Raw genomic sequence first — 57275 nt, forward strand, 5'->3', positions numbered from 1 at the left:
GCCAGCCCCGCGTTTCACATTCGGGGATGAAATCGTTTCTGAGGAAAGTGCTCTTGCCAGTGCGCCGAGGCGCGGCCAGGAACAGGCCTGAGCTATAATCGACAAACGACTCACCGGCGACATCTCGTGCCAGAGATTCTGCAAGCGCAGGGCGTTGGAAGATAGGGCGTTTCTGACTGATGCTCATGCTATATCCTCAAATATCCGACACGCTATAATCTATAGTGTAGCGGATATTTCGAGATATTCAGAGTCGGCGTCCAAAATCACCAGGCTACGGGTGAGACTCTGGTCAAGCCTCGGTATGGCGGATAGACCGCGTCGACATAAACAGCCGCGGTCGATCATTGCTTTAGCGCTGCGATCAGTTGAATTGTCGCGGTTGCTTTACGGGAACTGTGGATACACGACATTGCAACAGGTGTCACGGTGGCGACCACGACGGCGCAGCAGGCTGCCCACCCTCCAGCGACGTAAGTGCCAATTGCAGCCAACACCAGCCCTATAACGAAATATGCCTCACGCCTGTTGAAAATGTTGGCAAAACCTTTGTTCTTTCGGGCCATTGCTTCAAGGGTCGCTCTCAATTGCGCCTGCTCTTTAGGCTGCACCTGGTTAACCTTTTTCTTAGCCGCTGAAATGGCTTGATTCTGGTCGACGCGATAAAGCGAGTAAAACTCAGCGTTCATCCATACGATGAAGTCTTGGGAAGGGGTGCGCATTGGTGGGTTTAACTCCGTGGTGCGGGATGTGCCCGTTCTGAACAGTGCACTGCTCGCAAGATGGTCATAGGTGCTTTGCTTATGAAGCCTTAACTATGGCTTTTAACCGTTTCGCAGGGCACGGTCGTGCTCGATCAGTGCAGCAGCTTTCGACTTGAGGTGCCCCTCCGGCCAGGTCTCGCATTTTGACCGCAGCAAGAATCCCAGCCCGCGGAGGGTGGGTTTAGGGGTGTCGATGCCAAGATCCTGACAGACCCTGCAGGCCACGATTCCAGTATCGGGGAAGTATTTGACGATCGATGTCTTGTGGTTGCAGCAGGTGCATTCCATGTCCAATCATTCCTTTCAAGGCGCAAGTGCGGGTTTAGCAGGCTCCATTCACTTCACCATCCCAGGCTAGGTTATGGACGCTCGCCGTACTGCTTGGCGATTTCGGGGATATTGATGCGGGGTCTATTAGGGTCTTCGTTCACAAACAGGCCGTAGATGTGAGCGCTAGTTTTAGGTCCATGTTTCTCAGCGATGTTCTTCAGCATTCGTGAGCCGTGCCAGGGTTGCAGGTACAGGTGCTCAGCCAATGCAATCGCTGCCGTAACAGCCATGTACGTAGTGAATCGCATCATCACCGACATTTGGTCAGTGACAGGCTCTAACGCTACATAGCACACCACAAAGCCCCCAACGTAGGCAGCCCAGCTTGCGGAGGCAAAGCCGATGGTGTTGAAAACCTTCCGCAACGCCTTCCGGCTTTTAGGGGCGGTTACGCTGTCCTGCACACTCATTGGACCATTCCAGGTAGAAAGCAATTCGGTGATGTTGCAGTCGGGCACTACGCCTTGCAACCCAACTGGGGGCTTCCTTTTTCGCACCCAGCTTTCGCTACATTCCATCAAACGCTCTTGATGCTTCAGGCTTTACCTTGGGCAGATAAGGCGCTAAGTGACGGCGGCCGGGGAGCCATTTGGACTTCCGCCCGCACATAAAGTCCGTCTTGCTCGCGCTGCCTCAGTCATCGATTCCTCAGGTGGAATTTCAAGGGTGGGGTTTGCCTTGATGACGCTGGCCCGGGCGTTAAACTGCCGTACTGAGCTACATCCTCTAAAAGCCTATGTTTGAAGGATCACCAATGAAGAAAGCATTTTGGGGAATGGCACTGCTGGTTCTCGCAGCGCCGGCATTTGCGTCTACCAACGAGATCGCGATTCCGGCACTCACCCCTATCCCTTTCATCGTCAGCACTCCCGGAGACCTACTCTTCGGCGTCGTGAAGAACTGGGGTTCCTTGGGCGATGAGAAAGGCCCGATGACTAAGCTTGCAAGCCAAGTCGCGGATCAGCTACAGGAGAGTAAATGTGCGTTTAATATCCGGGTCTCCAGAGGAACAAATGGCCGGTTAAAAGCTCAGGAGGGGGTTGCAAACCTCGCCTGTGCGCAGGCTGACGGTTCCTTGATAGTGACAGAGATGCCAGGCCTCATCTGGGACAAAGATGGGATTCTAGGACTAAAGAAAGGTGAGGTTGGCGAGAAAGGATTCTTCGTTATCACCACAGCTGCCCATATCCGCCAGTAAATAGCTCACACACACTAAAAGTAAATCGGGGACTGAGTGCCTGAGAACAGATTTGAATGGGGGGCAGAGGCAATCGCACTGTTGGGTGGGGTTTCCGATAGCGCACTGGCTGAACAGCTTGGTATTTCGCGTCACGCTGTCAGGTACAAACGAATCGCACTTGGCATTCCTGCTTGGAGGTATAGCGCCGGGGTTTTCTGGACACCGGAGCGAATTGCTCTACTCGGGAAGGAGTCGGATTTAGTTATCGCCTTCCGATTTGGACTTACTAAAAACGCGGTAGCCCGGATGCGTGAAAAGAAGAAAGTGCCGCTGTTGCGACATCAAAAGTTCTTTGACTGGACTGAGGACGCTATAAATCAACTCGGCACTTGCTCCGATCGGCTTCTTGCTGAGCGCCTCGGGTGTAGCGTAAGCACCGTTTATTTGAAGCGGAAACGGTTAGGGGTGCCTCTCCTTTCCGCTTGATTGTGAAGCTGCTGCGCAGGACCACTCAGCACGTCAGCCCTTCGGTGTGCGCAGCTAGGCCGCCCTCCAATCCCCATTGTACAAGTGCCCCGGGAGTGGGCGTGGTAAGCCCGTGCGCCGCGCGGTAGGCCTTGAATGCCTTGAAGCTGACGGGCAAGCGGAACCTCAGTGTCAGACCTGCCCATGGGTTCCGAATCCTACTTAGAGGATCCAGTCGGGTGAGGATGTGGTTCCCCGTGTAGATATCCAATCCTCGGGAATGAAGTTCAGCCGGGATGTCTGCAAGAGAAAGGCCGGTAAGGACCTTGATGTCGTGGATGGTGTCGGTACTCACGGTGATGAACAGATTGGCCTGCACGTGCTCCCCAGGCTGAAGGTAGCAATCCCACTGAAATGCCGCTCTGTTAGTGACACCAATGAAGTGCTCCAGGCGCACCTTGTCGCGGCGGTCGGGGGCGTGCTGCTTGCTGGGTGGCTCGTAGATATACCCAATGTGTCGCATGTTGGTGCCGTTCACGCCCATCATTGGGCGGCCACTCTCCGTACGAGGCAGACGGAATCGTGCATGGTTGGCTAGCAGTAGGTCATCCAGGATCGCGGGCAGATTCTTGGCCACGGCCTTGTAGAACCATTCCTGCACTTGAATCTGCCGGTGAGCGTAGTCTGCAGCTGCAAGGCCCCGGATAATTTCGACCTGGTTGTGACGTGCCGTGTAGTGGGCGTCAGCGATGATGCGCTCCGGGGTGTCCAGGGTGTTCATCGCAATCGACTTCAATTCAGCCACGAACAGCCCCTTGCCCGGCTCGCCGTGGTTCATGGTCAGTTCGCCTTGCCCATCCATGCCAATCTGGAGCTGGCCGGCCTGTATCACTGTCTCAGGGATGTACAGGCATTCCGCGGGCACTGCGGCGGCGAATCGATCTTCCATCCAGAGGTTCGGATTGGCGCACGTTTCCCACTGTGGCTCAGTTTGATAGAACCATGCGGCCGTCAGATCCTTGCTGGCGCGTGTAACCAGATCCAGCTTTCGGCCAGCAAGCGCTGGGAGATGATCACCACTCTCTGCAAGTTTGTGCCCGAGGCTCAACATTGAACCTGTTGCGAGCAATGGCTCGGACTTGCCTTGGTCGAAGTAGCGTGCGCGGCATTGGTCGATAAACAGCTGAAGCCAGAGCAACTCGCGGTCATCCAGCTCGCTGATGTCCGCCAGGACCGGCAGTCCGGCCGCGGCGGGTAGGTTGGTTGCGCGCGGCTCACTCTCCAGGGCTGTCCGGCCCCGGTCCATCCACTGAATCTTGAGCAGGGAATAGGGAAAGTGACTGCCATCGATACGCTGGGCGTTGAACCGATCGTTGCGTGCCTGCATGCGTTCTTCTTGGAGAGGGTGCTCGAACTTGCCTTTGTCGGTCAGCGCCAGGATGCGTGAGCCGGTGCGCACCACCATGACGAAGTAACTACTAGCGATGCTTTTGCCTCGGATGACACACAGGGAGAACCCCGTGGGTATTTGGTGGGCATGAACCAGCAGGTCTTCGATACGTCCGATGTCGTAGATGTTTCGTCCAAGCTTCGCTTCCCCTGCTGGGGCCGGAACACCGTCCTTGATCATTAGGCGTGTCAGCCGGTCGATGCTGTGAAGCGCGTCGAGGCCAACACCTCCGGCCTGTGTAGCGACAAACTCCAGTGTCTCAGCGGAGAGTGCTGATCTGTCCAGATTTCGGTAGAAGGCCAGTGAGCCTTGAGCATAGTCCAGGTACTCATCATGTAGCCTGCCTATGGCTGAATCTGCGAACAGTGAATCCAGTTCGCTCATAGCCTCCAGCATGGTTGATATGCGTTCTGAGCCACTCCGGTACTCACTGAGGGGAAACGTCGCCGCTCTGGCATAGAGGGGCATCTGTGAGCGTATGAGCAGGGTGACGATGGCTTCGTCCCCTGTCTTGATCGCCGCGTTGATTTCTTTGTTGGCGTAGTAGAGGCTAAAGCCATCTAAGTCCGAACCAAAACTGAGGCTCTCAACTGGCTTACCGGTCAGGCGTTCCCACAGCACAAGTGCTGTTTCGCCGGGTCGCTGGGGCAGGGTGTATTGGCTCATGCATGGACTCGCTGGATCGTTGGGTGTGCCCTCGAGGGGCTTCTACAATGAGTCCAGTCTGATGTTATAGCTGGCGTGCCAGAACCTAATGCGTTATCGGCGTTACTCTGCGAGGTGAGATATGTTCTGGACCTCCCTTGGGCGCGTAGCGTTAATGCTTTCTGTGTAAGGTGGGATGCCTGCCTTTTTGCGCCTGAGCCAAACGCAGGCGGTAGTGACCCCAAAGCGCCTGGCCAGATTAGAATCTGTGTCCTTACCCAGCAGATCATTGAGTTCCTCACTGGGGTGACCAAACTCAACGGTTGCGCCGATCCCGAGCCTTCGCCTGTATGCACTGATAGTCGGGGCTGATACACCCACAGCCTTAGCGATCTTTGCGTCAGAGACCTTTCCAAGACGCGTCAGATATTCTGCAGGGAGCTCGAAAGCTTCGGTAGGCACATTGAGGGGCGGGATCGAGCTTCGAGTTCTTCTTGAGGTAACTGTGGATTTGGGGATGCCGAGTTTGTAGGCGAGTGATTGGTCGCACATCTTACCCAGTAAGGCTAAGTGCTCTTCCGTCCACACTTTATTCCCCGACCTCGTCTTGATGCCCCGGGCTTTGCGCGCCTGGAATACTGCCGATTTTGTGATCCGAAGTTGGGCCGCCACTTCCTTGTCGGTTAGTCTGCCAAGCAGGGCTACGGCTGCTGGCGTCCAAATGGAATCCGCGTTCCTTGCGTCATTGTCGTTTGCCATCTTGGATCCAAGTCTAAGTGGATAGGCAAAGTTTAACGCCGATTTTGCAGGGGGCTAGCCAAACCGGGTCTATGAAAATCCCCGGCTTGCCGGAGGAGCTAGTTGAGGCCGATATGCCTAGCCGTTACAGCGGGCCGATTCCAAGGTCAGGGCTGTGATTTTCATAGTGAACGTGAATGGGGGATTTCCCATCTTGCGTCGAAGCCAGACACAGGCCCCATGCCAGAGATGGGGATTCGAGATCCCCACCCTATCGGTTCCCACCGGTGGATAGTCGGCAAGGCTCGTGTTCAGGAACCGTAGCCAGACAGTGTGTAGATGGTCTCCCATTTCTCAGCGCAGTCATCGCACGAAGTCTGTTGACCGATGAAGTCCCCGCCGAATGTGAAGTCGGTACCGGACAAGGTCACGTTAGATGATGCACACCACGGGCAAGCAAACCCAGCCGGATGATTGATGTAGACGTGATCGGTAACAGGCTTTTCTACGCGTTTGAGCGTACCCGCACCCTCGATCACGCCGCAGCCTCTTGTTTGTAGTCATTTCTGATCCGAACCGCCTCAGGGATCAGCACCTCAAACGTATAACCTGGATCTGCACTGAATTTGGTGGTGTCTCCGCGCGCTGTTGCGATTCGGCTTGCATAGTCCTTTGCCTGTTCGAATTGCAGGACTGAGAAATAGGATTGCTCTTTAATGTTGGTGTTCGAGATGTCAGTACACAGCACTGCGGTACCGCCGTGGTTGTTGCTTAGGCCAAAGGTCATCACCACGTAGCGCGGCTCGCCTGCGGGGCGGTAGACCTGACCATCGATGAGGATGAGGGTTTTAGCCCAGCCGTGAAGGTAGTCAGCGATGGCCACCTTCCCCTCACTCACAGAAACGAAGATGCCTAAATCGTGGCGGCTCATGCTGACGCTGTCGGTCACTAGCGAGAGTTCTGTCCCCGGAGCAGCGTAGTCGTAGTCAGTACCGCCCGATGTGCGCGCCTGGCGCGAACAACCGTACACGCTGCAGGAGGTCCAGAGTTGACCGTCAAACCAGCGGTACTCGATTGGCGGCTCGCTGCTATTGCTGGCGCTGATGATTGCAACCGGCGCGGCCTCGCGCGGGATCTCGCGGAGGTTTACAACCTCAAGTCCATCGTCGAACCGAGCGCGGCGGGGATTGCGACAGCGTGGCGGGATGATGTTTTCGACGTAGGTGTATTTGACGGTGAGTTGCATGGGGAGCTCCCTTTGAAGTTGGTACCAGGATGCCTCGAGCTCCTGCGTGCCAGAACCAGCGAGATAGCGAATGGGGCAGGCGGGGTGTACTCAGCCTACAGGCCGTCAATCGGGCTTATGAATCCAGAGATTCGATGTCGATGGGCTTTGTATCTTTGTTGATCAAGTCCAGTAAATCGCGGGCTGACATGCACATGACCTCGGAATCATCGTCCTCACGGTAAATGCCGATCAGGTTTTCCTCCCAGTCCTGTTCATCGGGCACATCTGAGCCACACTCCGACGTAAGAAGCATGTAGAACTCGCCTGCGTTGCGACGCATAGCCAAGCAGCCCCCGCCAGTCTCAACGACCTCAAACCCATCCAGCCCCGTGAATTTGAGAGACCCATCAGCACCAGCAATCGATTTGAAATCGGAGAGGGCGAAACCTGCACCAGTCAGTGCCTGCTGGTTTTCGAGGAGGGTTGGCATGTGTGGCTCCAGTAGAGGGCGAGTTCGTTTTTGATGGGATCCATTGTCGGGGCGGTTTGGGTGTGCCAGAACCTCGACGCCCTTCGAAAATCGGCCGAATCCGCTGATGGGGAGCGATTCATCCCAAGAATGCCAAAGGCCCAGCATAAGCTGGGCCTCAGGTGTTCTGTGTTGTGCTCGTAGGTGCCGATAGCGTGCTTAGGATTTCTCCAAGAACACCCGTCGAATGCCCTTCGTATTTTCCTCTTGGAGCATCAGCCTCATCATCTTCTCTCCCCAGTGAATTCCGGCAGCCTTGTACCGAATGATGGAAATCGTTAGGGAGAGCAGGTAGATCTGCGGAGTGATCACCACTACCCACACGAACACCTGACCGATATTCACGTGAAAGGTCGGAATCAGCGATGAGAACTGCAGTGGCACGAATTGGGATGGATGCAAAGCCATGAGCATCTGGACAACCACCATGCTCGGCACGGCTAGAATTCCCATCCTCAGGAATGAACCAGAAGTCCACCCCCACACCCTCGGTGCGAGCAGGGGCAGGGTGAAACGATTGAAGACCAGCGCTGTGAGCATCCAGCACGTGATAAGCAGGTAGTCGATGCCGTACCTGAACTGGTCAATGAAATATTCCATTGGGCTCATGAATGCCTCCATTACACCTTTGGGGTCAACGAGAATCGCAAAAAGCCCAAGACACCACTCGCCTTTGCTGTGCTCATTGGTTGCATCCAAATGAAGGATGCTCATTAGCGCGTATAAGGCGAAGAGCACCGCGAACATCGAGTTGGCCAAACCAAATACGGCGCTCCAGCGGAACTGCTTGAAGGTAGTCATGATATGGAGCGTGGAGAGGTGGCGGGCCATGGAGAACGTCGTTGCGTCGTTCGGTGTGATGATTCCCTTACGAACTGGCGAACAATCATTGATATCTTTGCCTTTGGCTTGCTCGGTGATTAGCTCGCGAGCGATCTTGCTGCTCGATGCTTGGAATACCGCCTTGAGGTTCTTATGATCCTTCACACCCTCCAATGCTGTCTTGAAACCCCCGCTGAGAATATTGTCCAGGAACACCGGGACCAGCGTCGGGCCAATGAACTGGCAGGTGCCGCTCATGCCTTGGAATCCGACCTTTGCTTGCGCAGCTAGGACGTGGCCGGTACCGACGAACACGTTCGGGTTCTCATTGGCAAGCTCGTAGCGGTCGACACTGAAGATGGTGCTGCACTCGGGTGCGTTCATCATCTCCTTTAAGGCTGGCGCAAGCCAAGGCGCAGTGAGATTTTTCCAGCCGTATGACACCTTAGTCTGGGCATAGACGTTCAGGTTGTATTCGTACGTAAGCTGACATGCGCCCCTGCAACTGCTGCATTGAACCTCGCCCAGGTTGCATTGCCGGCAGTTCTGTCTGCCACCGCCATTGCACCCGTTGCAGGTCATGGTGCCTGTAGCGTGGCAGCGATAGCACGGACTACCTGATTTGCCGGTACCGTAGCACTGGTTGCAGCGGTCGCCCATTCTCGCACCAGAGCCACCGCATCCTGGGCAATAACGACTGTGTGAGGTGTTCCCGGTGCCGCTGCAGTTTGTGCAATGCATCCGGCACTGGCCATTACATTCGCGGCAGGTGTGGTACATCGTGCCGTTACAGGTGGAGCAATCATTCTTGCCTGATCCGCCGCAACCCCGGCAGTCCTCCACGCTGTAGCAATATGAGTCATCACGAAGGATCAAATGCTTCGAGACGGGGCTGCGGTACAGGTTGGGATTGCCCTTTAGTTGCCCCTGCATGAGGTTGCGGGTGTAGGTAGCATCACTGAATATTTGTTTGTGGCGCTGCGCCAGGACCTCACCGATGTACTCACGTTTGTAAGCCGGGCCGGACGCGTACTGAACCTGACGGCTCTCGGGTTCGCTTGTATACGAAGCGGTGACCGTATAAGTGACGTCTGCCCTGTGATTCTCAATTTCCTTGATCGCGAATGGATCTGTAACTGCTAAGCCAAAGGCATGCTCAGCTTTTGACTTGAGCGAATGCGCGATGTCACCTGCTTTGAATCCATTTGGTGCTGCCATTGCCGATCCTAGATCCTAGATCTGAAGTGAATTTCCCAGTTGCGAGCCATTTTGCCATCACTGCACCTGCTCAGGCACCCAATTGGGCACCCTCAAACCGCTGAGTTAGAGGACTGATGAAACAATCACGCGCGTGAATGCCCAGCAGTGCTGGGCGAAAGAGAGTGGATCTGAAAATAGGGGGATTACCCTCCGTTAGGAGTCGAACTGAATACGTTCGCAGAGTGCATCAACACCCTCGGCAGTAAGGCCTTCGTGGGTGCCGTTGTCCGTGAGGATTTCTCCGATGTCGCCATCACATGGGCGAACAAGGCCACCCGTCATGGATGCACCAAGCAGCCGTAGGGCAGCCAGTACGGCATCGAATTCAGCTTTGTTCACCGCCGGCAGCGCGATGCTCCGTTCGCCTTGAGAATACGCAATCACGTCAGCGTATTGCTCGATGAGGTCCGGATAGCTGGCCAGAACCTCGGCCGAGGGTACCGACGGCTTGTTTGGGATCTCTGGTGCGTCCGCCTCGTTAAGGAACAGGGCGTTGTTAACGGCGCCGTGGTGGGCATCGATCAGCGCAGCCTGAGCTGTGTCAGCATCCGAGAAGGAGTTGTAGTTCCCCATGCGCACATCCCACTTGCGCCCATGATTGAGCAGGGGTACTGCCTGGGCGGTGGCGATGAACTGAGCTTGAGTAAGCAGGTGAGGGGCGATGGCCGCTGCTTGGGTATTAGCATGAGTGTTGGTTTCGACGTTCTGCATGGTATGGCCTCCCGGCTCTGTGTTGATAGAGCCAGTGTCATGCCCTGAAGGGTGTGCCAGAAGCGGGTGAGTCATACTTTGCCAGTGACGGTTATCGGCCCTCGGGCAGATTCACCGCCCCAGTCAGGATTTCTGCGAAGGTCACCTTCAGATCCGGGTAGTCGTCCAGTACGTCTTGTGTTGGCATCGACGGTAGATAGCCTCTCTCACTTGTTCCTGCGCTGTTCCAGTTCAGCGAGCTTTCCACTTCACGCCGGTGTATCTGCCTCAGCGCGGCTTCAGCACTGTCTGCCTCTGCCCAGGTCAGAAAACGACCGTGACTGACCTCCCAGCTGCGGGGATTGCCCACAACAGGCAAAGCGTCTCCGTGCTCAAGAAACTGGGCGAGCGTTAGCCGGTGAGGGGCGAGGGTGGAGAGACGTAGGCGCGCATTCAGCGAAGCAACATCAGGGTCGATATCGGGCACGTAGGAAGCCTCAGTTTGGTAACCGTTATGGCACATTATCACTGGGATAGCGCTGACCAACAAAAAGGCCCGGTGTGTGCCGGGCCGGGGGAAGTAGCGGCATTAAACGCCGGCGAGTTTCAGAAGATCGTTGTAGTCATCACCATCAGGGCATTTTTCATCAGCGTCCAGCTTGTCGTTGTGCATGCGGATAGCCTGGGGGAGGGATACCAGTCCTTGAAGGCCAGCACAGGCCGAGCGCACCGTCGACTCGCAGTCACCTACCATCATCTGGTATGCGTCCTCGGGATTGGTGCTGCCATTTACAAATGCCAGGATGCGCCAGTACAGACCCCCGTACTCCCCGCTGCACAAGCTGATCTCGGTGCGGTCTGCTCCATGAGCGATGTCGTAGATCTCAGAGCCCTCCGGGGCGACCACTAGCCCATCCACACCTTCAGCCTCAACGCTCACGAGGGTCAGCCCCATCTCGTGGTCATCAAAGCAGTTGAGCGAGGCCACAGATGCAAGCGCGGACGGCTCCTGCTGCGGGTGGATGGTGCGGTAGACCACATCATTGTCGTAGTTAACCCGAATGCATGGGGCTACGGAAAAGCTGGTGAACTTGATGGCTTGAGCGGAATTGGCTTCGGGCATGTTCGTAACCTAGTTGGCGATCAGTTGATGGGGACCATGTTGGGGGCGATGCTGGTGTGCCAGAACCACCCCTGATTGGAAATTCTCTCCAACCTAGATGGCGGCCTCTGCCTCCTCAAACGCATCCGCAATAGCATCCTCTTTGCCCACGCCGTGGCAGTAGCGCTCGAGGTAATCATGCTTCTTAGCATCGCTTTCCTGGCTGAGGGGCCGAACGATCACTACGATATCCAAGGGGTGATCGGAGTAGGCATCGCTGATGGTAATTGGGCCGGTACAGTCGATAACCACACGACCTGTCTTAGGCCCCGCAGCTGCCAAGGATTCCACGTCTACGGGCAGAAGCAGGCCGGGCGCTGAGATGGCTTTGAATATCGCTACCGCTCGGGCGTTGTACGCCTCGGCGTTCATCTTGTCCGTGCCTTCCTGTGCAGTTGAAATCAGGGCGTGCAGGCTATCAAGCTGAGCCTTCAAGGCTTCGATCTGCCTGTTGAGTTGAGCCTCGCGCAAGTAGATGAGGTTCTCAACCGATTCTGCGAGGTCGCTGGCCTGGCCATTGGTGACGTAGCCGGTTGAGCGGAGGGTGGTGTGGATGGTGTCGTGTAGAGACATCTGAATTGACCTTGAGAGGTTGATGATTTCCATGGTCAACCCTGTATCCCAGTGCCAGAAGCACCTGGTGACTGGAAATTCATCATCCTCAAGAAACCCTAGTGTCTCAGTGTGGATGGGGAGCCTCAAAGGCAGGCTAGACCCGAGCTCAGGATCTGCACCCCGTCCAAACTCAAGGCAAGACACCTACCCAGACTGAGGGAATGAATGCGAGCCTTGACATGATAAAGCCGCTTCTTAGAGCGGCTCGGGTAGTTAGGCAGCAGCTTCGTCAAAGTCGTCTGGTGGCCGACGGGTGGAGCACGCTGTGTCGAGTGGTGGCGTTACCAGGTTTGCCACGCGGGCCTTGGCCCTATCGCATGCAGACAGGTAGCCAGAGAAGGTCGGGGGTTCCACCTCTATCTCGTCCGCCAGCGCTAGGCAGTAATTCACTAATTCAAAGCCGGTCTGAAGGTTTGCGCTTTGCCCGACACAGTAGTTGAGCTTGACCTCTACGACGAGGGCCTCTCTATCCAGATCTGAACGTTGGAGCCGGAATGCGCCATTCGATTCCTTCCTGAGCCTTTTTGTTAGCGTGCCCTGGTGGTAGGTCTTCACACCATCAAGGACAGCTGCGAGACGCCTAACGAGACCAAACACCTCCTTCCAGTGGGCTTGCTGCTCATTGACCCTTCGCATCTCCTCAGCCGCCCAGCACTGCTCGTACTCCGAAGGGTTCATACCACGATACTGAACGTCCTCAAGCAGCTTGCGCTCAAAGCTGTCGATGTACCGATTCCTCGTTGCAGACACGTAGTCGAGCAAGAGATGCATGCAGTCGTGCTCACGAAGCCGTTCGATTTGCTCTGTTAGGGAATAAGCCGACTCCCACATCCAGGCTGGACGGAAGCAATCCATCTGTGCCCTGATGTATTTAGCCACGGACTGGGTATCTAAAAGGATTTGGACCCAGAGCTCGAGTGTGATTTCACCTGCTACATGATCTCGTGGGAGTCTCGAGAGGCGGGTCATCGCCGCTGTGGCGGATGAATGGAAGTTCGGTAATGCCTTGGCACCGAATGCGCGCGCCCGACCATGAGCTCGGTCTGCACGCATTGCCTCGAATGCTGCCGCCTCATCGACTAGCTCACCAAGCCACGGGGCTCTGCTGCTGAGGGCTGTGAGCCTGCTGTGTTGGGCCTTGCTGAAAGTCAGGTCTGGGCCCGCGGGAACCTCAAACCATCCAGCCTGGACGGCAAACATGATCAATCGGACATCCACCAATACCCCTGCTGGGACGCTTCGGGACGCAATGGCGTCGTCTAAGCTTGCACCCTGTCGCATATCGCGGGCGACTTTTCTCGCAAATGGCATAGCGCCACGGTTGGTGAGCGCGGCTATTAATGTCGTGTCCATGGTTACTCCATCTGTCGGTGACCCATCCTCGCTAGTGCCGGACTGTGCCACCACCACCACATTGCGAACCTTCAGGTTTTAGCCTTCCCGACATTCGTCCACGGGCGCAGGTCTGAATGGCTCGCTGCCTCAGGCCGGAAGGCAAATATTTTAGTTGGAACCTGCAAATATGGGGCACTAGATGGCCACTATTACTAGTGGAGGCCTCTGCTTATGAATCACGAAACCATCAACCGGGTCCTGCAGTCAGCTTGGCGCTCACAGGTCTTGCCAAGGCCAAGCGAGTACACCCTTGAAGCCTTCAAAGCCGTAGTTGCCAAGGTTCGATCAAGCACCATCAGTTCCCTATCCGGGGAATTCGCGACGGAGCTCGGTTCGCTTTCATCCCTCATCAGCAGCAACCAATCACTGACAGCAAGATTATTAGAAGGAATTGATCTGCAGATGGACACGCTACAGGCGGCAAGCCGGCGGGAAAGCGACGCACGAGCCAGTGATCAAGGACCATCAGCCATCTACATCCCCGGGTTCGGAAACCGTGGAGCATTCTTTGCCTCAGGCTTAAGCTCTATGGGGCTTAAGATCCTGTCACTCAGTCTGGATTCCAGCTCGGATCTTGTAGCCGACCTGAGGGAACGAATGCCGACCTCAGGTTTGGTGCTCGTGGGTAGCGCTGTTGTGGACCACCCAGAAGCATGTCGTGCGCTCGAAGCTCTGGCTGCTCATCATGACAGTGATTTGCTGGTGGTCATTGCAGAAGATACACCAATGACATTCGAGCAGCGCTTGGTTGCCGCGACCTTTGGTGTAGTGCGGTTACTAGGGGTTGAGGCCGACGTCAAAACGCTTCGATCGCTGATCCGTAGCAGAGCCAGAGACTCGCAGATCAATGGGTACAAGGTTTTGCTGCTCGATGACTCCAAAACGGATGCATACCCGGCAATTAAATTCATGCGTGAGGAAGGGATTGAGGTACTCCATATCCTTTCTCCAGCTGGGGTTTTGAAGGCTATTGAGGACTTCAGGCCTGACGTGGTCGTAACTGACTTCCATATGCCGGGAGCCAATGGCGCCCAAGTTGCCAGTGTTATTCGCCAAGATAGCGATGCAGTGATGCCTATCATTTTTCTGAGCAGTGAGCGGAACACAGAAACCCAGCTGATCGCGCTTTCGAAGGGGGCAGACGCTTTTGTCCAGAAACCATTGAAGCGGGGAGCCTTCATCAAAGCCCTCAAGGCGCTCATATCGAGGTCTAAGGCGTTTGACTCGCGAATGCGGCGCGACCCTCTCACAGGGCTTCTGAACCACGGGCAGTTGATGGCATCAGCATCACGTGTCAGTGCTTCAGGCAGCGTGCCCAACACCATGGTGATGATCGACATTGATCACTTCAAGCAGGTAAACGATACGTTTGGTCATCCTGTAGGTGACAAGGTGCTTGTTGGGCTTGCTGAGGTGCTATCAGACAACCTTCGCTCCACCGATTTCATAGGCAGGATGGGGGGCGAGGAGTTCGCCGTGCTGATGGTTGGCGCACCGATGTCAGATGCCAGGAATGTAATCGACAGAATTCGCGAACTCTTCAGCAATCTTCAGTTTGAAACCGGCCTGCAGGATCAGGGTGAAAGTGGGAAATGGTTTGCCTGCACCTTCAGCGCCGGCGTGGCTCTGCTGGATGGGTCCGCAGCGGTTTCAATGAAGGCTGCAGACCACGCGTTGTACAAGGCAAAGCATGGCGGTCGAAACCGTGTAGAGGCTGCTGACTAACCAGTTCCGATCTGCGGATATAAAAAAGCCCCAGCATCTGGGGCTTTTAATTTACTGAGATCAGGCTCGAAAGGTTTTCTCGGCCGGGGGGGCGAAGTGATGGACATTGTCCTTCACAGGTTCAGAGAAATTACCCTCTGAAATGTCGCTGTGCTCTGTTATGCCCTGGATGTCATCTGGCTCGTCGAAGGTAAGCTGCATCAGCACGCGCTCCATTGCTTCGTTCGAGTCGAACTCAGCAGAAGGGAAGTCTGCAGGCATTTCAACGCGATCAAGAATGTGCTTGAGGTCCATGTACATCAGGGTAGGGCGGCCACGCATCAGTTTGACCAGCTCAAGGATGAGGCGCTCGTTCTGTACCACTGCTGCGTGGCAACGTTGCGATACGTTCCCCCGCAACAGATTCAAACGGTTAGCCTTCATCACTACTTCGTGGTCCGACACTGGTTTGAAGAAATTCCCCTTGTTTGTCATTTGCAGGTAGCGCAGACAAAGCTCGTCGAAATTCTGAAGATCATCAAGCGCTGCGTCAGAAGACGTATTCATGATGCGCTGTTCTGCGGCACTGCCGATCATCAGCATGTGCATTCGCCAGAAAACCATGTCTGAAGTAGAGAGGAGGTTAAGATCTGTGAAGATCTTTGCAGTCCGAGTGTTGATGTCAAGGTGAGCGCTGAATGAGTCTGCAATCAAGCAGTTACTGCCTTTGTAGGCAATGATCCGAGCCGCTTGATGAATCATGAGCCGGGTTTGGTCTGCCATTGTCACCTGAAATGCCGGCCGTTGCTCTGGTGTTGGGGCAAATGAAAGTGGTAGAGCGACTGCGCTGCTCATTGCGCCACCAAGTTGATCTTGATGAGCCTGGGCCTTTGGCCGAAGTCCTGATGCCCAGTAACCGACACCAAGAAGGCAAGCAACTCCGATGGTAGTGACGGTATAGAAAATGTTCTGTGTGACCAAGCGGTATGCCGGGGTGGCACAGACGTAAACGCAGAGGCAAACGGCCGAAGTGACCCATACGAATGTTAGGCCACGTTGAAAGCCTTCGCCGATCGCTGACACGACATTGCCAGCTTTCGCTTTTGCGATGGCACTTACCATGAATACAAACCCGACAAGAAGCGACAGGACAATGGCAGACATTGTTGCGAAACCAACCAGTTCGTCAGGCTTTTCCGCAGTCATGTAGCGGGCAATCACGTACAAACCAATTGTTGCCCCCGCAAGAACAAATGGGGTGAACCAGGCCGGAAGCATCCGGCTCGCGTCTTTAATATTGTTCCAGCTGCTCATTGTCCAGCTCCCTTATAAGGTGACGGTTGCTACATCAGGCTTTTGCTTAGCCTGCTGCTGCGGGTTTTTGGCCTGCGGTTTTGCTTGCTGGCCTTTAGGTGGCTGACCATTCTGCTGAGCAGGTTTTTGAGTTGGCTTCTGCGGTTGTTTGGCCTGGGTTTTGGGTGCTTCGCCGGCAGGGGCAGTCGAACCATTAGCCTCAGGCTTGGGACCTTGCGCAGGCTTAGATTCGGCTGTGGGCGTAGTAGTGGCCGCCGGCGCAGCTGAATTCTTTTGTGGAGCAGTCTGTGGGCGCGCCTGAGGCTCGCGTCGTTGTGGCTGCCCTTTACTCTGGCGACCGCTGCGGCGTGAATTCATATCCACGTCCTTCTCGATCTGCATGAGAGCGTCTTCGAACTCACCGAGCGCCCGAGCAAAGCCTTCGTTGCCCGAACGATATTGCTTGCGACCTTCCACGGAGGGGTTGCCTGCAAGCTCACGAAAACGCGAGTCGAGCCGTGCAACACGGATCGCCAGGGTGTACATCGCCGCGGTACGCTCGCCGTCAATGCGTAGGGTGCGCTCTGGAAGTTGAGGCGCGGTGTTGCGGACTTGGGTAGTTTCGTTAGCCATGGGGTTACCTTACTGGTGAGTGCCAATTGATCTCAGCCATTCCCAACCAGCAGCTTGTTGGGTGCATGAGCGAAAAAAGTCGCTGACGTCACTTGCGTGACTCAGGTAGCTGGCGCTGTCGTCAGGGACGAACAAACCCCAAGCATCAATCCAAGCGAGTTGGAATATTTTTTGCGGGAAGTAACAAACCTCGACGTATCGATACTCAGGAGCTCTCAGGTATATCTTCGCAACGAAGATAACGAGAAAGACAAAGAGCACGATCTTGAGAGATTTCACTATCGGGCCGGATGACGACCCCTGTGAGCTCGACTCAGCCATGAGCGGCATCCTTGGTGATGGTGATTTGGTATCCGGTCCTGCGGCGAATAACACCAGAGGCTTCTTCAAAAGTGAGACCACCCGAGACCAGATGGCTCAGTGCCCGTAGGGCATCAGATTCTTCATCGGCGGCGATGCCTAGGCTCTGGCTGAAATCCAGCCATTTACGCTTGGAGGCAGTGGTAAGCCCATTGGCAATGGCTCGTATCTTGGCTACGCGCCGTAGGTCAGGAAGGGGCTGGTCGAGTAAAGAGGCACAATATCTGGCCATATACTCACCTGCATTCATCCTTGAGTTGATCAGGGCTTTGAGTGCGTCTTCACGACCAGCTGTTCGCATGGCATCGGCATCATCCATGCCACGGCCAAGCGCTATGATGCTCAAGGTTATGCCAACGGCTTCAGCCTCACGGATCGACGATAGTGCACCTTCATAGCCGGCATGATCGCCATCGACCATATGAGCGGCCTCTGTAATTCCTTGGCTGGCTAGGTATGCGGCCTGGGCTGAGTTAATTGATGCTTGCCCAATGGCGCATCCCCAAACCTTGATGAGCTGCAGAGCCCAAGCATCCAACGTCCCTTCCACGCAAACCAGGATGGACTTCTGCCGCTGCTTGAAAAGGTAAGGGATATCTTTGGACGATTTTGGTGAAAAACGGTATTTCGGATTAGACCTGGCTTCACCTTGTCCTGATGGGATCCTGCCCCAGATACGGGCCTCGCCGTCTGGGTGAGGCCAGTAACCGATAACTCGACCTTCCATCCCCGACCAGACAGATGAAGGGGTTTCATCCTCAAAGCTGACGATCCCAATAGAACGGGCTTGCTCCCGGGTAACACCGTGAGCCTGAAGAAGCGAAAGCACTTCATCATTGTTAGTGAATACGCCGAGGCGCAGCGTAGCCATGACCTCGTTTGTATACCCTCGGGATTGCTGGAATTCGTCAAGAATCCCCTTGTTGCGTTGAGCCAGTTGCTGAGTCACCAGAATGATTGCCTGGCCCGTCGTGAGGGGAGGGCGACCACCATTGGCTGCGCGTGACTGCTGCTTGGCTTCGTTGTCCCGGTTGTCAGGGGGTTCAACACCTGCGGACTCACAAAGGGTTTTGACGATATCGCCGTTGCTCATGCCGTTCTGGGCGAGGGCGTCCCACAAAGGCGTGTATGGGCTTGGGCAGTTGTCCTTACGATTGCACTGAATCCCGGACCTGAATGGGTAGTAGAAAGCGCGGTCTTTACCACAGGCTGGACAGTCGAGGACATAGGAGCCATTGGCTGATAGCTTTTTGGGGTGCAGGTGATTAAGAAGGCCACGATCCACTGCATCTAGCTTCGGGTATACGGCGTCTTTGATGAAGTCTGTGATTGATTGCTTCATTCGCCGGCCGCCGCCGTCTCTTTCCCTCTCAGGCTTGCGACGACGCGAGGGCAGATGCCCTGGTCAATCGCTATTTCACCGAGTTTGACCTTGAGTTGGCGACGTACCTTCCATACCTGCTTTTCACTAAGCCCAAGCATCGAGCTCATGTCTACGGAGCAATGTTGCTCAAGAACAGCCAGGCGGAGGATCTGGTGTTCACGATGTGTCAGAAACCTGCGCAGCGTCTCAACGTGAGCATGGCGCTTCTGCAGTCCTTCATCACTGAGCACGATGCCGTCGGACAGGAACTGGGGTAGTGCCGACAGGCTGTCAGTGTAGTTGGACGCAGTGTTGAGGTAATCAGGTTCTAGACCATGAGCGCGCGGCGCATAGTCTAAGCCGTCGAGATCCGCAAAGTTGAATGCGCCAGAACCTGGAACCTCATCGATGACGCGGGCATAACCGTACTTACGTATGTAAGAGAGGGCGTAGCCGATCAAGCACAACCCGCGTCCGTCAGGGGAGCCGGCAGCGTAGTTTCTGATGGCGCTCTTTGTGGCGTCATAGATGCCCGGGTACAGAATCTGAAGAAGCTCCTCGTCCGTTAGACGAACAGAAAGCTTCGAGCGGATTTCAGCTACCCACTGTTGTTGGGATTCGACATGAATGACGAACTCCCACGGGTCAAGACTTAAGAACTGGTCGCTGGTAAGCCCGGCGAGCCAGTTGCTCCTAACGAGGCGCATGCCTCCCTCCTCCGATCATACGATCGGCTCCTAAGCGCAAATCCAGTCCCCTGGAATTTGCTTTGTCCGGTAGCCACGACAGCCACCGACCCCCTTCTACATACGGTGAGCAATGCTCAACCGCTTGGCTCCTCGGACGCCCCGTAGGTGTGTACCGAAGTAATTGAGCGCGATTCTATTGGGCGCGGATGGGACAGGCAACTCTAAAAAGGGCGTGATTTTTCAGTCAAAAGCGTTGAGCTGGAGGCAAAGTGAGACATCAGGTACCCAACTGTGTGCAATGACGTTCAGCTTGTAAATCGCTACAGACCCTGTCCCGTAAGGAAGTTGACGCCTGAAACCCGGCGTTGATGGCACACCAATGGCCACAAGATGCTCAATGGTGGCAATGTACTACCGTTCGTCGCTGCTCTTGGAATTCACGAACGTGACGTTAAGGTGCGCTCATCACCTGTAGGAGTAACCATGATCAACGCGTATCACCAAGCCATTAGCTCGGCTCGTCAAGCGGGATTTGCTTTGCAGAATCGACTGCATGGCTGGGCAGCTATCAAAGAGGGCATTGATACTGTTCTCGTTAGCTTCTTCTATATCGAAGGCGGCCAGGTCAGTGCTCAGATTGTTTGGAGTGGGCCCGATCCGCGCGACTCGATGGACCTGGTAGCGCATCACCTCAATGGCCAGGCTGGTGCTGGGAGCGAACTCGTTCAAATGTTGATTGATGTTTATCGGGCAAGTGGTGACAGCGATACGCTCCTCCCGATGAAGCCATGTCCCAAAGGTGCCGTTCTTCACTAGCGGCTCCGATATCAGCCGGCGGCCTGATTCCACAGCGCAAACAAGTGACGTGGGCTGCGGGGACTTATACCGACACCGGCTCGGCTGTCTCTGGCCATTTGGTGGGTGCGAGTAGTCCGAGAGTGGCCGTATCGGCTCAAGGTGCTTGAGTTGCCTCTCTAGTGTGTTCCGATTTCCGAACTTAATAGCCTACCTGGATAGCCAGGGATCTCAGCTTGAGGGTTTGGAGCTTGTCACGGGCTGCTGGATCTTTCTTGCAGGTCACGGTTGTCACTAATCGGATCTGACGAATCCCGAATATTCCTAACACCAACTGAGTGCGCGCCGCAGCCTGCCTTCTTTGAGGGGTCGCAGACCGATCTAGTTATGGGGGAGGGCTCGAGCCCTACGGCGCAGCCTATGCCATGAGCCAAATCTTATGGTGGCTGATACTGAGTGATCGGTAGATGGTCACAGCCGCTGAACAGGTTGCCCTATTAGGTCATTCGTGAAATGGGCCTTCTTTCGCCGAGCGCGAGCTAAAAGCTAAAGACCCATGCATCACCTAGTGTGAGCGTTGTGATGATGAAACCTGGCTGTCTGGTACTGACTCTATGAGGTGTCGGTTGGCGAGCTAAGGTCATTCTTGGCTGATGCGATTTTCCATCGTGTAGAGCATCACTGACATCTTTTGTCTGCTGGGAACGGAGGAGTGCCGCAGGCCGGCTGGGTCTACCTTGGTACGTAAGGTCGTAAACGCGCTCAAGGGTATTCCAACGCCCGGCCCTACCCTGGCGGCAAAGAAAGCGTTTTGCCTCCCCTGTCTTCAGGGAGTTCAGGCAATGCACGATGCTCATGTCTTTACCGTTACAGCCCTTAGCAATGATCACGGGCTCTCCAGCGAGAAAAGCAGGGCTGTAACCACCAGTAGCAATGATGTGCACCCCATCGACCCAATCAGTTAAGACCCCTTGAGTGCGCCCCCCGCCTCTTATGGGATCGTTGTTCTCCAAACCTCTTGCTTGCAATCGAAGTGCTGCCGCCTAACAAGGGAACAAAATGACGGGCACGCCGTGAGTGCGACATATCTCAGTGATTACTGCTGCAGTTGGTAGGCCGGCAGCATTTGCGGGAAGCGCAATGGCATGAGGTTCGCTCTTCTCAATGAACGTAAGAAGCAGAGATAGGCATCCAGCTCGGCTCGTCGCGGCAAGCGGAATGCTAGCTGCCGTCTGACCGAGGATTCGGTGACCTGCCTGAACCTTAACCACGAGCTCCTGTAGAAGACTGCTTTGGATGTACCACACAGTTGCAGTCGTCAGAGTTCCGAGGCGGTAAGCATCAACAGAGGACCTAAGCCAATACCGCCGACCACCCCCTGTCTCTCCGTCATGTTCAAGAGTTTTTAGAGCAACCATGCGTTGGAGTGTGTTGCGGTGGATTCCGAGGATTGAGCTGACCTCAGACCCCCTCAGCTGATCAGTTGGTTGTGGAGCGTGGTGCTTTTGGCTAGAGCGTTTTGGCATTCAAGAACTCATTTTCGAACATTTGTGATAACCCGTTGAAATAGAATCGGATTTATCAGAATCGCAGAAGGGCCCGTATTATTACATTAGACGGGGATTTAACTAATTTCCCGCCTACTCTATGTTGTCGGATGCAGCCGGCCGGGAGCACCATCGGCATATCCGTAATGTGCATTCCGACACTAAATGAGTCCAAAAACAACCGGAATTGACTAATGGATTTCGTATGGTGCTTTTGAGGTGCGTTGCTGGGCAATAAGGGGATAATTGTCGTGTGCCAGTGGGTTTTAGTCAGGCGTTACGAGGGCGTATGACGTTTGCGTTCGAATGCTTATACCTATGTGATTGGGGCATCAGTGGGCAGTCAGTAGTGTTGCTTAGGTGTGTCAGAAGGTGCTGCCGGGCTTTGGAGGTGCGCTACGAGTGCCTAAAGGGATTTTGCAGTGCTCTCTAAGACACCGTATTGGTCGTAAACAGCAATAACCACAGTTTTGAGGTTGATCTGTGCGTAGAAATGTTCGTGATGTTGAGCTGGCAGGTCCGTTCCTTCAAAAGCTCGCCGAGATGACAGAGAGGCGAGAGCACCTCTTGATGGGGATCGTCGACCAGATGGCTTTTGTCCAAACTACACTTCAGCAACTTGCTGACAAGGTTAGGTCCTACGAAGGAGGCTGGGCACAGAGACGCTCTCAGGATGGCTGGTCATTAATGTGGATGTGGCGAGCAAGCGAGAAGGTTGGGCGGGTTTCGTGTGTAGAGGTGTACCTGTCGAAGGGAACAAAGAAAGATGGCGATTTCCACCGCGTTTCATTGAGGACAGTGGAGGCACGTCTTGCTCACATGACTCCGATCCTCGGTGCCAAAAGGACTAAATCGTTTTCCAGAGACCTTGAATTGTTCCTCAATGCAGCGAGGCGAGCGGTACGTTGGGTGAATGCATTTCCTGGTAATGATCTCGGGATCCTTGTTCCGAAATCAAAGGCTTCCGGGCTAGATGAGTGGATCTCGGCATTGGCAGTGTCCTGCGAGACCCGAAGCGCTAAGGCTGCCGGTTTGATCGAGAAGTACCTTGAGTTGGATAGTGAATTAAATCAGCTAGCTTTTGAGTTCAATGAAGCGCGACAACCGGTAAGATTCAGGTCGATCATTTGCAGGCGTGAATGCCCTGCTCTCGATCCGCTGTCCCCTGCGGAGCCGCGATACAGGGTGGTTGAATACTTCGACCGCCGGACAGGTAAGCGAAGTAGCCGAGATGTCAGCAGCTACAAGCAAAGGCTAAACCAGCAGAAGGTACGAGAGCGTCTTGCGCTCTCACTGGGTCGCCCTCCAACTGAGGCCGATTTGTCTGCTGTCATATCAACTAGACCAAGCCGAAAGCCAACGCCATGGCTGACAGCCGAGCTGATTTCTCACTGTCATCTAGGCAAGCATTCGGGAAGCATCAACAGACACCAAAAAAATATGGTGACGATTCTGGAAGAGTGGGGCTCGTTGAGAGTCCTTATCCGAGCGCTACTCTGAGTAGAAGGAAAAATAATGTCTCATTCTATCGAACAGCTGATTGCGATCGACCTTGGTAACGGCACCACCAGTTACATCGCAGGTGCTGGCGAAATTCGAGGGTCTTTTGCGTCACTTGTTGCACCTGCTCAATCGAACCAAGGCCTGGGTGGTGGCTTCACCCGTGAGTCTTTCAAGACAAAGTTCGGATCTTTCTACATCGGCGATGACTGCCGGGAAGATGGTGCTGCCCCCCGTAGCACTGACTCGAGCTATTACAGTTCAGAAAGCATTAAGGTTCTGTTCCTCAAGGTCTTGAAAGAGGTTGGTCAGAAAAATCCGATCATCGTGACGGGGCTGCCGACTGAGTTTTTCAAGCTTCGCCGCAACGAGTTTGCCTCCGATCTCAAAAAATGGGCTATCGAAGAAGGTTACCAACCAGCAAGCGTCAATGTGCTACCACAATACGTTGGCCCATGGTTCGACCCTGAACTGTTGGATCCGGAAGGGAAAGTCATTGATCCCCGTGTTGTGATGGAGGGGAAACTTGGAATTATTGATATCGGCCAGGGCACCACAGATGCCGGACAATTCGTCGACGGCAAGGTGAGTTCTGACGATAAGCTACGTTGGGGTGAATCTAGCGGGGTTTCTGACATCCACAAGAAACTGTTTACACAGCTAAAGCAGGTGGATGCACTAAATACTATCCTGCCGGCAAAGTCCCGACTGCCTAAGGATTTCTCTCTCGACGCTCAGACTACTGAGTACACGATGGATACCTGGCTGAGGAAAGGCTTCATCCCGTGGCGCGGATCCAGGATCGATATTGATCCCATCAGCCTACCTGCACGGCAAGAGTTCGCAGATGACGTGGTCGTACGGTGTATCAACACCGTCTGGGGGAAGACTGACTTCATGGCCGGTATGGTGGTGGCTGGTGGTGGTGCAATTGTTCTGGGGAGGAAACTCCTCCAAACGTATATCAACACGGTGATCTACATGGCCAAGGATCCTGAGAACTCGATCGTGCGTGGCTATCATCGTTTTTACGTAACGCAGAACTTCAAGGAGCAGGCCCGGATGAAGGTAGCTCAGCGTGGCTGAGACCCAGAGCGTTGTGATCCGGGAAAGGCTTTATCCAGAGATGCATGAAGCCCTTGTCGAGGTCCTAGCAAAATACCCCCGACAAGCTGGTAATCAGGTTGTGCTGGCTATGTCAGAAGCGTGCTTGAGCTTTTGCCCCATTTCTGAGGCCGACTACAACGTAGCCGACGGCGGTGAATTTCAGAACGTAAAATTTACACTGTCGGCAGAGAAGTATCCGAAGTTATATGCGTTGTATCGGGCACTTCCGAGGGGGGTCAAGGGGCAAGCGATCATCAACTTACTGAACCGTCATCAACTATTTAGGCAAGCTGATCCGGGTAAGGTTAACGATGCTCTGAATGAGGCGCTGCTCGGTAGAAAGGTCACAGACGGATCATCGACCGACCTGGCCAACACGAAGATGGGTGTAAGTGCAGAAATCGAAAGGGAGGTTGTGGCGAGACCAGTTGCTATGGTCGTGTCCAGCGTAGATCAGGCCAGCATTGAACCTGCTCCGGGCAACTTCACAACTGGAACGAAGCCACCGGTTGAAGCGTTGGTAATTCAGGTGGAAGTGGATGATCCATTGGCTGATTTGCCACCTATGGATTTCTCCTAGATAACCCATACGTCCAGCAGCCCTTCGTCCAGGAGGGCTGCAACTCTCACCTCGCCATCCCAACGAACGAAACAATCAAGAACACGGGCCAACTGTCGCGGTGTACCGTCGCATGTGAGAAGTGGTGGTAATGCTTGAGTATGGGGGAGAACCTTGACCGCCTCCTGGGTGACCGATAAAACGGTCACGCCCTCTACAAAGTTGTTGAGCAGGGTGGTCACCATAGTGTGAATTGGAGCTGCTGCAGTAGACATCATCAAAACCCTTCCACCCAAAATAGACCTTCAGTTGCATAGATTCGAACATTCGGACGCCGAGATCTGAACCAGGTCAGCGCATAGTTGAGAAAGCCTGGATTATCAGCTTCGATAGGGGGGTCTATGTTGGGGATACGGTCAACCAGGCTGTAGTTAACGTGAGCCACACCCTGAGATTCGGACAGAACGAGATCAAGAGAAACGCCTGTATGCTCGGGAAGGCTCAGTGCGAGATCTGAAAGCCAGAGATTGAAGTCCAGCTGCGACAGCGACCCGAATACACCGACCTTCGCCTGTGAAGCCGAGCGCGCGAGAAAGATATTCGCACTTGGGAGCCAGTTAGGCAGCAGATGGTTGACATCGAATGCGTCCGCCTCCTGAAGATAGCCGACATCAACGTTATAGGTTTGCATCTCTTTCTTGCTCCGAATCTGGATCAACATATTTTGATTTCTAGGTGGTGGCACGGTCTGGATCGGGGCAAATTAGGCAGATCGAACTAGAGCTTTACGGTATACCTTCATGCTCGACATCCAACCAGCTGTCACATACTCAATAGGCGGAACGCTCAGCCCAGCGCCTGCTGCCTCATGGAATCCAGCATCGAAATTCGAGATAAACGGAATTTCGAAAATCCCGTTTGCAGCTAGTTGCTCACGGACCGCCACTGCGTCAGCAGCTGAAAGACTTGGCAGCAAGTCGATAGCCTGGATCACAACATCTTCGCCCTCTGAGACAGGTATGTGTGGTACGAAGGGGGCTGTGGCCGAGACCAATTCGAAATCTCGGTACGCGCGTTTAACTTCACCCTGGATGCGCGCTACAAAGGTCAGACGTTCAAGCACGGCACCTATTGTGATTGTCCATGGAAAAGGATTCACTAACTCGTCAGCGGTGGAAACTAGTTGAACGCCGAATGGGACCAGACCCAGCTCTGGTCCAGATTCGTCACAGCGAATCAAATTCCCAAGTGAGTCTAGGCAGTAAGAGGGATACACATTGTCATTAACCGTGAAAATCACTGCGCCTATCATTTCGAGTTCATAATCTCTTGGAAGGTTTCTAGGACCTTGCCCACGCCGGTCTCGATGTAGTGCTGTCCATAGTAGCCTTGGGTTGGTGGTCGTGCTGAGTCCGCTTTCTCACTGACGGCCACCTTGGCGTAAGGCCCACCAACATCAGCAACAATGGCAGCCTGAACGCGCTGAACCGTGGCCGCGTCATTTTTTTGAGGAAGCCAGGCACGTGTAACAACACCTTCAGGATTCACTAGGAAGACCATAGTAGGCCAGATGTCATAAAAGGGACTTTTTTCGTCTTCCATCCCGCCCCACGAATCGATCACAAACTTGCGGCCTACAGCCGTGTCGCCTTCCCCAAGGTTCAGGTATGGCTTGATCCAGTCCTTGTAGCCCAAGCGCTCACCTCCAGACAGGCGGGATACAGGCGAGACAAAGTAATTGTCCACGCACATACGAAAAGCTTTTTCACAGGGCTCGTTGTTCCAGGTCAACCAAAAACCTCTGTATGCATCGTTGCTCTGCATCAGGGATTGCGGGAGACCATCGTAGCCCAGGAAGTTGAGCTCAACGTCTACGTGATTTTCCTTGAGCCACTTGCTCACCCCACCGATAAAAAAGCTTTCCTTCTTAGACCGCTCGGCTGCCGAATCTGCTCGAGCAAACCCATGTTGCAGCATGCTCAAATCATTTTTCGGCGCCTTGTAGTCCGAATACACGTTGGAAGCGACCCACAGTGACCAACCCTTCGGTTTCCAATTGGCTTTCTCGAAAAACCAAGCTTGTCCGGATTGAGCGTTGGAATCCTGTACGCTCTTCAAACCGAAGGTCGAGCCTGGCAACCGGAATTCTGGTTGGTCGACGACGCTTCCGCCGATCCATTTCGTGGAGGTCGGATTCGATGAGTCCCCGCAACCTGCGATCGCCACTGCAATCAGTGCCACAACCATTAATTTTTTCATAATTCATCTCCGTGATCTGGACACGAACTGTTTTAACAGGTCAGCCCAGGATTCCAAGTCTCAGCGCAGGTATAATGGGATGGGATTATGAAGGGCTTCCTTGATCAGTACCAAACGTGAACGGCTCGGGCAAAGAAAAGCCCGCTCGCGCGGGCTTTGATTAGGGCTTGTTTGGCCCCTTTGGAGTATCTGGACCCGGTGGGGTCGGGGGCGGCAACGCGGGGAGATTAGGTTTTGGAGGCGGTGAGCTTGGCTTAGCGAGCCTTTTGCTGGCTTGGGAGGCTGATCCAGCAGAAGCTTTCGGGAGCGATTGGACAATATTTGTAGCTCGGTAAGCCCCAGTTGTTGCGCCTGCTGCACCGTTAGCTGCCGAACCTGCTCCCGAGACAACTCGCCCGAGGGCGCCAGCAAGCTTGGCCGGTCCACCAACGAGACTCAATGCAGCACTGCCGAGTTTGACTGCTGCACCAATCACAGCACCACCGGTTGCGGCCATTCCAGAAGCTGCGCCGGCTGGGTTAAATCCTGAAAGACCTTTGACATCATCCCAAATCAGCATTTTAGCAATAACTATCTCTACAGCAGTCAAAGCCATGAAGATAATATATTGTGCAGAGCCTGCTGAAATGAGCAGGGGATAGTTCTCATAAATGTTGCCCGAAGTTAGCCCTGTCATCAGCTCCCCATTCATTGCAAGCAATGTAGCAGCCATTGTTAAACAAAGGTTGTTGACGAATGGGATCATGAAAGCAAAGCTAAGAATTTTAACAAAGCTAATCAGAATGCTCGGATTAACAAAAACCGCAAATACACATATCACCGGGAAGAGCACAACCATCATCCCTGCGAGCATGGCGCAGCCATTGATCATTGCAGGTACCTTGAAGGTAAGCATCCATTCTTTAAATGCTTTGCCGACGTCCTGGATCTTGGTCATTATGCTGTCAGCTGCATCGCTGATCCCCCAGTTCATGTCCTGACCATTACGGCGTTCAGAGCCAATAATAGGAAGCGAACTATCTGAAAACTTATCTCGCTGCTCAATCATATTGTTTATGTTTTTGATCATGAGGGTCTGGGCTTCAGTCTGATCTCTCATATATGAGGATCTTTGAGCCATTGGAACCTCTTCTCTGATTGCATCAGTCCAATTCTGAACGGCCTTTGTCACCATGCCATACATTTGGAGGCAGTTTTTAGGGTAGAACCTAACTTCTTGTCCCGCGGCGACCGATGAGCCCTCAGTTAGCTGTGGGTTGCTATACATTGAGCTATCGGCATTGTCAGTAGTTTTATCGAACTCCGAGGCGCCTTCATTTGCTTTGGATGGGAAATACTGTCTTACCCAATACTCTTTTGAAGGTAAAAGATAGCCCCCGGGTTTGACATTATTGCCTCGGAACGGATTCTGATCTTCAGGTATATTGAGTAGTGCGGTTCTGCCGGCGTCCACCTTATCGGCTACCTCGCTGTCTGCGAAATACCTTCTCCATGAATTGATTGATAACCCAAGGCCAAGAACGTTCATCGGCGATGCACTTCCAACCTTGTTGCCAGCCTCCATTTCTTCATACTGCTCCTTGCTAAGTTGACTCACTTCAACAGGGTTTATCATTGTTGAACCGTAGAGACCAACTGATTGTCCTACGAGCCGGGTATCTGGGGTGCTACCAGCCGTAGCAGACAGCGCACCTTGACATTTATCTATATAGTCTTGGTACATATCCTTTACAGGGCTATTGGCGAATTTCTTGAGTGTCCCCTCGTTTGTCACATGATAAGCATTTTCAAATGCCAGGCTCATTGCCGTTTCTTTATTTACATTATCCAGAGCTGATTTGAAAAGCTGATAAATATTGCCAATAATTGAAACTGACCAGCCAGCACCCGCCGATAGTCCTACGCTTCCACCAGCGGGCCCAATTTTATAGTTACCTGGCTGTAGGAGCATGGCAACCAAAAGTACAACACCTATAGCGCTCGCAGCTGTCTTGAGCTTATCTGCAGGTGCTTTCAGGGTCAAAATACTTACCCAGGCAAGTCCTCCCCACAGACAGAGGTTCATCGCCGCCACAGTGAAGGACTGGTTATAAGCCTGCCACATGTTGATGTAATGACTAACAAGATCGCCAAAATTGGAATTGACGATCTGTAGGTAGTCAAAATTTTCAATATCAGTCGAGTCTGACATTAGTTCGTTACCTGTTGGACACTCGCGAATACTTTGTTGCGTTCTTGATCGTGTTTGATTCGTGCCTGAAGGGCGATGTATTGTTGGCGAAGGCCAGCAACAGAGGTTTTAGTGCGGCTGATAACCTCATCACTCAGGATTACGTTATCAGGTTGATTGGCGATACCGCTTGAAACGCCAATTTCAATCTTGGAAATTACGTCGTCCAGCTCTTTCATCATTCCGAGCGTTGATAATTGGCGCTCTGTTGAAATGAACATGGCCGGGCTCGATCTGGCAAGGTTTCGCATGTATTGATGTTCGTTCTCGCTGACAACGATGTCAGCTCGAGAGATCAGATCTTTATATGCCTGTGTATTTTTGAAGGATGCGGCATCTGCAGAGTAAACAGCTTTGTACAGGTCCATGTATTCAGTGGTCAGGGTTTTCGAAAGGTTCTCAATGTTTTCAGTGCGCGGGGTTACCGAGGCAGCATCATTGTTGAAACCATACGAAGGTACGAGGCCACCATATTTCTTGATGTCATCACAACCAAGTTCCGATGCCGCGAGCACCAGGCCGGCGCTACCATCTTGTGGGTCATTGCTGCATGATTTACCGCTAACAGAAGCTTTAACTGAGCCAGTGCCGCCGGTTCCTGTTCCAGACCCAGTGCCAGCGCCTTTATTTGTTCCGCCCGAGACAGAGGAATTCCAACCAACCAGCCCGCCAGTAGCGCTCGACACCTTTCCCATCATTGCGTTGGCGCGATCGGAGGTTTTCTGCTTGAACTCCCCCATTTGGTTGAGAAGAGATCCGGTTAAACCCTCACCTGCCATGCATTTTGAGCTTTTATAGCCCTCGTCCACAGTACAGTCGGCTTCAGCTAGGGTTTGCTTTTTCTCGTCATATGCCTTGTCGGCCAGAGACCGTACGCCCGAGCAGGTCATGTTTGAGAGGTCCAAGCCAAACTGACCAACGCTATTAAGCTGGTCGATCACAGACTTGATGGTCGGCTGGCTGTAGGCTAAATACATGATGGCAAGCGCCGGAGCATTTTGGATGAACTGTTCAACCATCTCCTGGTACTGGCCCAGTTGACCATCTAGTACAGTGCTAAGATTGAGCCCATTACAACCCACGCCAACTTCAGTAGCGCCGTAGCCATTTACTACTGAAGTCCGCTGGTCTTGGAATGGGGTGAAGGTATCGAAGGAAAAGCTGCCTCCTTTGTTCGCGTCGTTCACCGCGCTCCCTTTCACGGATTCACCAAACAGGCCTGTAACGTCGTCCATGCGGCGTGTCCAGGGAGAGTCCGACCCGTCAGCCCCAAAATCAATTGACGCTGCGAAAGTATTTGTTGACATCACAGCAGAGACTGTCAGCGCGAGGATCGATTTGATATAGCGTGATTTCATTTTCATGCGCCTTTCTTCTCTGGCTGGATATATGTCATAGCCTGAAAGTGATCTTCAAGCTGGCGAAGTGTTCTGTTACCGACAATACTTTTGCGTCTGTTGACCTTAGTGTTGTCGATCCATGAAATTGGCCATGATGTCACTCCCAGCTTTTGCAAACTAATACGTTCTTCGCGAGAAAGTACGCGTCCAGACAATCCTCGTTGAGTTACATGCTTTGTGAAGGCATCACGATCACCGTCAAGTTGAAATATCTTTATTTTAAGCTTTGGATATTTTTGTTGGACAGTGGAAAGGATTTGTAGCTGTTTTTCACAGACAGGGCAGGTTGACTCTACGAACACAGACATACTCACGTTGTCGGTATCTATGTATTTTACTTCCTTAGCCTTCTCAGTAGCAGCATCAAGTCCTTTAATGTTTTTCAGGTCTCCGTTTTGCCACATTGCCATTTTGTAGAGTTCGGCGGACTTGTGGTACTCACCCCAGGTTTTATCCATATAAGAGACAAGCTCTGATGCCGCCTCAGGGGTTTGGTTGAGCTGAAGGTTGATTACGGCGCTTGGCGTTCCCGGTTGAAAGTTAAACTCCACACCATTTTTGCCAATCATTCGCATAGGCGCTTGTGGGTTCTTCTTCGCGTTCCGGTTCAACTCAGAGCAATTTTTCATCCAGTCCATATTCTGGCAGTCGAGAATATTTGGAAGCTTGTCGATTTCAGCGTTCTGACGATCATCGTTGTACTTGTCAACTTTTGCCATCGCTACTGCGATAGCGTTTGACAACGCTTCATTTGGACTTGATGCGTCGGAAAGTACGAAAGGTGCATTGGAGACAAAACATCCAACCAGAAAGGCGAGAGAGATCTTAATTGAAGTTTTCATACTTTCCTTACCTAAGAACAGCAGACAGTTCGGTGATTACAGACTGAGCATTGCTCAATATTTTTGGTTGTCCATTTTGAGGGACTAGCACGATAGCTGGAGTTGAGCGGACACCATATTTCAGTGCTTCAGAGCCGTTCATATCAGGTCGGAATCCGGTCAACGGAAGATTTCCCGATGCTGGAGTAAAAACACGTCGAGGATTCCAGTTAGCTTGATCAATTAATACATAATATTGAAAGTCAACCTTTTCCCCAAATCGGGCTTTAGCATCGTTTGATATCTTCACTAACTCTGCAACATTGCTTGCATTTTCGGTGATGAACATCTTTATGGTTGCAACCGGTTCAACCAATCGTTGGTCGCCAACAAACCGACCGATTTGTGACTGCATGCGCGCGTATGCTTGTTTTGCGCCCTCAATATCTTTCGGTACTGGAACACCGCTTGCACCGCCAATTGTTGGTGTTTGACCACGCTGGCCAAGCATTCCCTGGACCTGAGATAGCATTGCAGCACTACCCTTATGTCCTCGATCAGCTGCAGCTTTAAAAAAAGTAGCTGCTCGCTCCAGATTATTCGGATATTCGGGAGATCTCAGCATTAGATCACCAAGGTGATACATGGCAATAATGTTGCCTTTCTTGGCCTCAGGAAAAAGGATGTCCCATGCTTTCTGTTTTTCGCCTTTTAGAATAGCCATGATGCCTTCGCCGACTCTTTGGTCGGTAGTGGGCTCAATAACGCTGGCCATTACATTGGTTGAAATGAAGCTAGCGAGCAGCAGCCATAGATACGGTCGCAAGTCGTTTCTCCTCGTTGTACTTTGGTATGAAATATTCGAGATATTTCTTGCGGTAAACCGGGGTTGCTGAGTGGTAATAGCCAACGGCCTCGATCTCGTTCTTGTGCTTCTTTTTAAGTTCTGCAATACGAGTCGCTGCGAATTCAAGGTTGTAATGCGGATCAAACCATGTCTGAACAGTCGCAATTCCTTGACCGTTCCAACGGTAATTAACTTGAGCAATCCCTATATCTGTATTTATTAGTCTTAGTGCTCGAACCCGCACCTCTCCTTTGTTGACCACTTTGCTGTCATCTACCCGCAAAATCAGTCGACCTGAATCTCGAATGCTTTTCGCATAAGAATTCGCACTAGCCTGAGAGGTGAAGAACCGGCGGAACCGCTCTCCTTTCAAGGAGATGGCTTTGACCATCCAAGGTGCTTTGGTTAGTGACCAGAGCACTCTTACTGCGGTTTCTTTATCTTGGTAGCGGAAAGGTTCTCCATCAGCGTTGAAAGTCCATGGGTTTTTGTTTGACTCATGCGCTGCTATCGCACGCAGCACGATTGGATCAACGCCGTGGTTTCGAGCTGCACGATCAATCATCGAGTCATAAGGTGAGCAGATTGCATTAGCAGCGTTAAGTGCCAGTGCAAGCGCGACAATGGATCGAATCACACCCGTACTCCGTCGATGGTATGGAAACTGTGTTTCTGCAACCAAGCGATGGTTCTGGCGCGCTCCGGAAAGCTTCGATCAAGACGCCTGAAAAGGGGAGGATGGGGGTCTTCAGGGCTTGTACCCAATTGCTCGTGGAGCATTTCGTGATGGGTCACATATTTGACAACGCACCTGGGGGCATCATGACCTAAGGACTTACTCAAGCCTTGATGAATCAGGATGACCTTCTGGCCATCAATCACTTCCGTACTTCCGGCTGGTACGAACAGAGTGTCGGTGCTAACGCGGTTGATGCGTCGGGCAATTTTGTCCCAGTCAGCTACACGTAGCTTTTGAAGGACCTTGATGTAGAGCTTGGATGCTTCTTCATGATTTATAGCAACGAACGGCTCAAGCGCGCTCTTGGCAGCTACATAGTCCTGCTTTACGAACAGAACTACTGCGGCCTCCAGGGCACATAGCTGGGCCTGAGTTAGATCGCCTGGATGTAGCTTGGGTTCGTCTGCCTCGCTTGCGCTGGGAATTCCCCAGCGCACGGGGACATGGTTAGGTGCACGGAAATGACACTCTGAGACCTCAGCAGCTAGTCGCGCCAAAAACAGCTCGTCAGCGCTGCTGATCTGCTCATGAATGTTAAATCGACGGGCACCCATTTGGAGAACTCCAGAACTTATGGACTACTTGGCCATCCGAGTTCTGCAAATCGAGACGATCACCGGTGATTGCAACGCGATATCCATCGAGGAAATCGCCTTGGCCCACCATATTCTCCGCGCCGGCATCGACTACGAACGCATGAGCTACGCACGTGGTGCAATTACGCGCTGGTGGTGCTACTGCTTTCACGCAGAGTTTTGGTCTCGAGACAACCTTCGCCACTGGCGGTACAGCCTTGGTGGGCGATCGTTGTGCAACGCGGGCCGAGTGCTTAGGGTTGTGAGCTACAGCAGGTTTGGCTTGGGCAGGCTTGATGTTGCTACCTGGTTTCTTTGCCAATTGATCTTTGAGGGACTTGATTTCATTGTCCTTCTGAGCAAGCTGAGCTTTCATCTTCGTCACATCAGCCGCGTCTTTCTGCAGACTCGGTTTCTGACTACTATCCGGGTTTTGGAGTGAAGTGCTACCCAAAACAGGGTCATGTTTTTCAGCTGAAAGTGAGGCTAGTTTAGGGGGTGTTTCTCCCCCCACAGGCATCTCACCAAATGGTGAGCCCGAACCAGCAGTGATTGGTTCCGGCGCTACCTCTGGAGCAGCGGCGAATGGGCTGTTTGCTCCGCTTGGCAAAGGAAGCTGTTCCTTCGGCTGTGAGGCTGTTGCTCCAATTTCAAGAGGTGGTGGCTCATTGGCTAGCTGGGCAGGAAAGCCAAAACCGTCAGCAGGTATTGACCCTGAATCTTGCGCTGAAACAGTCTTGCCGCTAGCAACCAACGGCTTCTGCAATTGTCCGTCCAGCTGCAATTCGTCCAGTGTTTTTCCAATCGCCGGATCAACAACTGCTTGCTCGCCAAGTGCGGTAGGTAACCCGGCAGTCAAACCACCATCATGCATTTGTGGCAGCGATGGCTTGTCTTCATGCGCACTCGCATCGGCCGTGGACGGATGTGTTTCTGGAGGTGATTGATGAATCGCAACCGGTGTGAAAATACCGTTTTTAGCCATAACACCAAGGGCGACAACCACGGCCCCAAGCACGAGCTTTTTCTTTAACGACATCTTCTTTGGATCTGGCTTTGCTGGTACAGCCTGGTCCTGTGGGTCAATGAGGAGCGGATCGTTGTAATCGTCGATGTGCGGGCGTGGGGCGTCCTGAGATTCAATGACCTCAACGTTATCAGCGTCTGCGTCGGTGCCTGCGTCTCGTCGAGGCTTCTTCGTGCTTGCCGCAATAGTTGCTGCACCGCTTTTGATCTTGCCGATCAGATCGCCGAGACCGCCTGGTTTGTTTTGTTCACTCATTTTTCTGATCCGAGCAGGGGAAGGTAAGTAGGCGCCTCTTCGGAGAAGCGGCCTGGGGCAATTTGTACGCATTCTTCGTGTTCGGGTGACAACATCCCATTGACGACACGTGCGGGGATTTTCACTCCGCATTGAACTAGTGGGGCATCCCAAGTGAAGCGCTCGCGAGCCCGCATCTTTCCTTTCATGTCCGTTAGTACCTGGCTCACTCCTTCGGAGTAAGCGCGGCGCTCGAGTTCAGTATTCGGTGCGTACATTTCTTTGACTGGCTTGGTTTCGGTGTCAACGATCGTTTCGCGAGGTTCGTATTTATCAGTGCACCCAGCCGTGACGGCGATGCATAGAAGGGCGGCAGCCTTAAACAACTTGGCCATAACGTGCTCCGTATGGGTGAGTTTTTGATAGGTCGATGATTGCTTGCTGGCGGGCGACCGACGATTCAATTCTTTGCTCGTTTACGATTGCTTCAGTCCTAAGCTCTCGCATCCGGTAATCATCAGGGTGCGAGCTTGCAATCCACAAAGTCATCGGGGCTGAAAAGAGTCTAAATACACCTGAGTAATAGAGGCTCTGGCTGGTCCGCATCCTGTAGAACACCTCTGAATACATCGGAGGCAGCGAGGCTAGAGAGCGCCACAGATCGATTTCTTCGTCGGTGAATGCGAGTTCTTCTTTGGCAACTCTGTAGTCAGACTCCGAGCAGGCAAGGAAAAAGTAATGACTAGTGTTCTCGAGAATTCCGTCTTGCGAGTCGCCACCACCGCTCGTCTCTGCTTTGATCAGGTTCACAAAGTCTTTAACCGTCTGGCTTATCAGCAAGCAACCAGCACCATAACGGCGCAACTCACGATAAAAACTGGACAAGGCTTTTGCGGCGTTCGGATCGGACAGTGTTGCCCAGGCCTCATCGACAGCAACCACCTTTTTACGGCTGCGATCGAGCTTGAACTTGCAGTACAAGTCGATTTGGCGGAATAGAGCCAATGTCACAATGCCAAGCGCAGGGGACTTCGACATGCGCTGTGTTTCAAGTACCGTAAAATCGTTTTCCCAATCAACATCCAAGTAGCCATCGAAAATGGCGGCGAACGGACCAGTGCCGTAGTACAGCGTCAGGTTCTGTGCGAGAACCTCACCTTTCTGCTCATGGAAATTTGTCTTGATCAGGTGAGGGATGAAGTCCCTGAAGCGCGGCTCATCCATAGGCCGCGTCTCAACCCAGTCACGATAAAACTCCTCAAGTGCTTGGTATAGGAGAGATGAAGTCACCTTGGTTAGATTGGACTTGGTGGACCCTGAGCCGTCCCCGGCCTCCATCATCATGATCAGCATCCGTGCGACGAAGAAAATCTCGTCAAGCTCGGGCTTCACATTGCGATTATTCTCATCACGCTTGAGGGCAAATGGATTAATACAGATTGGGTCAATTGTGCGGCCGGAGACGGGCTCAACAAACCGCTCGGTCGTGAGGCGGACGTAATTACCATTCAACACCAGACAAAGGCTTTCGTACGAATCACCTTTGTCAATGATCCAGACCTTCGGTCTGTATTTCACCCTCAGGGCCATCAACAAATTGTTGAAAGTAAATGACTTACCTGAGCCTGTGGTCCCGCAGATCAACGAGTGAGCTGTGTTGACGCTGTTACCCCAAAGGTCCAAGAAGATCGGCTGACCAGCACGATTGTTCATCAGGATCGCAGGGTCGGGTACTCCTTGGTACTCAACAAACATTGGGGCCATGTGCGAAACGCTCTCCGTCAGGTGAGGAATGCTTCGCTTCAGCAGTTTCATGCTGGTCTGGCGGAAATTAAATGGCATGCTGTTACGGACCACAGCATCCCCACGCAATACTTCTTTGTGACCGATACGCCACAGCCGACGCTCAAGCGACATGGCTTGGTCGTCAATGATCTCTTTGTTGAATCCCATCAGATTGATGTGAACAGACAGGTCGAAAAACTGCTCCCGGTTGCTCGCGTTCTCTGAGGACACCTTGCTCCTTACAGCATCAAGGTCGCTACGCTGCCGTTCACGGGTTTCTTTGTCCCCTACGCGCATCGACTCCTTAGCCGCGATCATTCGACCGCGGATAGCTAGCCGGCTGGTCACGACAACAGCGCGTGGAACGCTCCAGTTCATTGTGATTAGACTTTCGGATTCAATCCCAGCCATGGCTACCTGGAGCATGCCAGGTGCGCTGCGAATCGGCTTGCCCATAACGGACACAGGACGGATGTAGTACGGGACGCCGCGGTCGTGAATTGTCCAGCCGTTAGGCTCCGTTTCTACATGCGCAAAGGTAGCTGTCGCAGCAAGGTTATCCCGGGTTTCAACGATGTCTGGATTATCCAGCGCATCAAGTATTGGTATGTCAGCCCTGTACTTCGGTGGCTCGATTTCAAAGCTCCGGACAGGGTTCATCAGCCCATAGTGAAGGTTGATGTAGCCTTGACCAGTCAAAACCTCAGGTTGGAAGCCATAGGTAGCCAGTGCTTGTTCGATCTCAGTGCAATACTGACCAAAAATCTTAGCGTGCCCGTTATAGGCACGCTCAGCCATTTTGTTTGCGTCTGCTAGCCCTACCGAAGCTAGCGCTGCTTTGACGGTAGTGTCAAAAAACTTCCCGAAAATGTATTCAGGCTGCCACATGAACACGATGTAGAAATCGTTTACGAAGGGGAAGCGGCCTTCCCGTACCTCGCGCTTGATTGCTTCAGACGCAGTTGCCCGGACATCTTCATCAGTCTCGTCCTGCTCAAGATCCGCAAGAGCATCGTCCTGCATCTTTTTCAGAGTGGCCGCAGTGGCATCGCCGAAGAATCCATTGGCCGATGTCGCAGCCGAAAACTGCCGGTCCATTATGGAGTGGGCGATTGCGGCGGCGAACTCACCGGCTTCAGGGTCAATCTGATCTTGATAGAGCCCCATGATCTGGCGGATGTCGCGATGTGTATGTCGCAGAAACTGCCCGGTGCTTCCCGCTGGATACTTGTTCAGAACGTCCGAGAAACTGCCGGTCACATCAAACAACATGTCGTTGTTGAACATGGACGCATCCACACCGGAAATCTTCCAAATCTTTGCGAACCGACCATCCAGCGTATGGAAATAGCGACCTTGCTGCTCGTATAGGAAGGCATCGGACAGCAGTTGAATTGGCATGCCGCCTTGATAGTTGCGACGACCCAGGCCAGCTAGCTCAGAGTCGTATAGGTGCAGATCAGACTTTTTAGCCATTCGTTGATACCTTCTGTGTTGCAGTAATCAGTCGCGATTCGGGGTAAACAGTGATGCGTGCTGAACTGACCCGGGAAACGTATTCAGCAATGTCACGAAGCGAATTCGGTGATGTGTTGATCAGCACGATTTCGTTCTGGTTTATCGCCGGGTCAAATTCCGTTTCATAACCACTTGCGGCCGAGGCCAAGTTAAGAATTTCACCTAGAGTCAGATTTTGTTTTTTGAAGATCTGAGGCCAAGGAATTTGATCCGGTGGGGGTAGCGGCCGGGTGTCAACTTCGTTGGGTTTCGTAAAGATTCTTCGATAAAGATCAACGTCGGGTTGGCGAACGGTGAGGTCCTGGCCTCTCCCTAGGATCTGCTTCTCGTAATACTCACGAATGGCATCTTTGTGGTATTGCGTGATCCCTTCGGCTTGAGCAATTGGGGCAAGTAAAAACAGTAGGCTCAGGATTAGTTTGCCCATCCCGCTTCCTCCATGATCACGTAGTCCCAGCGACCGCCATGCTTCACGCCTGTGCGCTTGTCGGCATATGGCACTACCCATACAGGTGCAACGACATCTGGATTTCGGATTGGATAGTAGGGATCGCTTGAACCAAGTTCAGGCCTGGCGCGCAACCCTTCACGCAGCAACCGGACAGTGTCAGCGCCACCAGAGGAGTTAACCGTGTCGTAGATCTGATCCATGGTTGCACTGTTCCGGAACGGTTCTTCATCAGTTGCGCAGCCGGTGAGGGCCATTGCCAAGAAGGAAAGAAGAATCAGCTTCTGCATGGTCTTTGGCTCACTCTTGTCACGTACGAGATTTGCACGCCGTGTAGCTGGAAGGCGGATTTGGATTGAAGTCATAGTGCTGGCCGCCTTAGATCAGGGTGTCGTACATCGAGGCGTCGATGTCGAATGGTTCGAGGGGTTTCACAACACGGATTGGCTGGTCAGTCACAAAGCGCAGTCTGATGCCCGGCTCGACTTGAATGGTGTCGACAGCAGCATCTGCTTCAGCTTCAAATCGCTCGCTGATCTTCTGGAACATCGAACCAATACCCTGGGCAACTGCTGCTTTTGTTGCGTCGCCTGTCAGTTGGCTCGTAGCACTCGAAGTGCCGTTTTGTGTAGAGCTGGTGTTGGTGAATTCCGCTGAACTCAAAGTTGTTGCATAAGCGGCTGCGGCTGCGGATGCGGCTTGCAGAGCCAGGGTTCGACCTGAAGCTTTGTCGAGCCGTCCATACACGTCTTGTTCGTTGTCCCGCATGTCTACGACGTACCCAGTTGCCGCTACCATCTGCGCTCCGCCCGAAGCATCCCAGTAGCTCAATTGCTCAATGCGGATAAGTGCTCGGCCAGTAGAAGACGAAGAGGTTCTCCGGCCCGAGCAAAGACCCATAAGGTGGGCAGTACCAATGTCGCGCTCTACGCCATTCGGTCCGTGAAATATCCCGTGAACTGGAAGAACAACTGGGCGGGCTGGGATCTTTGAAGAGTCTGAAGCGCCCGGGGCGTTAGCGCCGATAGGGCAGCTGACGCCGTGCAAAGTTGTGACCTCAACAAAGGAAAAAGCCTCGACGGTGTAGGTATCTTGAGCTTTCTTCTTCGCGGCAGCCTCTTCCGCAGTTAACCCGGCTGGCTGAGCAGCAGGTTGGCCTGAGCTTTGAAACGCTTGGTTGTTCTGCTGGGCAGTGTTGGGTTTGCCATATACGTCATTGAACTGAGCGTTCAGGTTTTCGTTGTTGGTCTGTCCTGTTTGGTTGCTTGGGGTCGGCGCAGACATGTCATTGAAAAGGGATGTTTCTGACTGCGTGCCTGGGCCACCACCACTCTTACCCTGGAAGCTCGATTGAGTCTGCGCCTGAGTTTGAACTGGCGGGGCAAGCAGAATGTAGTTAGGACCGTATTGGCTTGTTACCGGTGTTGTCATTGTCGACGGCAGTGCGGCAGGACCCAAATCAAGGTCTCCGTCGAACGATAAGCCACCCGATGGAACTTTTAGACCCTGAACACCCGGCATGTCAGGAATCGTATTTGTGGTTTTGTCCTTTGCATTAATAGCGGCGTACAGGTCGTCAACGCCTTTCTTTTGAAGGTCGGCGATCTTCTCGCTCAACGCCCTCGTTTGGGCATTGTTTTGCTGTTGCATCTCACGCAATTGCTGATCGCGGACTTTATCCGCTTTGATCCGCTCAGCTTCCCCGCGATTAGCGTCGGCTTGCATGGCCTCAAGTTGCTTGCGGAACTGTGTGAGTGCCGCATCTTTGTCTTGGGCAGTGATTTGATTGACGCCTGCAGGGCCCGCCTCAATTGCTACCGGCGTCGACTTACCAGTAACAGGCGCAGTGCTTGAACTGTCCGACCACTTGCCGAAGAGGAACATGGCGCCACCAACGGCAGCGAAGATCCAAAGAAGCTTTTTGTTAGGTCCTGATGGTCTCGGATTCGAATCACTCATTTGCTCTTCTCCGATACGATGAAGAGCAATCCACGATGTGAATCACCGTAGACTTCAGATATATATTCGGGGGATGGACCTAAAATGTGAGAAGTCGGTAGCATCGCTACCTGGCGAGCCGTTCCGATTGAGTCCACCACTGCCTTGTTTGAGTAGTCGATCTGGTCGATTGCAAGCTTGAATGCAGTGCGGCCACGATTAACCACCTCGTAGGTGGTGCCGACATATGTTGGTCCGATAACTTGGGATTGGAGTGAAAACTCGACAGAACCCTGGCGGAAAACAACACGTTGCTCTTTAGTGAGCTTTGAAAAGTTATTTTTACGGTACCCATTTGGAACTGTTCCATCGAACAGGTAGTTCATTAGTCCCTTGACGCGACCTTTACCATCCTTTGCCAGCTGGGAGCGATCAACTGGTGCTTGATGCGAAATCGTCACCAAGCTATCTGCGCAGCCAGGGCGGGCTATCAAATTGACTTGATAGGATTGACCAGAAGGACCATCTACAGTTACTAGGCCAACGTATTGCCCGTCTGTAGTATTGAAGGCTAATTTGTTTTTTATCGGCGTTGGGAACAGCTCAAGGCCAACAGGTTGTTCACGGTTCACACCCAAAAGATATGTTTCGGGAAAAACTACCTCGGCCCGTTGGTTGTCGTTCGAAATATAAACATCAATTGGTGAATTTTCATAAATAACTGAACGTGGGGAACGGTTGCATTCCTCATCAGCAAAAACGGGTGAAGCAAAGGCTACGGCAACCATCGCAGCCAGAATTGTTTTTTTCACTGAGCAATCTCCTGAGTTTGCAGATCGTCAGCGACGATGGCCCACTCGAAGTATTTCGACTGTTTGACAGGTTTCATCAGAATTCGGACGTTGAACTTGGCCTTGCCGAAGACAGTATTTAGCGTCGCGCGGTAGCGCAGCGCCTGGAAGGTCACAATATAACCTTGGGGTGTAGTTTCAATTTTATACGGCGAAGTTCGAACAAAAACCTGGGTAATCTGTTGCTCAGATGATTGCTTTGCAACCAACTTAAGAGTCTCTTCCTGAACAGCGCGGAACCGAGGCGACATTAGACGCAAGGCTTCATTTGCATTGCTAAACGAAGAGTCCGGCGTGAAGTTATAAAAATTGTCAAGAAAGACAGAAGTAAAAGCGATGATGTGCCGCTCAGGAACTTCATTTTCGCTTACGAATACACCCTCTGCGTTCGGGTATCCGTACATGACCCGCTGGCCCTGTAGTTCAACGTTCACATCCTGAAGATGATTGTTCCAGTTAATAAGGTACACAATGACCCCTGTCAGGATCACAGTGACTGCAATGAATGCAACGTTGATTCTGCTTGCCCTCAACTCACCCCGACCGAGCAGGTTGAAGTATCCAAGCGGTACGCCGTATTTGTCGCTCATTCTTAAGGCTCGTATCGGTTGCAATAGGTAGGGGAGGGGAGCAGGCCAACCTCTAACCAAAGGTTGGTTAGGAATCTGTTGAGTGCCCGAGCAACCTTTCTGACAGCTGGGTACATCGTCGCCAGGTCGCCGCTTTCAAGTTGACCCATAACAATGCTCAGTCGCAAAACCATGTGACCTGGAGGTGTATTTGCAGTAAGCCGTTTGTAGAGCCACAAACAGAAGCAACCCACAGCAAACGCATAAAAGGGGTCGTCCATGATGTTGTTCGCGATCGCCATCGGGATCATCCAAAACAAGAGGTCCTCTTTCTCTACTCCGCCAAAATTCAGCGGGGAAGTTGCGTACGCGTAAGTGTCGCTTTCTGTTGTGGTTCTAAGGTGCATGGCTTATCTCGTTACCTAGGTCGTAGCGAAGTTGGTGAAACCAGCCCATGTAGCTACTTGGGTGATCGCTTTTTCGCCGAATAGGCAAATGAGGAACACGCAGACAGGGATCCACCACCACTTACCACCAAGGAAAAAGATGGAGAACAATAGGCAGCCGATTGAGAGCCACAGCCCCCACCCTGCTGCGGATTTCCACCAGCCTTGAAGGCTGGTGTTCGTGTTTTTTGTCAGGGACGCATCTGGGCCAAATTGACCGTTCCAGGCTGTACCGTCGGCTGCATGAGCCATCTCAGGTATCAGAAATAGAGCAGCAACAGCGAGCAGCAGAAACAAGCTGGCCATGAACCGCCTCATTTCCTCCATGCGTACGTTATGGGTGATTCCAGTGACGGTCATCGTCTCAATCTCCGAGTCGAGGTGGGGTAGTAAAGAACTGCCCATCAGGTGTTAGCTCCTGATACCGAAGGCGTTTCTTCTCCGGGCGCAGGACAACGTTGATGGTTTCTTCCACGGGCCTGACCTGGCTCAACATTCGAACCAGATCCAGTCCAGGAAGGGGGTGGGAGGCCTCGGCTTTTTTCAGTTCATCTTGAGCAAGGCGCAGTGCCTGAGCAGCGCTCGCGAGGTGCTCAATTGCGATCTGATACTTCGGATCGCGCTGGTCGATGACGTATGAATCGCTCGCATACTCAGAAGCCACAGCGTTAAACGCAGAGACTGAAATGCAGATGGCTAGAAAGACGGCTTTCATGAGGGTTCTCCTTTCACTAAATAGTGGAAAGGGAGTGCCCCATTTCGGGATGTTTTCCAAAAAAAAACCCGGATTGCCCGGGTTTTTTCAATCAGTCGCGACGTGTACGGCCGGCAAGGGCAATGATCCAGCGGCGAGAACGGTGAAACATCGCTAGCAGGAGTCTGCCGAAGAATTTGAAGAGGTCGGCTGTGAGCAACGTCAGGACGTTCTGTACAAAGGTGAACACCATGCGGAAAACACCACTCACAACCAGGCTTGTCACTCCTCGTGTCGCCGGGAAGGCAAGACCCAGCCCGATAATGAACAGCACAATTCCGATGTAGCCCCAGATCCCTGCGCGCTGGATGTGGAATTCCATAAGGTTCAAGACCCACTCTACAATCCCCTCCAGGCTGTAGTCCCAGTTCTTGATCCGTTCAAGCCATGTCATAGAAACCCCCTTAAAAGATTCTGCATGCGAAATGTTTTGTCAGACGTCGCCCAGAAGCCTGCGGTTGAAATCGGTAAAGTCTTTCCAGGCATTGATGCCTGCCCGCCCGCGGGAATGTCGTCGCGTCAGTTTCATATCTCGGAAATGTACGTTCGGGAAACTGCTGCGGACCATTGGCATTCGAACCCTGTAGGTACCAGATTTTGCGATGATAATTCCGTCGCCCTGGTCGAGGGTTTGGAAGTCATCAGGCTGAAGTAGGTCTTCACGGGTCGCCTTAGCACCTACACTGGAACTCGCTCCCGTGTTTTCATTTGAGATGAGGCCTGACTGCTCTGTGCTATGGCTGGCACCGGAGCTAGTGGCGGAAGTCTCCTGCTCAAATTTCCTGAGGGTTGTGCCGGCAAGTTTGCAAGCGAAGGCTCTTGTTTCAGCATCCCTGATGTCGCAGTAGACGTGAGTCCAACAGTTACCCAGCACCATCTCCACGAATGGTGCAGATTTTTGCTGAAGGAAGCCGACACCCTGGAAAGCAATGATGATTGGTACGTTTGCACTTCGAGCAAGCTGGAAAAGGGTGATCTGACCTTCCTCCGCGAACGAACCATATTCGTCAAAGATCGCTGGGCAGATCATTAAAGGTTTCAGCTTAAGAAGCTGGATCTCACCGATAGCACGGGCCAGGTCGGAGATGAATAGCTTGCCCATCAGCTCAACACCGTCTTTGTCGGCGAGAGCCGACATGGACAGCACAACCACCTCGCCATTGAGGATGGCGTCTTTCAGGTCAACATCAGGGCTATAGGTGTTAACAATGCGTGAGTATTCTGAATGCGCGAAGGCAGAAAGTTTTGAGATAGCGCCCTGCAGCATGGTCTTGAAGCTTTTACGATTCCACTCCTGTTTTTCTTCGTCGTACCAGTAGCGGAGGTAGGAAAATAGGAACTCTTTCCCGTCCTTGTGAGCATCTGAGTCAGACTCTCGAATCGATTTCACGTATCGCAGGAGGATATTGAAATCAGAGAGGACTGCGATTAGATCCTTAATGTGGAATGCAGGCTCACCAGGTTGAAGCTTCATGCATAGGATTGCTGCAGACAGTGAGTAGCGGTTTACGTCAGTCCAGAACTCCTCTTTTGACGCGGCTTGCATCTTCATCGCTGTCGATAGGGTGGCGCGAACGCCGCCGGCGAAGAATGGGTTGTAAGTGTGGCTGATCTCTGGGAACTCGAAGGATATGAGCTTGAACTGGTCCAGCCTGCCAGCGGCTTCCATCATTGCGTAGATTGCACCCGACAAATCAGAATCAGCCTTGGCCTCGACCAGCAGTAGGCCTGCCCCTTTTTTGATTTGTTGTTGGGCGATTGCGAGGATGAGTTCGGTCTTCCCGGTCCCGGTCGCGGCGAGCAGCGCCATATGCCTTGTCATGATGTCGTCTGACAGCATGAAGGGGATCATTCCGGGGTATGCCTCGATTAGCGACTGACGCACATCGTCGGCGCTTGCGATACCCTTCGCGTTTGAGACCGCATCTACACGTTCCTTCCATTCCACCCATGGCATGGTTTTGCCTAAGAAGGTTGAGCGCTGGAAGTCGCAATCGGGTATGTCAGTCTGTGTGTAGCTACGGTCCCAAACCAACGGAGTCACTGCCTCCTTGTCCTTCCGATCAAGGTACAGAGTCCATACAGCACAGCCCACAGCAATGCCGATTGCGAGTGGCAGAGGCACAAAAGGGATTGCAGCTCCTACAAGCGGGAGACTCAACGCAACATTGCGGGCCTGCTGTGTTTTCAGCTTCGCCCGTTCCTGTGCCTCGAGTCGTGCAGATCTGATCGCCATGTACTGTTATCCCGCGTGCTGGAGTGTGAATTGTGGAATGAGCTCAGGCTGAGTTGTACTCACCCCATGCATGAGGGGACCCGGCCAGTAGGAGGTCGCATTACTTCTGCGGCGGGTCAATTTGATCGCCATCGGTGGCCATCCATTTCGAGAGTGATGACCTCACCCGTGTGGGCTCATCGCCAGGAAATGAATCTGCAATACCGTCTAGCTCGCCTACCAAAATCAATGATCTTTTTGCACTGTTCAGGAGGGTCGAGAGAAGTTCGGCATTGAACAGCCCCATGTGCTCCTTGAGCACGATCAGGATTACAAACTCGTAAACTCGACCGCGCGCAAATTTTGGTGTCAGTACACCGCCGTGAAAGATGTTGAGATTCCGCTTGAGGTCGATCACCGCTGAGTTTCCCGAGCGGGGCGTGGCAAGCATTCTTTCGCCAGAAAGTTCAGTGGCCTCGAAAATAGAGAAGGCAGGGTGTTCCAAAGAGAGAGCCTGGTGCACTAACACAGGCATGCCCTTAAACAATGCTCGTCCATGAAAGTCGACCGGGTCATCCTTACCAACGAATTCATGGGCGATCGAACGAGTAAGCCAGGAAACTGCATCAGTACCTGGGACCTCTGCGTGCTGGCGCGCCACGACAGGTTTGATGTCGTGCAATGGGGATATTTGGCATGAGCCAGACAGCTCACGGAGCAGCACATTCACCACATCAGGAATGCTCTCTCGTGGCGTATTGAGCCAACTGATGGGCTTGCTAGGATCAAAACTGTCATCAGGCTTAATCGATCCCGACCACACGTCCTTTGCTGCTTTTCGCTGTTCAGTACGGGCCGGCAGCCAGAAACTGGCGATGAATGTTCGAATTTCTGGCACTTTGGCCATCTCATCAAAGGGTTGGCCGATTGTTTGCGACGGGAGATCCTTGGGGGCCCCAAGCATGAAAACTCGGCCAGCTTCAGGCATGGCTTCGAGCAGATAGTGAATTTCTTCTACCCCCATAGAATCAGTGCCAACCACTACGACCACGTCGGTTGGTATAGGGCTGGCCCGGTTCTGTTGTGGGACACCTGTCACCGGGTCGAGCCCAATCAACTCCGCATAGCTGACTACCGGGGCCTCATCCCCCAGAGTCAGTTGAAGCTCGGTCACCATTTCCTTGGAAGATGCAGTGATGAGTGCGTCTGTTCCGAAAGCATTCAGGAATAGCTGTATGCCCTGGACGATGGTCAATTGATCGTGAAGGGTCTCGCACTGGACAAGAGCTAAGCGCTCAGCCATCAAGTGGCATAGACCCATTGAAAGAGTCTTCGTGGCGGGGGCACCAAGTTTCAGAGGGCGGAGCAGTTTGATGCCCATTTCCTCGCTCGGAACCAGATCCTCTAGCTCGGCCGCGGTCAGCCTTGTCCAGCCGATCGCCTTTTCAACTAGAGACTTTTCGATCTCATATAGGTTGTACAGCTGTAGTCTGCGTTCTTCTGCGCGAGCTACCTTTGCCCGCCTCAATTCGGTCACACCCTCTTTGATTAGTGGATAGAGCACTGCGCGGTCGAGCTTGAGTAATTTGGACACGGCGTCGACTAGGGGGACGCCCTCGATGTAGCTATGGCCCAACCAAGCTTCCTTGCGAAGCACGGCAACGATTGCGCCCTTGACTGCGGACACAGTGTCGTTAGTGACTCGGAAGCGCTTAGCGAGAGATTGGGCTGTCGAGAACAGCATGTCGTCAAAGTGGACATACAGGAGGTATGGGTCTTCACGCAGCACAAGGTTCAAGTCAGTCATGTACCCCAGGCGGCGCTGCAGGGTGGCCAGCTTCTCTGGAGGAATGCCTTCAAGGTCTATCTGCGCCAAAGCTAACTGATGGGAACGCTCTGTTGCCCACGTCGTCCCGAGAAGCTCAGCATCGCTTTCTGAAACGCCCGCTTCCGTCAGCCGAGAGGGTGCTCGCTCGAGAATGTCGATGAGATTCTCGCCGAAGTGCTGAACAGCCTTGTTAGTTGCAGCAATAGCAACCCTGTTCTGAGTCAGGCTCGTCAAGTACCGCGGAAGGGTTTCTAGAGCTTTCGGTGGCATAGACGAAAACGATGCAGTATCGAAATCCCCGCCCGGAATGTCTGGGCTCCATTTCCCGTAGAGGATGAACTCCTCATACAGGATGGGTTGCCCGAAGCTTCCTGTCGCCTGGAAGGTCGTCCCGTCCTCTCTGCGGAAGGTACCGATCCCCCAAGGGCCGTGTGGGTCACGATATTGAATTGAACTTAGAATTGCTTGCTCACGCACCAGCCCTTCGACTGCTTCGGGTACACGTTCCATATTCATCCCTGTTCGAAAGCCCGGCCGCTGTTAGCGATGCGAGAGGCGCGACGGACACGACATAAGGGCCGCATGGTCACAATCATTGCTGCCTTTCGGATGGCTTTTGGCGACTCGTCGAGATGGCTTGGATATTTATAGGTGAGGGCGACCAGATGGTCATAGAGGGCAACAAGATCGACTGCTCGCAATAAGTCGTCCCAGTAGATCATCCCGTCCGGGTAAGCGGGCTCAGGTTCATACCCGTCAAAAAGCCCGTCAGTGGGCAAGCCGGCGTATTTATCAGCGATCGCCTGTACTTTCTTGAGGGCGGCATCGACACCACTGGTGAACAGTGTGGCTGCCGACTTACGTTGTCGAATCGATTTGCACGAGAAAACAGTGCTCGATCCGTCGTGGAGAAATTTGCGGAGCGTTCCCCGCTTGAGAGTGCCGTATACAACCGGGTACGTCTCGGAAATCAGGGATTTAGCTTCTTGGGTATGAATTGGTTGCATTGAAGGCCTCAAGGTCTTAAACCAATAGTGGCAATGGAGTGCTCCATTTTCGGCCTTTCAATGCAAAAAATCTTAAATCTAATCGCCACGCATACGATTCCGAGGCCTGAACTAGCTCTTCCTATGGCTAATTCCCACTTCGCTTCCCGCACACGCAAGGTCGAGTAATCGAACAGCTGCACGCTCGAAACTGTGTCGGGTCGGTTTCGTCAGGGAACTCATTTAGGATTTTGTCGCTGATGTGTACCACTCGACTATAGGAATCAGGCGGCCCGAAAAATGGGTGGCGACATGCGTCCTCTACCTTCTCGTCGTAATCCAAGCCAGCAGTGTCTACGCCGGCGGAGAGGATGACATCTGTTACAGACATCTTGCGCGATGAGGACTTGCCTTCTGATCGGCGCCATGCAGCCTGGAGCCGCGCACTGAGCTCTGCGCCGTTGAGTTCGGCCCAGCTGTCCAGGGACACGTAGAAGGCGTAGTCATGTGACGGGTTCACGATTGCAATTCGTGTCTCGACCAAAGACAGACGTGGTGAACCGTCCTTAAAGATTCGCCCAGGCCTTACGTCATTGCACTGGACCAGGAGATCAGCTTGAAGCTCGAATGTTTGACCAACTGATGTGACCATGAACATTGCAAATGGTACCGCTGGAAATCCCCGAACTGGGCGCAGGTCAACCCGATGGATGATTGATCCCTTAGGTAGGACAAGCAGGCTAAGTGGGCCCTCTTTCTCCAGTATGGGTACCGGGTGCCGAAGGAAAGGCCCTATATAGTCGATGCTTTTTAGACCCTGCTGCTCCATGTATTCCGCTGCAAGAGCTGCCTGCCCTAACATCCAGTCTTTGCCCTCAGGGCTGGTGTCAGCAAGATGCGAGTTCGGATCGATAGACCCATTTCGAAGGGTGTCTATTGTGTACATTTCATCGCTTCACATTTCGGGGCTGAGAAAGCAAAACGCCCCGTGGGGTACGGGGCGTTTGCTCACATCGGGTTCGATTTAGGCAATCGCGTCTTTCAGCGATTTGCCGGCAGCGAAGTGAGGTTTTTTTGCGGCCGCGATTGTAATGGGAGCACCAGTCGACGGGTTACGACCTTGACGTTCAGCAGTCTGTTTGACGCTGAAATTGCCAAAGCCCACGAACGATACGGCGTCACCCTTGCGCAACGTGTCAGTGATGGTTTCCAGGACTGCGTCAACGGCGCGCTGAGTGTCAGCTTTGGTAAGACCCGACTTCTCAGCGACGGCGTCTACAAATTCACTTTTATTCAATTTCATTCTCCAGCGTGGGTTGTCAGTGAAAGCACGAGTATAACGAGGGGCTTGCACATGACGAATTCAAAAGCACCATCCCAAAATCATGGGGTGAAAATAATCTTGGCGACTGCTCCAGTGATAAATCCTGCAGCAACTATCAGGCACTTCAGGGCCGTATCAGGGTGGCCTGAGCGCTTAAGCATGAGGCTGCCGAAAGTTGCAATCGGCAGTAGCAACAGCGCCCATAACATCTGAGGGGAAGCCATTTTTTCAAGCCAGTTGGAGCCCTGGGCTACATTCGAGCCGATGATGTCTGCAAAAATAAAGGCAGCAAGCGCCAGGCTGGCAAGCGTGAGCAAGAACCGATTGTGTGTGTAGCTGAATCGTCCAAGCTGAATGTCGCCGGTTGGATTCTTGGTGTTGTTTGCCATGGAAAACCTCCAGATTCAGCATAGATAAGCAGATTACATTGATCCTGCCAACTGGCGGGCTGACTCAGCTGACTTGAGAAGGAGTGCTGGTAGGGCGCCAGCGTCCTCCAGGTCGCAATCTACCGAGAATGCCTCAAAAGCCTGTTCCGCGGCCGAGGCGAATGCACTGATCGAATCAACCAAGTCCAGCATCGCTTGCTCATCGCACGACGCTGCTATCGGCAGCAGGCTTACCAAGCCATCAACGTGAACAGTGGTATCCCAGCCTTGGACTTGAGCACCACTCCGGCTCTGGAGCAGGAAGCTCATCTTGTCTTTGAGGTTGTGTGAAGCAGCTCCGTATGTGGCATCGAAGTGGTCCGATCCGGATTTGCGGGATTCAATTGCCATGGTGATCTCCTGTGGTAGTGGATGCCAACATAACGTTGATGAGGGTTCTAACAAGGGAGGAATTTCCTGCTAGCGTTCCGGGTTGCAAACCGGTTGCCCGGCGTTACCCTGAGATATTCCTTTAATTCGATACAATTGGAGTCCTCTTATGGTTATAGACGCAGCTGCATTGCTAGCCCAGCCCACCGACAACTACATGGACGCTGTCCAGCTTCAGTTCTTCAAGCAGCTTTTGCTTTCGAAACAAAGCGAGCTGACCGCGCGGATCGTAGGGCATGAGGAAGCGGTTTCTGTAACTGAAAAAGTCGCTGACTCATCAGATGCGGGCACTATCGAAGAGAACCGCGGGCTTCTGATGCGCATCCTGAAGGGGGAGCGCGCCGAAGCTATGGCTATCAAGGCTGCGCTGGTTCGCATCGAAGAAGATGCTTACGGTTGGTGCGATGACTCTGGAGAGCCTATCGGGCTTAAACGCCTACTCAACAACCCGACCGCATCTCGTACCACTGAAGCTCAGACTCGTTTCGAGCGTCTGGGCAAGCATGTCCGAGCAGAAGCAGTGTGAGCTATGAGGCCGGCGCCGTTTTGCAGCTCTCTTCCGATTGTGCGTAGACAGGTCCTCGATCTAGCTAGGCTAGGAAGTCTATCTGGTGTTGGCCCATCTCAATGGATACGCTTTGAACAGCCTGTTGTCTGGCTACGCGAGGCTACCGCTCAAGTTGTTTTTGAGCACGGTGGCCGTGTGTTGGAGACCGGTGCTTCTTACGTAGATTGTGGCGATTACCTTTCATCCCTCTACAGCGCCATCGAGTCTGCAAAGCATGAGTGCGAGGTCTACGAAGTCAGTGCTGATTCGAGCCTGATTGTTCGTGTGGCTGTGTCGATCCTCAATATACCAGTTGTCGCCTGTCCAACACCCTTGGATGCCTTTCCTGTTGGGAGTTACTTCCAAAAGGCCGAGAGTGAGGAGGGCGCCTGGTTCCACTTCGCAGAAGCTGATATGCGAGCGGTAGCAGAATCCAAATCTTCCATTGAGCGTGATACCGCTTGGCAGGCTCTCAGGCGATTGGCATCCGTCGAGGTAGAAGTTCCAGAAGGTCTCTGGACTAGCCGTAGTGGAGCTTCTTGCCTCTCTGATACTCACCTTGTGGATCAGTATGTCCACCAGCAGCGGAACGCAGTTCAAGCATTGATTGCTGAAGCTCAGATCACCGCTCTCCGGGCTGGCTAATTAACCGTGCTGAACGCAGCGCTTAACCAAACCGACTCCAACTTCTGAAAAGAAATGCCGCGGCCTCGAAGGGCGGCATTTTCGATTCAAAAGGCTCGGTTAGCTTCGTGGTGCATCTGGACGTGGCGGAGGCGCACCCTCGCCGCCAGGCCGGCCCTGGGGGTGGCCGGGGATTGCTACTAAGCGCCCATCGAGTAGCTGGCAAACCCCGACGAACTCTTTTCCACCTTCTTGGGAAAACTCTACGATTTCGCCAGGCTGAAGGCCGTCACAGGCCTGATACGCCACATCCGGCGGCAGCTTCGGAGGAGGGCGATGTTCTTGTGGCTCGCTGGCGCTCACAGTTCCTGACGCAATCATCACAGCAGCGGTTAATGCTGCCCAACGAAGTACCTTCATGTTCGTACCTTCTTAAATATGATCACAGCTAAGAGATGCCATGCCCGGCGTTATGGCGGTTAGGAATTTCTTCACCTATGTTGCCGATAATTTTACTGAGATCTCATCCGCGCGCACCCCGAAACGGGGTCGCTAAATCCTTCTTCCCGGAACCTAGGGTGGGGGCTGGTTGTTTTCGCATGCGGAATTTTGCGAATCCTACGCCAGAATTTGCCACCCTGCTTTTCACTTGGTGATGGTCAATAAATCCGTAACCTGTCTGAGTGATGAACACATACAGGAAGCAATAATGCTTGCGGATTTTGAGGACATCGCAGAGGAGATTGGCCTGACAATCCCCGCTGCGCTCGCACAGCTGATCGAACTAGGCGCCCAGCCTTTCAAGCGCGGAGTACCCACGCTGTTCGCCAGCCTTCACGATATAGAACTCATCGACTGCGGTGATGTGGAGCGACTGCTCGGTGACTGGCTTGGCCGTGACAAGCAGCGTGGTGCAGGATTCACATTGCTCCCATTTGCGATGTCATGCGGAGTGGATGCTTATTGCTACGTCCTGTTTGAAGAGGGTGACGAAGGCATCGCTCGAGTAAAGCACGATGAAGAGACCTCAGAGCTTGAGTACCCATCAATTTCGCACTGGATTGCGAGCGAATACATAAGAGCGTTCACCAATCTTGCCGAAATTGGATGCTTTGGTGCAGATGGGGGCGAGCGCCTGCAGAGCGAGCTAGGTCTCTTGGAGCGCATCCTACTGCCCGAACACCTAGAGCTTCTTTTGGGGTTGTTAAGTGCCGATGTAGTGGTCCGCCCATTCCGTGCCGGCCCTAGATCCGCTTTGCTCGAAGTGCCTTCTCTGTTGGGACAAGACCAAGCAGAAACCCTAATCCAATCCCTGGCTTTTGAAAACCCGCTTGAGTTTGACGTACTCCCGGAGTGGGAAGACTGAAATCAACCCGATATCAGGAAAGAACGATGTCTCAATTTAGTTTTGAGTTCGCCGGCAGTGAAGTCGTTGCGGGTGTTGATGAGGTAGGCCGGGGGCCTTTATGTGGGGATGTGGTTACGGCTGCAGTCATTTTAGATCCATCACGGCCAATCCAAGGATTGAATGACTCAAAAAAACTCAGTGAGAAGAAACGTGATCTTCTGTACGACGAAATTTGTGAAAAGGCTCTAGCGTGGTCGATCGGCCGGGCAAGCGTTGAAGAAATCGATCAGCTAAACATATTGCAAGCCACCATGCTGGCCATGCAGCGAGCTGTCTACGGCCTGAATGTTACTCCTACTTTGGTGCTGATTGATGGTAATCGATGCCCAATCCTACCGATGCGAGCAGAGGCCATCATCAAAGGGGACGGGCTGATTGCCGAAATCTCAGCTGCATCAGTGCTTGCCAAAGTCGTCCGTGACAGGGAGATGCAATCGGCAGATCTGCTTTACCCAGGGTATGGGCTCGCAGGGCATAAAGGCTATCCATCCCCGGAACACTTGGAGGCCCTTACCCGATTGGGAGTAACCCCGATACACCGGAAGACATTTGCTCCCGTGCGAAAGATTCTAGCAAGCCTGAATTATGTTGGTGGGAGCGCAGTTAGTTGAGGCAGGTGGCTGACCGTGCAGGCTTGTTCTAATTTCTCAGCAGTGTAGTGGCGCTCTTGATGGGCGTGCTATTGCTGCCGGCCTTTGATAAGGCCGATGTGCCCGCTGTCTTATTGCTAGGAATAGTTTGTGGGGCTATTGGGACAATAGTTTGTGCTGCTTCTGAAGAGCCCAAAGGTTTTATATGGATGGGCAAGCAGGAGAGTAGTAGTGCCCACCCTCCGACCGCTGATGCTTATGGATTAAACTCGACGCCTGAACTTCCTGAATGATCGGTACAGCTCAAAGAAAGCAAAGGTGCCAACGACAATTAAGTACGTCACCTTAATCAGTGCCCCCTGGTGTGCCGCGAGTTGATCGATGCTGACGGACTCCACTGAATGAGACCCGCATACCTTAAGATGGTCCGGCATGCGCGCTGGTTCGATTGGCTTGTCATCGCAACTCTCGATGAGCACCTGCCCCGGGATGACCTTGTTGGTTCCTACGAGCCGCTGGGACATCTCCATGGTCGACAACATCATATATGGAATTTCAGCAAAGCCTCGGCCTTGCATCCCTATCAGCGCGACCATGCAAGCCGAAAGAATCGCAGGGTAGACGACTGCGACTTTGAACACAGTACGGATAGATCGTGAGACAAAAACGAGCTTTGACTCGTACTGGTGTTGCAACAGAAAATCTCGAATTTGAGTTAACTGCATAATGACCTCGCCAGCGAATGAGAAGTTATGATCAGTCCTCGCCTATCCATTCACCAGCCAAAATAGGGCTCCGTTTTTTGGTAACCTGATCAGTTGAGTGCTTTGCAATCAGCCTCAGCTTGTGCAAGCTCATCAGCAGCCTGTTGCACCGTTTTTAGATGTCGGTGTAGCGCCCCTTCGCGCACCTCCGGACCCTGCCTGATATCTTTTAGGCCCTGCACCATCAGAGCAGAAATCTCGACTGCACGCTTCCGCACAGCACTCTTAACTAATTGCGTGTCCGCAGGCGTGATGGCGGTTGCAGGGTTAAACCGAAAATTGCGCGCATGAGAGTCTCGCCAATCCAACAGTACCTGGATAATTCGCTCTCCAAATCCTCTTATCTGCATGATCTTGCGCGCATTGATCTCTGCGGCGGTTTCAATGCCGAACGCTTGCAAAGCTGCTCGCTTAGCGGGCCCAACGCCTGGCAGGACGGCCTTCTCGATGTAAAATCGCTCTAGGTACGCTGTGCGTTGGCGTTGCTCAGCTTTACTGCGAAGGCCTGCGAGATCTTTCTGCTCCCTGATAGCCAAGGTGTCAAACTCAAGCTTGAGCCTGTTTAGCAACTCGCGCTTGGCTGCTACCTGATCAACACCGGAGTCTGCCTTCAGTTCCTTCACTGCATCTTCGTGTCGTTTACGAGCAGCTTCCCTCACAAGGGTTCGACGCTGCTTCTCTTCCGTCTTAGCTTTTGTGCCAAATTGCCCCACGAACAGCCAGGTCATAGCAACGATCACTAGGTATATGAGCGGATACCCACCCACGGCCGACCATATCGCGATCGTAATAGCCGTCAGCGATAAGCTCATGATGTGCTTGGCGGTTGTGCTGAATACTCCAAGCGGCAAAGGATCTGGCTGCGGGCTAGGATTTCTCGCTTGTGGGATTAGCACTGGGGCAAGAACTGGTACTTTGGTTATCGCTGCCCATACTTCACCAATCCTGACTGGGGTACCGTTATTTGCCTCCCCTGGTGCGTAGATGGGTGTGACAGTGAAGTAGGAGACACCCTTGCCATCCATCAAACACCAAGGGCAAGTGCTCAGATGTGACGGAAAGGTGTGGAGCTTTGATTTCGCACATGGCCGGAGCGAGGACCGGAGTTCGTCCAGTGCGACCATCCATTGATGGGCAGTTGGTCGACCTGCCTGTTGGCCTGCCACCGTGAATGTATTCTCAAACATCCCGGCAATTGAGCCTGGCACCGTCGATAGAGGTAGTGCGTTGGGGGGCGGAAGTAGAAGGGATTGGCTGGCGCTATACGCAAACCTGAATTCTGAGATGTTGTCTTCAATCGTTTCGCCGACACCTTCCTTCTGAGGCACGCCGGCGAAAGGGTGCCGACCGCCCATCAAGAGGTGCCAGATGAGCAGACCAAGACCGAAGTTATCATGGTTTGGCGTTCGCACTACTCCGCGGAAACTTTTGCCCTGAAGCTCAGGGGGTGTGTAGGTCCCGACGCCGACTTCGCAGAGGTGCTGGTTAACGCCGTCGCTTAACTGGTACGAGTCGCAGTCAATCAACTTGACCACGGCGGACTGTCCTACATAGAGATTTCCATGGTTTACATCGCCGGCTACAAATCCGCGATCGTGCAGGACGGAAAAAGCAGCTGCGGTGTTTCGAGCAGCGTACACGAGGAAGTCCCAGCCCCTTTGCGGAAACTCCTGCTTTCGCTGTGCCGGGCTATAGAGGGACTGGATCGGCTTCATCCCGCCGACCTTTTGCATCGTAAAACCAACCACGGGCCCGCCGCGGGATTCATGGAGCGTCGCTTGAGGCCAAGCTGCGTACTTCAGTAGTTTTTCATCGTGGACACCCACCATGTAACTGAGCTTGGTTTGTTTATCTCGATCGAGGGGGGCGTGGTACACCTTGGCTACAACATCTCGCGTTCCTTGAAGGGTGAATACCGAGCCTTCGCCACCTTTGCCAAGTACCTCAACAAGTTCACACGGGTTACCGTCCGCTGTATAGAGCCTGCGTGCCATCTCAGACCCTCAATACGGCAATGGCAAGGGACTTGTCGTCATCAGTCCTTTCGTTGATCCTGGAGCTTCCGAGGAAGCCTTCCAGCGCAGCACCTATCTGTGGTCGACTTACATCCGTGAGGAATTGCATCTTCCGAAAAATTGGTTCGAAAAAAGGCCCGTGAGGTTCGCGCTTGGCCATGTCCAGAGCAAGATGCTGTAACCCATCAGAGAAGAGCGCCAGGGCTGTTACGCCCGCTGGGTATACACGAACGGCCAACTTCTCGATTGCGTCTTTTTGACAGATAAATAAAGTTTCGTTTGCGTAGTGCCCGTTCATGGGCTCAATCGCTAATTCAAGTCCATGCTGCCCGTCGAGAACGATTCCGCCGTCACCAATCTGGAATACTAGTGTTCCTGCGGAAGAGGTGAGTGCGCCGAGAAAGGTGCAGGAATACGCTCGGATCGGCAGTTGGCTTTGATCAGCAGCTTGCGAGATGGCCTGACGGATTTCATTTACGATCTGAAGAGCTAGGCTTTCATCAAGCGGTAGCTCGGCTAGTTCCATCAGCTGTGCGACGGTCTCGTTTGCTGTACGCACGGCAATATCTGCGCCTTGCTCTCCACACTCGGCACTGCCGGCGCCGTCGGAAACAAATAGAGCGACCCATGGCGAGCCGGCTTGGTCAAAAACCTGAGAGGAACAGCGATCTTCGCATCGGCCGCCACGCTCAGTGTGCGCGGTTCCAATCGACACCGCGCTAGCGCATTCCCACATCACACACTTGCCCACCCGGTTGGTGGAGCGAGTTGAACCTCGGTTCCTGGTGAAGACTGCGAAACCGCCTTCATTGAGGCGGAAAGCCACTGGAACAACTCGCGGAACTTCAGTCCATCAAGTTTCAATGGAGCGCGTACGCTGATCTGGGAGAGC

Annotated in this window: 57 protein-coding genes (2 of these 57 only partly in view); 9 read left to right on the forward strand and 48 right to left on the reverse strand. The window is 53.1% G+C overall.

Going from position 1 to position 57275, the window contains the following annotated elements:
- From MF6394_RS02295 to MF6394_RS02310, 4 genes are all read right to left on the reverse strand, one after another.
- Window positions 1–187, reverse strand: partial view of a hypothetical protein gene (locus MF6394_RS02295; protein ID WP_233100507.1) — the start only. Its footprint begins 986 nt before the window's first position; 187 of the gene's 1173 nt are visible here — the first part of the coding sequence; its start codon is at window positions 185–187; the stop codon falls past the left edge of the window.
- Window positions 188–344: 157 nt separating this feature from the next.
- Complete coding sequence (locus MF6394_RS02300) at window positions 345–722, reverse strand: hypothetical protein (RefSeq protein WP_078466081.1); 378 nt, start codon at window positions 720–722, stop codon at window positions 345–347.
- A gap of 102 nt (window positions 723–824) precedes the next feature.
- Complete coding sequence (locus MF6394_RS02305; protein ID WP_078466082.1) at window positions 825–1052, reverse strand: hypothetical protein; 228 nt, start codon at window positions 1050–1052, stop codon at window positions 825–827.
- A gap of 71 nt (window positions 1053–1123) precedes the next feature.
- Window positions 1124–1504 carry a hypothetical protein gene (locus MF6394_RS02310; protein ID WP_078466083.1) on the reverse strand — a complete coding sequence of 127 codons (381 nt, stop codon included), beginning with the start codon at window positions 1502–1504 and terminating at the stop codon, window positions 1124–1126.
- A gap of 344 nt (window positions 1505–1848) precedes the next feature.
- On the opposite strand from MF6394_RS02310, the gene MF6394_RS02315 reads away from it, so the two are divergent.
- Window positions 1849–2292, forward strand: a complete 444-nt coding sequence (locus MF6394_RS02315) for a hypothetical protein (protein WP_078466084.1) — start codon at window positions 1849–1851, stop codon at window positions 2290–2292.
- Window positions 2293–2785: 493 nt separating this feature from the next.
- Here MF6394_RS02315 and MF6394_RS02320 read toward each other — a convergent pair whose 3' ends face one another.
- The 9 genes from MF6394_RS02320 to MF6394_RS02365 all read right to left on the reverse strand — a co-directional run bounded on the left by MF6394_RS02320 (window position 2786) and on the right by MF6394_RS02365 (window position 13231).
- Window positions 2786–4855 carry a hypothetical protein gene (locus MF6394_RS02320; protein WP_078466085.1) on the reverse strand — a complete coding sequence of 690 codons (2070 nt, stop codon included), beginning with the start codon at window positions 4853–4855 and terminating at the stop codon, window positions 2786–2788.
- Window positions 4856–6107: 1252 nt separating this feature from the next.
- A complete protein-coding gene (locus MF6394_RS02330) occupies window positions 6108–6818 on the reverse strand; it encodes a hypothetical protein (protein WP_078466087.1) in 711 nt (236 codons plus the stop codon).
- Window positions 6819–6933: 115 nt separating this feature from the next.
- On the reverse strand, window positions 6934–7290 hold the full coding sequence (locus tag MF6394_RS02335) for a hypothetical protein (protein WP_078466088.1): 357 nt from the start codon (window positions 7288–7290) through the stop codon (window positions 6934–6936).
- Between the two features lie 198 nt (window positions 7291–7488).
- The gene (locus MF6394_RS33705; protein WP_153045992.1) at window positions 7489–9369 is read right to left on the reverse strand and encodes a hypothetical protein; all 1881 of its coding nucleotides are present in this window, start codon (window positions 9367–9369) and stop codon (window positions 7489–7491) included.
- A gap of 195 nt (window positions 9370–9564) precedes the next feature.
- The gene (locus MF6394_RS02345) at window positions 9565–10122 is read right to left on the reverse strand and encodes a hypothetical protein (RefSeq protein WP_078466090.1); all 558 of its coding nucleotides are present in this window, start codon (window positions 10120–10122) and stop codon (window positions 9565–9567) included.
- Between the two features lie 91 nt (window positions 10123–10213).
- Window positions 10214–10588: a hypothetical protein gene (locus MF6394_RS02350; RefSeq protein WP_078466091.1), complete on the reverse strand. Its 375-nt coding sequence runs from the start codon at window positions 10586–10588 to the stop codon at window positions 10214–10216.
- A 102-nt stretch (window positions 10589–10690) separates the two neighbouring features.
- Window positions 10691–11224: a hypothetical protein gene (locus MF6394_RS02355; protein WP_078466092.1), complete on the reverse strand. Its 534-nt coding sequence runs from the start codon at window positions 11222–11224 to the stop codon at window positions 10691–10693.
- 93 nt (window positions 11225–11317) lie between these two features.
- Window positions 11318–11869 (reverse strand): hypothetical protein, encoded by a 552-nt coding sequence (locus MF6394_RS02360; RefSeq protein ID WP_153045993.1) that lies wholly within the window; start codon window positions 11867–11869, stop codon window positions 11318–11320.
- A 222-nt stretch (window positions 11870–12091) separates the two neighbouring features.
- The gene (locus tag MF6394_RS02365) at window positions 12092–13231 is read right to left on the reverse strand and encodes a hypothetical protein (protein WP_078466094.1); all 1140 of its coding nucleotides are present in this window, start codon (window positions 13229–13231) and stop codon (window positions 12092–12094) included.
- A 213-nt stretch (window positions 13232–13444) separates the two neighbouring features.
- Between MF6394_RS02365 and MF6394_RS02370 the strand changes: the two genes are divergently transcribed.
- Window positions 13445–14998: a GGDEF domain-containing response regulator gene (locus MF6394_RS02370; protein ID WP_078466095.1), complete on the forward strand. Its 1554-nt coding sequence runs from the start codon at window positions 13445–13447 to the stop codon at window positions 14996–14998.
- Between the two features lie 60 nt (window positions 14999–15058).
- Here the strand turns inward: MF6394_RS02370 and MF6394_RS02375 are convergent, their stop codons facing one another.
- The 4 genes from MF6394_RS02375 to MF6394_RS02395 all read right to left on the reverse strand — a co-directional run bounded on the left by MF6394_RS02375 (window position 15059) and on the right by MF6394_RS02395 (window position 19333).
- Complete coding sequence (locus MF6394_RS02375; RefSeq protein ID WP_078466096.1) at window positions 15059–16291, reverse strand: hypothetical protein; 1233 nt, start codon at window positions 16289–16291, stop codon at window positions 15059–15061.
- Between the two features lie 12 nt (window positions 16292–16303).
- Window positions 16304–16903, reverse strand: coding sequence for a hypothetical protein (locus MF6394_RS02380; protein ID WP_078466097.1), 600 nt, complete (start codon window positions 16901–16903; stop codon window positions 16304–16306).
- Window positions 16904–17216: 313 nt separating this feature from the next.
- A complete protein-coding gene (locus MF6394_RS02390; RefSeq protein WP_078466098.1) occupies window positions 17217–18605 on the reverse strand; it encodes a hypothetical protein in 1389 nt (462 codons plus the stop codon).
- A complete protein-coding gene (locus MF6394_RS02395; RefSeq protein WP_011923016.1) occupies window positions 18602–19333 on the reverse strand; it encodes a hypothetical protein in 732 nt (243 codons plus the stop codon). Before MF6394_RS02395 ends, MF6394_RS02390 begins: the two co-directional genes overlap by 4 nt.
- Window positions 19334–19798: 465 nt before the next feature.
- On the opposite strand from MF6394_RS02395, the gene MF6394_RS02400 reads away from it, so the two are divergent.
- A complete protein-coding gene (locus MF6394_RS02400) occupies window positions 19799–20131 on the forward strand; it encodes a hypothetical protein (protein ID WP_078466099.1) in 333 nt (110 codons plus the stop codon).
- 1022 nt (window positions 20132–21153) lie between these two features.
- Here MF6394_RS02400 and MF6394_RS35095 read toward each other — a convergent pair.
- On the reverse strand, window positions 21154–21636 hold the full coding sequence (locus MF6394_RS35095) for a helix-turn-helix domain-containing protein (RefSeq protein WP_352231495.1): 483 nt from the start codon (window positions 21634–21636) through the stop codon (window positions 21154–21156).
- 1536 nt (window positions 21637–23172) lie between these two features.
- On the opposite strand from MF6394_RS35095, the gene MF6394_RS02410 reads away from it, so the two are divergent.
- Together MF6394_RS02410 and MF6394_RS02415 are read left to right on the forward strand one after the other, a co-directional pair.
- Window positions 23173–24243, forward strand: coding sequence for a ParM/StbA family protein (locus tag MF6394_RS02410; RefSeq protein WP_011923011.1), 1071 nt, complete (start codon window positions 23173–23175; stop codon window positions 24241–24243).
- The gene (locus MF6394_RS02415; RefSeq protein ID WP_078466101.1) at window positions 24236–24844 is read left to right on the forward strand and encodes a hypothetical protein; all 609 of its coding nucleotides are present in this window, start codon (window positions 24236–24238) and stop codon (window positions 24842–24844) included. Before MF6394_RS02410 ends, MF6394_RS02415 begins: the two co-directional genes overlap by 8 nt.
- 256 nt (window positions 24845–25100) lie before the next feature.
- Here the strand turns inward: MF6394_RS02415 and MF6394_RS02425 are convergent, their stop codons facing one another.
- The 26 genes from MF6394_RS02425 to MF6394_RS02560 all read right to left on the reverse strand — a co-directional run bounded on the left by MF6394_RS02425 (window position 25101) and on the right by MF6394_RS02560 (window position 50396).
- Window positions 25101–25544 (reverse strand): hypothetical protein, encoded by a 444-nt coding sequence (locus MF6394_RS02425; protein ID WP_078466103.1) that lies wholly within the window; start codon window positions 25542–25544, stop codon window positions 25101–25103.
- A 42-nt stretch (window positions 25545–25586) separates the two neighbouring features.
- Window positions 25587–26123 carry a hypothetical protein gene (locus tag MF6394_RS02430; RefSeq protein WP_153045994.1) on the reverse strand — a complete coding sequence of 179 codons (537 nt, stop codon included), beginning with the start codon at window positions 26121–26123 and terminating at the stop codon, window positions 25587–25589.
- A gap of 8 nt (window positions 26124–26131) precedes the next feature.
- Window positions 26132–27082, reverse strand: coding sequence for a hypothetical protein (locus tag MF6394_RS02435; RefSeq protein ID WP_078466105.1), 951 nt, complete (start codon window positions 27080–27082; stop codon window positions 26132–26134).
- A gap of 160 nt (window positions 27083–27242) precedes the next feature.
- Window positions 27243–29273 carry a hypothetical protein gene (locus MF6394_RS02440; protein ID WP_078466106.1) on the reverse strand — a complete coding sequence of 677 codons (2031 nt, stop codon included), beginning with the start codon at window positions 29271–29273 and terminating at the stop codon, window positions 27243–27245.
- Window positions 29273–30670: a hypothetical protein gene (locus tag MF6394_RS02445; RefSeq protein WP_078466107.1), complete on the reverse strand. Its 1398-nt coding sequence runs from the start codon at window positions 30668–30670 to the stop codon at window positions 29273–29275. The genes MF6394_RS02440 and MF6394_RS02445 overlap by 1 nt, the downstream gene beginning before the upstream one ends.
- Before the next feature lie 2 nt (window positions 30671–30672).
- Window positions 30673–31554 (reverse strand): conjugal transfer protein TraF, encoded by an 882-nt coding sequence (gene traF / locus MF6394_RS02450; RefSeq protein WP_078466108.1) that lies wholly within the window; start codon window positions 31552–31554, stop codon window positions 30673–30675.
- Window positions 31555–31561: 7 nt separating this feature from the next.
- Complete coding sequence (locus MF6394_RS02455) at window positions 31562–32359, reverse strand: sel1 repeat family protein (RefSeq protein WP_078466109.1); 798 nt, start codon at window positions 32357–32359, stop codon at window positions 31562–31564.
- Window positions 32328–33017, reverse strand: coding sequence for a transglycosylase SLT domain-containing protein (locus MF6394_RS02460; RefSeq protein WP_078466110.1), 690 nt, complete (start codon window positions 33015–33017; stop codon window positions 32328–32330). The genes MF6394_RS02455 and MF6394_RS02460 overlap by 32 nt, the downstream gene beginning before the upstream one ends.
- Window positions 33014–33673, reverse strand: coding sequence for a hypothetical protein (locus MF6394_RS02465; RefSeq protein WP_011923001.1), 660 nt, complete (start codon window positions 33671–33673; stop codon window positions 33014–33016). The genes MF6394_RS02460 and MF6394_RS02465 overlap by 4 nt, the downstream gene beginning before the upstream one ends.
- The gene (locus MF6394_RS33710) at window positions 33654–34976 is read right to left on the reverse strand and encodes a hypothetical protein (RefSeq protein WP_153045995.1); all 1323 of its coding nucleotides are present in this window, start codon (window positions 34974–34976) and stop codon (window positions 33654–33656) included. Before MF6394_RS33710 ends, MF6394_RS02465 begins: the two co-directional genes overlap by 20 nt.
- The gene (locus MF6394_RS02475; RefSeq protein ID WP_078466112.1) at window positions 34973–35350 is read right to left on the reverse strand and encodes a hypothetical protein; all 378 of its coding nucleotides are present in this window, start codon (window positions 35348–35350) and stop codon (window positions 34973–34975) included. Before MF6394_RS02475 ends, MF6394_RS33710 begins: the two co-directional genes overlap by 4 nt.
- Window positions 35334–38216, reverse strand: coding sequence for a VirB4 family type IV secretion system protein (locus MF6394_RS02480; protein ID WP_078466113.1), 2883 nt, complete (start codon window positions 38214–38216; stop codon window positions 35334–35336). The genes MF6394_RS02475 and MF6394_RS02480 overlap by 17 nt, the downstream gene beginning before the upstream one ends.
- The gene (locus MF6394_RS02485; RefSeq protein ID WP_078466114.1) at window positions 38209–38685 is read right to left on the reverse strand and encodes a hypothetical protein; all 477 of its coding nucleotides are present in this window, start codon (window positions 38683–38685) and stop codon (window positions 38209–38211) included. The genes MF6394_RS02480 and MF6394_RS02485 overlap by 8 nt, the downstream gene beginning before the upstream one ends.
- On the reverse strand, window positions 38673–38996 hold the full coding sequence (locus MF6394_RS02490) for a TraV family lipoprotein (protein ID WP_078466163.1): 324 nt from the start codon (window positions 38994–38996) through the stop codon (window positions 38673–38675). The genes MF6394_RS02485 and MF6394_RS02490 overlap by 13 nt, the downstream gene beginning before the upstream one ends.
- An 88-nt stretch (window positions 38997–39084) precedes the next feature.
- Window positions 39085–40665: a conjugal transfer protein TraB gene (locus MF6394_RS02495; protein WP_078466115.1), complete on the reverse strand. Its 1581-nt coding sequence runs from the start codon at window positions 40663–40665 to the stop codon at window positions 39085–39087.
- Complete coding sequence (locus MF6394_RS02500; RefSeq protein ID WP_078466116.1) at window positions 40662–41456, reverse strand: hypothetical protein; 795 nt, start codon at window positions 41454–41456, stop codon at window positions 40662–40664. The genes MF6394_RS02495 and MF6394_RS02500 overlap by 4 nt, the downstream gene beginning before the upstream one ends.
- Window positions 41453–42085: a hypothetical protein gene (locus MF6394_RS02505; RefSeq protein ID WP_011922994.1), complete on the reverse strand. Its 633-nt coding sequence runs from the start codon at window positions 42083–42085 to the stop codon at window positions 41453–41455. The genes MF6394_RS02500 and MF6394_RS02505 overlap by 4 nt, the downstream gene beginning before the upstream one ends.
- A 401-nt stretch (window positions 42086–42486) precedes the next feature.
- Window positions 42487–42915 carry a hypothetical protein gene (locus MF6394_RS02515; protein ID WP_161952152.1) on the reverse strand — a complete coding sequence of 143 codons (429 nt, stop codon included), beginning with the start codon at window positions 42913–42915 and terminating at the stop codon, window positions 42487–42489.
- Window positions 42875–43225 (reverse strand): hypothetical protein, encoded by a 351-nt coding sequence (locus MF6394_RS02520; protein WP_078466119.1) that lies wholly within the window; start codon window positions 43223–43225, stop codon window positions 42875–42877. The genes MF6394_RS02515 and MF6394_RS02520 overlap by 41 nt, the downstream gene beginning before the upstream one ends.
- Window positions 43226–43316: 91 nt before the next feature.
- Window positions 43317–43658, reverse strand: a complete 342-nt coding sequence (locus MF6394_RS02525) for a hypothetical protein (protein ID WP_011922991.1) — start codon at window positions 43656–43658, stop codon at window positions 43317–43319.
- Window positions 43659–43697: 39 nt separating this feature from the next.
- A complete protein-coding gene (locus tag MF6394_RS02530) occupies window positions 43698–45500 on the reverse strand; it encodes a type IV secretory system conjugative DNA transfer family protein (RefSeq protein WP_078466120.1) in 1803 nt (600 codons plus the stop codon).
- Between the two features lie 100 nt (window positions 45501–45600).
- Window positions 45601–47817 carry a helix-hairpin-helix domain-containing protein gene (locus MF6394_RS02535; protein WP_228759038.1) on the reverse strand — a complete coding sequence of 739 codons (2217 nt, stop codon included), beginning with the start codon at window positions 47815–47817 and terminating at the stop codon, window positions 45601–45603.
- A gap of 2 nt (window positions 47818–47819) precedes the next feature.
- Complete coding sequence (locus MF6394_RS02540; RefSeq protein ID WP_078466122.1) at window positions 47820–48314, reverse strand: hypothetical protein; 495 nt, start codon at window positions 48312–48314, stop codon at window positions 47820–47822.
- Between the two features lie 1003 nt (window positions 48315–49317).
- Window positions 49318–49590 (reverse strand): HU family DNA-binding protein, encoded by a 273-nt coding sequence (locus MF6394_RS02550; RefSeq protein ID WP_078466164.1) that lies wholly within the window; start codon window positions 49588–49590, stop codon window positions 49318–49320.
- 86 nt (window positions 49591–49676) lie between these two features.
- On the reverse strand, window positions 49677–50006 hold the full coding sequence (locus tag MF6394_RS02555) for a hypothetical protein (RefSeq protein ID WP_011922985.1): 330 nt from the start codon (window positions 50004–50006) through the stop codon (window positions 49677–49679).
- A 33-nt stretch (window positions 50007–50039) separates the two neighbouring features.
- The gene (locus MF6394_RS02560; protein ID WP_078466124.1) at window positions 50040–50396 is read right to left on the reverse strand and encodes a hypothetical protein; all 357 of its coding nucleotides are present in this window, start codon (window positions 50394–50396) and stop codon (window positions 50040–50042) included.
- A gap of 148 nt (window positions 50397–50544) precedes the next feature.
- Here MF6394_RS02560 and MF6394_RS02565 point away from each other — a divergent pair, with 148 nt between their 5' ends.
- The 4 genes from MF6394_RS02565 to rnhB all read left to right on the forward strand — a co-directional run bounded on the left by MF6394_RS02565 (window position 50545) and on the right by rnhB (window position 53625).
- The gene (locus MF6394_RS02565) at window positions 50545–50961 is read left to right on the forward strand and encodes a TraR/DksA family transcriptional regulator (RefSeq protein ID WP_078466125.1); all 417 of its coding nucleotides are present in this window, start codon (window positions 50545–50547) and stop codon (window positions 50959–50961) included.
- A 177-nt stretch (window positions 50962–51138) separates the two neighbouring features.
- Window positions 51139–51627 carry a hypothetical protein gene (locus MF6394_RS02570; protein WP_078466126.1) on the forward strand — a complete coding sequence of 163 codons (489 nt, stop codon included), beginning with the start codon at window positions 51139–51141 and terminating at the stop codon, window positions 51625–51627.
- 688 nt (window positions 51628–52315) lie between these two features.
- The gene (locus MF6394_RS02575; RefSeq protein ID WP_078466127.1) at window positions 52316–52972 is read left to right on the forward strand and encodes an SMI1/KNR4 family protein; all 657 of its coding nucleotides are present in this window, start codon (window positions 52316–52318) and stop codon (window positions 52970–52972) included.
- Between the two features lie 26 nt (window positions 52973–52998).
- Window positions 52999–53625, forward strand: coding sequence for a ribonuclease HII (gene rnhB, locus MF6394_RS02580; protein WP_011922979.1), 627 nt, complete (start codon window positions 52999–53001; stop codon window positions 53623–53625).
- A 242-nt stretch (window positions 53626–53867) separates the two neighbouring features.
- Here the strand turns inward: rnhB and MF6394_RS02585 are convergent, their stop codons facing one another.
- From MF6394_RS02585 to MF6394_RS02600, 4 genes are all read right to left on the reverse strand, one after another.
- A complete protein-coding gene (locus MF6394_RS02585) occupies window positions 53868–54329 on the reverse strand; it encodes a hypothetical protein (RefSeq protein ID WP_078466128.1) in 462 nt (153 codons plus the stop codon).
- Between the two features lie 89 nt (window positions 54330–54418).
- On the reverse strand, window positions 54419–56362 hold the full coding sequence (locus MF6394_RS02590; RefSeq protein WP_078466129.1) for a helix-hairpin-helix domain-containing protein: 1944 nt from the start codon (window positions 56360–56362) through the stop codon (window positions 54419–54421).
- Between the two features lies 1 nt (window position 56363).
- Window positions 56364–57098 carry a PP2C family serine/threonine-protein phosphatase gene (locus MF6394_RS02595; protein ID WP_161952153.1) on the reverse strand — a complete coding sequence of 245 codons (735 nt, stop codon included), beginning with the start codon at window positions 57096–57098 and terminating at the stop codon, window positions 56364–56366.
- A gap of 20 nt (window positions 57099–57118) precedes the next feature.
- A protein-coding gene (locus tag MF6394_RS02600) for a vWA domain-containing protein (RefSeq protein ID WP_078466131.1) crosses the window boundary here: on the reverse strand, window positions 57119–57275 show its 3' end. Its footprint extends 506 nt past the window's final position; 157 of the gene's 663 nt are visible here — the last part of the coding sequence; its start codon lies off the right edge, out of view; the stop codon is at window positions 57119–57121.

Source organism: Pseudomonas sp. MF6394, from assembly GCF_002018845.1.
Lineage (GTDB): Bacteria > Pseudomonadota > Gammaproteobacteria > Pseudomonadales > Pseudomonadaceae > Aquipseudomonas > Aquipseudomonas lactis.

Excerpts from the sequence above, each read along its gene's own strand:
- MF6394_RS02300 (WP_078466081.1), bottom strand. The coding sequence starts at position 722 with ATGCGCACCCCTTCCCAAGACTTCATCGTATGGATGAACGCTGAGTTT.
- MF6394_RS02305 (WP_078466082.1), bottom strand. The coding sequence starts at position 1,052 with ATGGAATGCACCTGCTGCAACCACAAGACATCGATCGTCAAATACTTC.
- MF6394_RS02310 (WP_078466083.1), bottom strand. The coding sequence starts at position 1,504 with ATGAGTGTGCAGGACAGCGTAACCGCCCCTAAAAGCCGGAAGGCGTTG.
- MF6394_RS02315 (WP_078466084.1), top strand. The coding sequence starts at position 1,849 with ATGAAGAAAGCATTTTGGGGAATGGCACTGCTGGTTCTCGCAGCGCCG.
- MF6394_RS02320 (WP_078466085.1), bottom strand. The coding sequence starts at position 4,855 with ATGAGCCAATACACCCTGCCCCAGCGACCCGGCGAAACAGCACTTGTG.
- MF6394_RS02330 (WP_078466087.1), bottom strand. The coding sequence starts at position 6,818 with ATGCAACTCACCGTCAAATACACCTACGTCGAAAACATCATCCCGCCA.
- MF6394_RS02335 (WP_078466088.1), bottom strand. The coding sequence starts at position 7,290 with ATGCCAACCCTCCTCGAAAACCAGCAGGCACTGACTGGTGCAGGTTTC.
- MF6394_RS33705 (WP_153045992.1), bottom strand. The coding sequence starts at position 9,369 with ATGGCAGCACCAAATGGATTCAAAGCAGGTGACATCGCGCATTCGCTC.
- MF6394_RS02345 (WP_078466090.1), bottom strand. The coding sequence starts at position 10,122 with ATGCAGAACGTCGAAACCAACACTCATGCTAATACCCAAGCAGCGGCC.
- MF6394_RS02355 (WP_078466092.1), bottom strand. The coding sequence starts at position 11,224 with ATGCCCGAAGCCAATTCCGCTCAAGCCATCAAGTTCACCAGCTTTTCC.
- MF6394_RS02360 (WP_153045993.1), bottom strand. The coding sequence starts at position 11,869 with ATGGAAATCATCAACCTCTCAAGGTCAATTCAGATGTCTCTACACGAC.
- MF6394_RS02365 (WP_078466094.1), bottom strand. The coding sequence starts at position 13,231 with ATGGACACGACATTAATAGCCGCGCTCACCAACCGTGGCGCTATGCCA.
- MF6394_RS02370 (WP_078466095.1), top strand. The coding sequence starts at position 13,445 with ATGAATCACGAAACCATCAACCGGGTCCTGCAGTCAGCTTGGCGCTCA.
- MF6394_RS02375 (WP_078466096.1), bottom strand. The coding sequence starts at position 16,291 with ATGAGCAGCTGGAACAATATTAAAGACGCGAGCCGGATGCTTCCGGCC.
- MF6394_RS02380 (WP_078466097.1), bottom strand. The coding sequence starts at position 16,903 with ATGGCTAACGAAACTACCCAAGTCCGCAACACCGCGCCTCAACTTCCA.
- MF6394_RS02390 (WP_078466098.1), bottom strand. The coding sequence starts at position 18,605 with ATGAAGCAATCAATCACAGACTTCATCAAAGACGCCGTATACCCGAAG.
- MF6394_RS02395 (WP_011923016.1), bottom strand. The coding sequence starts at position 19,333 with ATGCGCCTCGTTAGGAGCAACTGGCTCGCCGGGCTTACCAGCGACCAG.
- MF6394_RS02400 (WP_078466099.1), top strand. The coding sequence starts at position 19,799 with ATGATCAACGCGTATCACCAAGCCATTAGCTCGGCTCGTCAAGCGGGA.
- MF6394_RS35095 (WP_352231495.1), bottom strand. The coding sequence starts at position 21,636 with ATGCCAAAACGCTCTAGCCAAAAGCACCACGCTCCACAACCAACTGAT.
- MF6394_RS02410 (WP_011923011.1), top strand. The coding sequence starts at position 23,173 with ATGTCTCATTCTATCGAACAGCTGATTGCGATCGACCTTGGTAACGGC.
- MF6394_RS02425 (WP_078466103.1), bottom strand. The coding sequence starts at position 25,544 with ATGTTGATCCAGATTCGGAGCAAGAAAGAGATGCAAACCTATAACGTT.
- MF6394_RS02435 (WP_078466105.1), bottom strand. The coding sequence starts at position 27,082 with ATGAAAAAATTAATGGTTGTGGCACTGATTGCAGTGGCGATCGCAGGT.
- MF6394_RS02440 (WP_078466106.1), bottom strand. The coding sequence starts at position 29,273 with ATGTCAGACTCGACTGATATTGAAAATTTTGACTACCTACAGATCGTC.
- MF6394_RS02445 (WP_078466107.1), bottom strand. The coding sequence starts at position 30,670 with ATGAAATCACGCTATATCAAATCGATCCTCGCGCTGACAGTCTCTGCT.
- traF (WP_078466108.1), bottom strand. The coding sequence starts at position 31,554 with ATGAAAACTTCAATTAAGATCTCTCTCGCCTTTCTGGTTGGATGTTTT.
- MF6394_RS02465 (WP_011923001.1), bottom strand. The coding sequence starts at position 33,673 with ATGGGTGCCCGTCGATTTAACATTCATGAGCAGATCAGCAGCGCTGAC.
- MF6394_RS33710 (WP_153045995.1), bottom strand. The coding sequence starts at position 34,976 with ATGAGTGAACAAAACAAACCAGGCGGTCTCGGCGATCTGATCGGCAAG.
- MF6394_RS02475 (WP_078466112.1), bottom strand. The coding sequence starts at position 35,350 with ATGGCCAAGTTGTTTAAGGCTGCCGCCCTTCTATGCATCGCCGTCACG.
- MF6394_RS02480 (WP_078466113.1), bottom strand. The coding sequence starts at position 38,216 with ATGGCTAAAAAGTCTGATCTGCACCTATACGACTCTGAGCTAGCTGGC.
- MF6394_RS02485 (WP_078466114.1), bottom strand. The coding sequence starts at position 38,685 with ATGGGCAAACTAATCCTGAGCCTACTGTTTTTACTTGCCCCAATTGCT.
- MF6394_RS02490 (WP_078466163.1), bottom strand. The coding sequence starts at position 38,996 with ATGCAGAAGCTGATTCTTCTTTCCTTCTTGGCAATGGCCCTCACCGGC.
- MF6394_RS02495 (WP_078466115.1), bottom strand. The coding sequence starts at position 40,665 with ATGAGTGATTCGAATCCGAGACCATCAGGACCTAACAAAAAGCTTCTT.
- MF6394_RS02505 (WP_011922994.1), bottom strand. The coding sequence starts at position 42,085 with ATGAGCGACAAATACGGCGTACCGCTTGGATACTTCAACCTGCTCGGT.
- MF6394_RS02515 (WP_161952152.1), bottom strand. The coding sequence starts at position 42,915 with ATGGGCAGTTCTTTACTACCCCACCTCGACTCGGAGATTGAGACGATG.
- MF6394_RS02520 (WP_078466119.1), bottom strand. The coding sequence starts at position 43,225 with ATGAAAGCCGTCTTTCTAGCCATCTGCATTTCAGTCTCTGCGTTTAAC.
- MF6394_RS02525 (WP_011922991.1), bottom strand. The coding sequence starts at position 43,658 with ATGACATGGCTTGAACGGATCAAGAACTGGGACTACAGCCTGGAGGGG.
- MF6394_RS02530 (WP_078466120.1), bottom strand. The coding sequence starts at position 45,500 with ATGGCGATCAGATCTGCACGACTCGAGGCACAGGAACGGGCGAAGCTG.
- MF6394_RS02535 (WP_228759038.1), bottom strand. The coding sequence starts at position 47,817 with ATGGAACGTGTACCCGAAGCAGTCGAAGGGCTGGTGCGTGAGCAAGCA.
- MF6394_RS02540 (WP_078466122.1), bottom strand. The coding sequence starts at position 48,314 with ATGCAACCAATTCATACCCAAGAAGCTAAATCCCTGATTTCCGAGACG.
- MF6394_RS02555 (WP_011922985.1), bottom strand. The coding sequence starts at position 50,006 with ATGGCAAACAACACCAAGAATCCAACCGGCGACATTCAGCTTGGACGA.
- MF6394_RS02560 (WP_078466124.1), bottom strand. The coding sequence starts at position 50,396 with ATGGCAATTGAATCCCGCAAATCCGGATCGGACCACTTCGATGCCACA.
- MF6394_RS02565 (WP_078466125.1), top strand. The coding sequence starts at position 50,545 with ATGGTTATAGACGCAGCTGCATTGCTAGCCCAGCCCACCGACAACTAC.
- MF6394_RS02575 (WP_078466127.1), top strand. The coding sequence starts at position 52,316 with ATGCTTGCGGATTTTGAGGACATCGCAGAGGAGATTGGCCTGACAATC.
- rnhB (WP_011922979.1), top strand. The coding sequence starts at position 52,999 with ATGTCTCAATTTAGTTTTGAGTTCGCCGGCAGTGAAGTCGTTGCGGGT.
- MF6394_RS02585 (WP_078466128.1), bottom strand. The coding sequence starts at position 54,329 with ATGCAGTTAACTCAAATTCGAGATTTTCTGTTGCAACACCAGTACGAG.
- MF6394_RS02590 (WP_078466129.1), bottom strand. The coding sequence starts at position 56,362 with ATGGCACGCAGGCTCTATACAGCGGACGGTAACCCGTGTGAACTTGTT.